This is a genomic window from Salinibacterium sp. PAMC 21357, assembly GCF_000247645.1.
Lineage (GTDB): Bacteria > Actinomycetota > Actinomycetes > Actinomycetales > Microbacteriaceae > Rhodoglobus.
Genome location: NZ_AHWA01000002.1, coordinates 631082 through 679708, shown reverse-complemented (window position 1 = coordinate 679708; position 48627 = coordinate 631082). Strand labels below are relative to the sequence as shown.

Here is a 48627-nt window from a genome sequence, read left to right as displayed (position 1 = left end):
CCTATCCCCTGTGTGCCTTGGCAGTCTCAGTCGATAACGGCAGCAGTGCCCAGTTCTGTGATCTCGTCTCGAGAGGCCCCGTGCTGGAGTCGCTCGACTGCTTCTTTCGGGCGGCGGCCGAAGACCTTATAGAGGTTCTTGGCGCTGACTGCTATTTCTTCGGTCACGTTCTCCTGAGTGCTCGGCACCATTTGGGCTTTGCTCTTCTCGGTTACGGTCCGGGTTGCAGGCACCTTGCTAGTCATGTGGCTCCCAATTGAGCCAGATGAGAAGGGGAAACATTGTCGGAATGGTTCCAGTGCGAAACAACCGTACGAGCGTCAACCCAACTAGCGGGATGGCGCGCGCGGCCTGAATTCGTAGCACCCGTTCACAGCGCCGAATATGGCGCACCGAGAACCGGGCCGTAAACAAACGTAACCTTTTTGCGGTATTTATGCAGGTTCACGTCGGCCAAATTGGGGACATAACCGGGAGTGTCGGTTGACCGATCCGCGGCACAGCAGGCATCGAGGAGGGTCACTTTTGTTGCCTAGTTGTTACATTAGGAGGTCTAGTTTTCGTCTAGGCAAGCGGGTTGACACAACCTAGCGGGGCGGGCGCACCATGCCCTCTTGCGCGACGCTGGCGATAAGTCGGCCGGCGCGATCGTAGATGCGCCCCAGCGAAAGACCACGCCCGCCAATCGCGTTTGGCGACTCCTGAACGTAGAGCAACCACTCGTCAACGCGAGCCTCACGGTGCCACCACATGGCGTGGTCAAGGCTGGCCACCTTGATGCCGGGAGTCGCCCAGGCCAGACCATGGCGTCGCATGATCGACTCAAGAATCGAATAATCACTGGCGTACGCAAGGGCTGCTCGATGCAAATTCATGTCATCAGGCATAGGACCAACAGATTTGAGCCACACAGCCTGATGGGCAACATGGCCGCCCTCAACCGAAATAAAAATCGGAGAAGGAACGTAGCGCATGTCAAAGGGGCGCTCGGATGCCCAATACCGGGCAACCGGATGATCGAGCTCCGCCAACGATTCTGCGGTAGTCGGCAGCGACTCGGGGTCAGGCAAATCGCTCGGCATCTCGATTTGGTGATCGAGCCCCTCATCCTCGTCTTGGAATGAGGCGATCGCCGAAAGGATCGGAACCCCATCCTGATAGGCCTGGGTGCGCCGGGTTGAAAAGGATCGGCCGTCGTGAATGCGATCCACCGAGAACGTTATGGGGAGGTTGATATCTCCGGGGCGCAAGAAATAGCCGTGCATTGAGTGCACGATTCGGTCTGCAGCGAGAGTGCGCTGAGCGGCAACGAGAGCCTGCGCAAGCACTTGCCCGCCGAACACTCGCCCCTGCGGCATCCATTGGCTTGGTCCAGTAAAAATGTCTTCATTTGTTCGTGCGCCGGTGTCGGTCAGATCGAGGGCAGTTAGAAGCCCAGACATAGGGTCGCTCATGCCTGTAGTTTAGAGGCCTATGACTGGATCGTTTACTTTGGTGGATTCCCTTGCCCTGGGTGATCTGCAGGTCTTCTTGGGCCGCGCTGCTCGCGTCGACGAGGGCTCGGTGCGCCTTATTGGTGGTGCTGGCGTCTTGGCCGTCTACGTATCTGTGCTGCACCCCGCTGGACTGCTCGACCAAAGCCCCACTGTCCTTGGGCTCCGCACCTTCGCGCTGGCATCGAAAGACGATTTTGATGCAGTAGTGCCGGTGCGTTCCCTCCTCGGTCGCATCGAGAGCGCCGTCGAAGCCTCGGCCGACACTTTTGGGGAACCCATCACAGTGAGCTTGCCGATGAGCGTCAGCACCGTCACGTGGGCGGCCATCACGCCCCCGCGCGGTGGCTGGGCGGCCATCGATTCAGTGTCGAGCGAGGTTCTCGAGCAAGCGGCGCGCGAAGGAATCGAAGAGGTCGCCAGCGCGATTCCCGACGGCGTCGGGGAAGCAATCGTGCATAAAGTGCGCACCGAAGTGTGGGGCCGACCGCTCGACGAACCTGATTACTTGCCCGCCGGTGCCGGTTTTGCCGCGGTCAGTCTTGGCTTTCTCGGCGATGACGAAGCGGCTTCGATTTTCGAATCCGGTGCGTGGACGCGGTTGACGACCAAGCGCGGGCACGTGCTCGTGAAGCGCCGCGCTTGGTCGGTGGCCCGCTAGTTAGAAGCTGTTGACCATGGCAGAGACAATGTTCACGATGAACGCAATTGTCACGATAATTCCCAACACTTGGGTTGCGATCCATACCCACAGCGGCGCGAGGCCTTGCCCCGTGCGGCTGCGCACGACAACGGAACGACCAATCACGTAAACGATGTTGCCGATCAAGATGAATGCCCAATGGAATGGCGAGTCGACACCGCGCGCACTGAGCGTTCGGCGATCAAAGATCGCCAACGGAATGCTGGCAAAGTACAGCAGCCAACCAGAAATCGTGACGACAGATAACCGGGATCGGAATACATCCCGAGTTCCGCCTCGAACGTGCCGTCAGTCGGCGCAGCCAACAGAGCATCCGTATTGATCAGAAATATGCTGAAGAGCGAGAGTAATGGCAAAAGGACGATCAACCAGATTTGCCACGTGTTTGTGTTCCCGGCGGCATTCTGCGCTGTAACAGGAGCTGCGTAGGAGTAGTTTGCGGCCGGCGCGTTGGCTGAATAAGGGGCGGCAGCGAACTGCGTTGACGATGGTGTGGCTATCGGCGGTATTGCTGGCGGCGATACGGCCAGCGGGGTTGCGGCTGGCGGGCTGGCGACCGGCGGGCTCGCAACGGGCGGCGTCGAGGTTGGGGCGGCAGCGCTCGGCAGCGGCGTCGCGTCGGCGGGAATCACGTTCGCGGCGGCCCACATTTTTCCGTTCCACCAGCGGGGCGCAGCGCCTCCCGCGGGGTCGGGATACCAGCCGGCAGGGGGAAGGGGAGTTGATGAGTCAGTCACCCTGCGAGTGTACTGGCCAAGTTAGAGGTGGTGATAATTATTCACTCGACGAATGCCCGGTCTCGCCGGATGCTAAACGCGCCACGACGCTTCGACCAGCGGCCCGGCCGCTAAAGAGACAGCCGCCCAAGAATGTTCCCTCGAGAGCGCGATAGCCATGCATACCGCCGCCGCCAAACCCGCTCGCCTCACCGGCCGCCCACAGCCCCGGGAGTGGTGCACCATCCGCGTTGAGGGCCCGCGCCTCTAGATCGGTCTGGATGCCGCCCAAACTTTTGCGGGTCAAGATATTCAGTCTGACCGCAATCAGTGGCCCGGCCTTCGGATCCAGAATGCGGTGAGGCTTGGCCACCCGGATGAGTTTGTCGCCTCGGTAGTTGCGCGCTTGACGAATTGCGTTGATCTGGGAGTCTTTCGAGAATGGGTTGGTGAGCTCGCGATCGCGGGCCTCAATCTCGAGTCGAACCTGCGCGCTGTCGATAGCGACATCTGGGGTGATGGCCTGCATGCCATGAAGCAATTCGTCGAGAGTTTCGGCGACAACAAAGTCGGCGCCGTGCTTCTTGAATGCTTCGACGGGGGCCGCAGCTCCCGTGCCGAGCCGCTGTTTGAGGAGTTCGCGCACGCTCTTGCCGGTCAGGTCGGGGTTCTGTTCGCTGCCCGAGAGCGCGAACTCTTTCTCGATGATCGCTTGAGTGAGCACGAACCACGAGTGTTCGTAGCCGGTGCTGAGAATGTGTTCGAGAGTGCCCAGAGTGTCAAAACCAGGAAATAGGGGCGTCGGCAATCGGTGACCTGTCGCATCGAGCCACACACTTGAGGGGCCAGGCAGAATGCGGATGCCGTGGCGGGGCCACACCGGATCCCAATTGTGAATTCCCTCAACGTAGTGCCACATGCGGTCGCCGTTAATCAGTCGAGCGCCGGCCTTGTGGCTGATGCCGAGCATCCGTCCATCGACGTGGGCGGGGACCCCGCTCAACAGTTTTTTGGGCGCAGGCCCGAGTCGCGCCGGCCATTGGGCGCGCACGAGTTCGTGATTGCCGCCGATGCCACCGCTCGTCACAATCGTGGCGGGAGCACGAAGCTCACAACTGCCAACCACGGTGCGGTTGCTTTCCGCGCCCCTGGCAGCATCATCCGCAGCCAAAATGGCACCGCGCACTCCGACGACTGCGCCGTTCTCAACGACCAGTTCATCGACGCGGTGGCGAAAGTGCAGCGTGGCTAAACCGTCAATAACGCCCTGGCGAACCGCATCGATAAACGGCTGAACGACGGCAGGACCGGTGCCCCACGTCACATGAAAGCGCGGCACCGAGTTGCCGTGTCCGAGCGCCGTGTAACCCCCACGCTCTGCCCAACCGACAACGGGAAAGAAGCCAACACCGCGTTCGAGCAGCCACGATCGTTTTTCGCCAGCAGCAAACTCGAGGTAGGCCTCGGCCCAAAGTCGGGGCCATTCATCTTCTTCGCGATCAAAACCAGCCGTGCCAAACCAGTCTTGACGTGCCAGCTCCAGAGAGTCTTTGATGCCCATGCGGCGCTGCTCGGGAGAGTCGATAAGAAAGAGTCCGCCAAAAGACCACCACGCTTGACCACCCAAGCTGGCCTCAGGCTCTTGCTCGACAACGGCGACCCTCTTGCCTGCAGCAATGAGCTCGGCGGCGGCAACAAGCCCAGAAAGGCCCGCTCCGACAACGATTGCATCGAGTTCGCGCGACTGCGCCATGTGTGGCTCCTTTGACACCGACTTGCTGACAGTATGCCGCGTCATCCGGCAATTTGATGGCAACTTTCGTGTGGCACCTTGTGCACGGTGCGGTGTGTAGGTACGGTCAAAATAACTCCGAGCGACGAGGCTTGGGTCAACTGGTGGTTTACCAACCACGGTTGTGAGGATCGCTCGAGCGCGGCTTACCTGCAGGCGCAACAGCAGATCGGAGGAACGATGAGTACTACCGTGCCCGCAAAAGCCCAAAAAACTGGGGAAAAGAAGCAGAACCCTGAGTTCGTTCAGCTTCTTGACCCGCAAGGAATTCGGCTGGCCGATGACCTTTACGATCCTTGGGTATCGGATGTGACTGGTGACCAGCTCGCGAGCCTCTATGAAGACCTCATCATTGTTCGCCGCATCGACACCGAAGCCACGGCCCTGCAACGTCAGGGCGAGCTCGGCCTCTGGCCGCCGCTGCTCGGCCAAGAAGCCGCTCAAGTCGGTTCTGCTCGCACCTTGCGGCCCGACGACTTCGTGTTCTCCAGCTATCGCGAGAACGCTGTCGCCTATTGCCGCGGCGTTAAGCTGCCCGATCTGGTTCGGGTCTGGCGCGGTACTGCCGCGTCGGGGTGGGATCCGTTCTCAGTCGGAATGGCAACGCCGGCAGTAATCATCGGCGCTCAAACTCTGCATGCCACCGGCTATGCGGTCGGTTGCAAGATGGATGGCGCTGACAGCGTTGCCGTGGCCTACTTTGGCGATGGCGCCACAAGCGAGGGCGACGTCAGCGAGGCAATGATCTTCGCCGCCTCGTTTAAAGCTCCCGTCATTTTCTTCTGCCAAAACAACCAGTGGGCAATTTCTGAGCCGGTGGGATTGCAAGCCCAGCGACCCATTGCCGATCGGGCGCCCGGTTTCGGGATCCCGAGCATCCGAGTTGATGGCAACGATGTTCTCGCCGTAATGGCGGCAACACGCAGCGCCCTTGATCGTGCCCGCAATGGCGGTGGCCCCACGTTCATCGAAGCGGTCACGTACCGTCGCGGACCGCACACCACCTCTGACGACCCCAGCCGCTATGTCGACCCTGTGGTCGCGAAAGAGTGGGAAGCGCGTGACCCGATCATGCGGGTTGAAGCCTTTTTGCGCAGTGAAGGGGTGCTGACTGACGAGCTGGCGGCATCCATCCAAGATCGGGCAGATCAGGTGGCGGCAGAGTTCCGTGCCGGATGCCTCGGGCTCAAGAACCCGGAACCGCTCAGCGTGTTCGACAACGTGTACGCCACGGAGCACACAGGAATTGCACGCCAGAAAAGCCAGTACAAGGCGTATCTAGAGGGGTTTGACAAATGACTGAGCTAACTCTCGCAAAAGCTCTCGGTTCTGGGCTGCGTCGAGCACTCACCGACGATGACAAGGTCGTTTTGCTCGGTGAAGATATCGGAAAGTTGGGTGGCGTTTTTCGGGTGACCGATGGACTCCAGCGCGACTTCGGGCCTGATCGAGTGATCGATACTCCGCTCGCTGAAGCGGGCATTATTGGCATGGCTGTTGGGCTTGCCTTCCGTGGTTATCGCCCGGTGTGCGAGATTCAATTCGACGGGTTTATTTATCCGGGCTTCGATCAGATTGTTGCCCAGGTGGCCAAGCTGCACTATCGCACGGCCGGAAATGTGCGGATGCCGCTGACGATTCGTGTTCCCTATGGCGGAGGTATTGGCGCGGTTGAGCACCACTCTGAATCGCCAGAGGCGTACTTTGCCCACACGGCCGGATTGCGCGTGGTGACGTGTTCTACTCCGCAGGATGCCCACAGCATGCTGCGGGAAGCAATTGCTTCGGATGACCCGGTGCTGTTCTTTGAACCTAAGCGACGTTATTGGACCAAGGGCGACGTTGACGAAGACGCTGTTGGTCTGCCCATGGGCAAGGCACGCGTTGTCGTTGAGGGAACGGATGTGACCCTCGTGACGTATGGCCCGCTTGTTGCTACCGCTCTGGATGCCGCAGTGGCGGCAGCTGATGACGGTATCTCTATTGAGGTGATTGATTTGCGTTCGCTCTCTCCGGTCGACTTCGACACTGTTGCGGCGAGTGTGCAGAAGACGGGGCGGCTCGTGATCACCCACGAAGCATCGGAATCGGGCGGGTTGGGTGCTGAGATTGCGGCAACGTTGACTGACCGCTGTTTCTACTATCTTGAGTCGGCTCCGGTGCGGATCACTGGTTTTGATGTGCCGTATCCGGCCGCAAGTTGGAGGATCATTTCTTGCCAGATCTTGACCGCATTCTTGATGGGGTTGATCGTGCGCTTGGTCGTGTGAATTCGCTCACCGGTTGGAGCGCGTGATGGTTGTCAAGGAGTTTGCTTTGCCCGATTTGGGGGAGGGCCTTACTGAGTCTGAGATCGTTGAGTGGCATGTTGCTGTTGGCGATACGGTCACGTTGAATCAGCCCATTGCTGAAGTGGAGACGGCGAAAGCGATTGTCTCGTTACCGTCACCGCTGGCGGGCAAGATTTCGGCGCTTCATGCTGAGCCTGGCGCGACCGTGATGGTAGGCAGCCGGATTGTGACGTTTGAGCTTGAGGGCGCTGCTGGCGAGAGCGGACGTGCTGGCGACAGCGGTGCTGCTGCGGGGAGTGAGCCCGAAAAAGCAGCTCCTGCTGCTCAGTCGGAGAGTTCAGAGGCCGGGAGTGTCTCTGCCGCTCCCGAACGCAACTCGGTGCTGGTGGGCTATGGTCCTGCGGTCGAGACAGGCAAACGGCCCACTCGTAAGCCGCGCACAGCGCAAGCGGCTGTGGCTGTGGCTGCGGAGACGCCGGATGCTGCTCCGGCTGAGGTCGCACCTGCTGCTGTAACGCCTACTTCGGTAACGCCTACTGAGGCTCGTACGAAGACCACTCCGCCGGTGCGCAAGCTTGCTCAGGATCTCGGGATAGACCTCACGCGGGTTCCGGGCACCGGGCCAGATGGCGTTATCACTCGTGACGATGTCACGAACGCCGCAAACGCTGGCACCAGCACGTCTGGTTCCGCACGGGCGGCAGCGGTCGCGTCGAACGATTCGAAGTCAGACCAAGGCGCAACGCCAAGCTCAGCGTCAAGCGGCGCGTCAGGCACGATGGCGGGTAGGCCACGCGAGCAGCGAACTCCTATCAAGTCGGTTCGCAAAGCTACTGCGGCGGCCATGGTGACGAGCGCCTTCACCGCACCGCACGTCACCGAGTTTCTGACGATTGATGTGACGCGCACGATCGAACTCGTGGCGCGCTTGAAGGCGGGAGGCAGTGCGGCTTCGGTGCTTGCGGTGATCGCAAAGGCGCTGTGCATCGGTGTCGGGCGCAATCCGTCGCTGAATTCACGTTGGGACGCTGAGGCGAACGAAATCGTCGAATTCGGCTACGTAAATCTGGGGATCGCGGTGGCAACACCGCGGGGTCTCATGGTTCCGAATCTGAAGGATGCGGATGCGATGACGCTCGCTGAGCTGACCGAGGCGATCGGCACGATGGCTCGCGACGCTCGCGCCAGCAAAGCCACTCCCGCTTCGCTGAGCGGCGGAACGATCTCCATCACCAATGTTGGTGTCTTCGGCATCGATGCTGGCACCCCCATCCTGAATCCCGGTGAAGCCGCGATTTTGGCCATGGGTGCTGTACGCAAGTTGCCATGGGAATACCAGGGTGAGGTCGCTCTTCGCGATGTCATGACGTTGAGTCTGTCGTTCGATCACCGGCTCGTCGATGGCGAGCAGGGTGCCCGGTTCCTCACCGATGTTGGGGCGATTCTGAGTGACCCCGGCACTGTCCTGAGCATGGTGTGACATTAGGGGTGGCCACAACAGGTAAGAATGGTCTTATGACCGAGAATCTCGACCCTGCTGCGGCCACCACTACTTCGCGTCGTTCGCGACGCTTACTGTGGGCAATTTTGCGCTCGCAGCGTTTGTGGTCGCGGCCGATCAGCTGAGCAAGTGGTGGGCCGAAACCAACCTTGGTGATGGAAAAAACATCCCCATCATCGGCGATCTTTTGTCGTTCCAGCTCGTTTACAACCCCGGTGCGGCCTTCTCCATCGGCGAAGAATTCACGTGGGTGCTCACCATTATTGCGGCGCTCGCCGTAGTGGCGATTACTTGGTACGCGTCACAGGTTGAGTCGCGGGCGTGGGGCGTCGCCCTGGGAATGCTGTTGGGTGGGGCGATAACTCACCTCGGAGATCGCCTCTTTCGCGATCCTGGATTTGCTCGCGGCCACGTCGTGGACTTCATTAACTACAACGGCTACTTCATCGGCAACATCGCTGACATTGCGTTGGTGGGCGGTGCCATTATGATCGTGGTCATCTCGCTCATGGGCATTGCCAGCAAACCTGAGCCTGTTGTTGTCAGTGCTGCGGATGCCTCGGATAGTGCGGATGCCTCGGATGCCGCGGCGAAGGATTCAGCAGCAGAATGACCGACCTCAGCCTGCGCATGCCCAACACGCGCCTGCGGGCCGTGCTCGACCTCGGCACGCGACGCGTTCCCGCGCTGCCGCTGCCGTCGGCCCTCACGCATCCGCAACTTTTCATCGACTGGGATGACGACGGCCAGTTGAGCGATCTGCACGCCGAGTACCCGAACGGCCAACTGCATCTCGAGCTGAACGATGCCGAGGTCAACCATCACTTTCACAACCCGGCGGGTGAACATCGCGGCTCAAGCCCGTGGTCGGGTGACGACACCAGCATGCTCCTGCAGTGGGCGATTACGTTGGCCCACGATTTTCGAGCGCTCATGCCTAAAGTGCTTGACGATATTTCTCAGGCTGCGGCGTGGCACGACGCCGGCTTTGACTTGTACATTTGCGAGGTTGAAGAGCCTGTGCAGCTGGAGCTCTTAGAAGTCGAGGTCGAGGGAGAGCTGTTGACATTGCCGTGGCTTGGTGCCGGCAGTGTGACGCACGACCACATCGACGGCGAGAATCATCCGATCGCCCTCGCGTGGGGCGCTGGCGAGTCCGAGCCGGATCAGCCGATCGCTGAAGCCTGGACAGATCCCGCGACAGGATTGCCCCGCTCGAAAGCGTTGCCCGGAATCGACTGGAACATGATCGGCCTCCCCGCAGACGAAGTATTGCCGTGGCTTGAGGGAATCTACCTCAACCACCATGTGATTCCGGATGCCGAGGGCACCCTTCTGAGCGCAGTTCTCCAGCGTCTCGGTGGCCTCGACCCGTCCTAACTTTCGCCACACACCACGAAGGGCCTGCGACTAATCAGTCGCAGGCCCTTTGTGGTGGGGGAGGTGTGCAGGGTGAGGCTTACTCCTCGGTATCGCTTTCGCTGGTGGCGTCGCTGCTCTCGTCAGCGGCGGCACCGCGGTGGCCCATCTGGCCGCGGTCTCCGCGGTCGGCACGATCCCCGCGGTTGCTGTTGCCGGCGTCGGGGTTAGCTTCACGCTCGGCCTCGTGCTCGGCGCGAAGTTCGGTGAGGGCAGCGGTGAGAGTGTCTTCGTCCACGTTGAGTTCAGCAGCAAACGAGGTTACGAAGGCTGTTTGGTGAGCATCCTTCGCCGCGGTTCGTTCCTCCTCGGTCGCGTCGGAACCAAGGCGTTCGGGGCGCTCGGAACTGTCGCGCAACGCGGTGAGCGCTGCAGAGACATCGGCTTCGGTCAGGTCGAGCTTGGTGGCGAGGCCCGCTGCGTCGAGTCCACGACCGTGTCCGCGGCCAGCGCGCTCACCATCTGCGGTGCTGTCCGCGGTGGTGTCGGTGGTGCTGGCCGAGGCCACCGCGGTGGAAATAGCGGTGCTGGCGGTGTCGATGGAGGCAGCTTGGGCGGGCAAAGCAATGCCCAGTCCGACGCACGAGGCCAGCACTACGCCGGCTGCTCCGGTGATCAGTTTCTTGTTCATTGTTAATCCTTTTCGTCCTGTCCGGAATCTCCGGTGTACGAAATCAACAGTGCGACTGGTGGCTATCAAACCCCTATGGCGACGCCGCGAGGGCGGTGGGCAAATGCTGGGGTCTCGCCTGACGAAGAGCAGCTAGGCGTCGAGGGCGGCCAACGCCATCCGCTCGAGTACGGCACGCGTCGCGCCGGCGCGCCCGCTGTGGGGAGTGGAGTTGATGAGCCCGAACGTGGCGTGAGCGCGCGTGCGCAGCTCGGTGGTTGCGGCATCCGGATGCAGGCGGGCCAGCGTGGCCACCCACTGCTCGACGTAGCTGCGCTGCAGGGCGCGCACCTCGTGGCGGTCGTCGTCGGTGAGGCTGTCGAGGTCGCGATCTTGCACACGGATGACGTTGGCATTGCGGAGCGCGAATTCAACATGAAACTGAACAAGGTTTTCGAGCGCGGCGCGTGCCGTGGGGGCGTGCTCGATCACGGTCTGGGCTCCGGCGCACAGGCTGGAGCTGGCATCCACGAGTATTGCGGCGAGCACGTCTTGTTTGCCGTCGAAGTGGCGGTAGACGGCGGGGCCGCTCACGCCGGCAGCGGCACCGAGTTCTTCGAGCGAGACACGAGTGAAGCCGCGCTCGGCGAAGAGGCTGGCGGCGGCGTCGAGCAGCGCCTCGCGGCGGTCGGCCTTCGCTTGGCTTCGCGGAGTTGGCGTCTCGTTCATGTTCTGAGTCTAGACAGTTCGGTTAATGCTCGCTAACCTAAATTGAGTTAGTAGTGACTAACCCAGTGGCCACAAGCTACGCAGAACGAAGGTGTTCGATGGAGAAGATTTCCTCGGCCGCTCAACCGTCCCACCCGACGTTTGCGGCTAACGAAGAGTCAATGCGCGGCCTTGTCGAGCAATTGCGCGAACGACTCGCGACGACGGCTCTCGGTGGCTCAGAGAAATCTCGCGAACGCCACGTCTCCCGCGGCAAGCTGCTTCCTCGCGACCGCGTCGATGAACTGCTCGACGAGGGCAGCCCCTTCATCGAGATCGCCCCACTCGCCGCGAATGGAATCTACGACGACCAAGCTCCCGGAGCTGGCGTGATTGCCGGTATCGGCCTCATCCACTCTCGCCCCGTGCTCGTGATCTCGAACGACGCGACGGTTAAGGGCGGCACCTACTTTCCGCTCACGGTCAAGAAGCATTTGCGGGCGCAAGAGATTGCGTTCGAGAACAAGCTGCCGTGCGTTTACCTCGTGGACTCGGGCGGTGCGTTCTTGCCGATGCAAGACGAGGTCTTTCCCGACCGCGACCACTTCGGGCGCATCTTCTACAACCAAGCTCGGCTCTCGGCGGCCGGCATCCCGCAGATCGCTTCGGTCATGGGCTCCTGCACCGCGGGGGGAGCGTACGTGCCCGCGATGAGCGACGAAACGATCATCGTTCGCAATCAGGGCACGATCTTTCTGGGCGGCCCGCCGCTCGTGAAGGCCGCGATCGGCGAGATCGTCACGGCCGAAGAGCTCGGCGGGGGAGACGTGCACGCCCGCACTTCGGGCGTTACCGATCACCTCGCCGACGACGATCGCCATGCGCTTGAAATTGTGCGGGACATCATCAAGACGATCCCCAAGCCTGCCGCTCCCGCGTGGGATGTTGTCGCCTCGCGGCCTCCCGCCGTGAACCCCGACGAGCTCTACGGGGTTGTGCCGACCGACGTGCAGAGCCCGTACGAAGTGCGCGAAGTTATCGCGCGGCTCGTCGACGGCAGCGAGTTCCACGAGTTCAAGAAGGAATACGGCACGACGCTCATCACCGGGTTCGCGACGCTGCACGGGCATCCGGTCGGCATCGTCGCCAATGCCGGGGTGCTGTTCAGCGAGTCGGCGCTCAAGGGCGCTCACTTCATCGAACTGTGCGATCAGCGCGGCGTCCCGCTGCTGTTCCTACAGAACATTTCGGGCTTCATGGTCGGCAAGGAATATGAGGCCGGCGGCATCGCCAAGAATGGCGCCAAGATGGTGACTGCGGTGGCCACGACGCGCGTTCCCAAGTTCACGGTCGTGATCGGCGGCTCGTTCGGTGCCGGCAACTACTCGATGTGCGGCCGCTCGTATTCGCCGCGCTTCTTGTGGATGTGGCCCAACGCCCGCATCTCGGTCATGGGCGGCCCCCAGGCTGCTGCCGTGCTCTCCACGGTGCGCCGCGATCAGCTTGGTGAAGACGCCTTCACCGACGACGACAAGGTCGAGTTCGAGAAGCCCATCCGCGAGCAGTACGAACGCCAGGGCAGCCCCTACTATTCGACAGCTCGCCTCTGGGATGACGGAATCATTGACCCCAAGGACACGAGAGACGTGCTCGGCATGGCCCTCGATATCGCCGCGGCCACCCCGCTGCCCGACCCGGGCTTCGGCCTCTTCCGGATGTGATGGCGATGTTCTCTGCTGTTTTGGTCGCCAATCGTGGCGAAATTTCCTGTCGCATCACGCGCACCCTGCACTCCATGGGCATCCGCTCGATTGCGGTGTACACCGAGCACGATCGTGACGCAAAGCACGTTCGAGTCGCGGATGCCGCGGTGCTGATCGATAGCTACCTCTCGGTCGAATCGATCGTCGCTGCCGCGCATGCCGTTTCGGGCATGAGCGCCGACGCGATTCACCCCGGCTATGGCTTCCTCTCCGAAAACGCGTCCCTCGCCGAGGCCTGTGCCGCCGCTGGAATCACGTTCATCGGCCCCGGTGTCGAGGCGCTCGAGATCATGGGCGACAAGATTGCGTCGAAGAAGCACGTCACGGAGCGTGGCGTTGCCGTTATCCCCGGCATCGCTGAGCCCGGCATGACGAACGACGATCTCGTGGCTGCTGCTGCCGAGGTCGGGTTCCCGTTGCTGATCAAGCCGTCAGCGGGCGGCGGTGGCAAGGGCATGACGATCGTGCGCGAGCGCGATGCTGTTGCCGGTGCGCTTGACTCCGCTCGCCGCGTGGCCAGTGCTGCGTTCGGCGACGACACTCTCTTTCTCGAACGCCTCGTAGAGAAGCCCCGCCACATCGAGGTGCAGGTGCTGGCTGACAGCCACGGCGCCACGATTCACTTGGGCGAGCGCGAGTGTTCGCTGCAGCGCCGCCACCAGAAGATCATCGAAGAAGCCCCTTCACCGTTGCTCGATGAGGCCACGCGTCAGCGCATCGGTGAAGCAGCCTGCGAGGTCGCGCGCAGCGTGAACTACGTGGGCGCGGGAACCGTCGAGTTCCTCGTCTCCGACAATGCCCCCGACGAGTTCTTCTTTATGGAGATGAACACTCGACTGCAAGTGGAGCATCCCGTCACTGAAATGGTCACCGGGATTGACCTCGTGGAGTGGCAAGTGCGCATCGCCGCCGGCGAGAAGCTCACGGTGGAGACGCCAGTGCTTACCGGCCACTCGGTTGAGGCGCGCATCTACTCCGAAGATCCCGCCAACGACTTCCTACCCTCGGCCGGTCAGATCGTCGCGCTTCACGAAGCGAACGATGTGCGCGTCGACAGCTCCCTAGTCGAGGGCGGCACAGTCTCCGCCAACTACGACCCCATGCTCGCGAAGGTCATTTCGCACGCGGCAACGCGCGACGAAGCTCTCACGAAACTCGACCGTGCCCTCGCCGACACCGTCATCCTCGGCGTCACGACGAACATCGAATTCCTCCGCGCTCTGCTCAACCGCGACGACGTGCGCGCGGGCGACCTCGACACGGGCCTCATCGAGCGGGCGCTGGCCGAGATCGAGTTCGCCGCCCCGACTCCGGCGGTGCTCGCAGCGGCGGCTCTGAGCATCCACTCCGAGCGTTGGATGCCGGGCTCACCCTGGCAACGCCCCTCCGGTTGGCGCGTGGGAAACCATCGCCCGGCCCGCTACCGTCTCGCGAGTGCGGGGCAGGTGCACGAGGTTCTGGTTGCCGGCCCGCCCGACGCAGCGGAAGTGACGATCGACGGCACGACCACCCCGGCTCGCCTGACGACCACCGGTATCGAGTGGGGCACGCAGAGCATCCGCCTCACGATCGAAATAGTTGACGCCACGGTGTGGATTGGGCAGGAGGGCACTTCCTGGGCTCTCACTGCGCAGTCCCGCGCCGAGTCACTGGCAGCGCACCGCGCCACTCTCGCAAGAGTCGCCGGCGTCATCGATCCCGAACTGCGTTCGCCCATGCCCGGCACCGTTGTCGCTGTCGCCGTCGCGCACGGTGACACCGTGACGGCCGGTCAGACGGTGCTCACGATTGAAGCCATGAAGATGGAACACCCCGTTGTCGCAACCCTCGATGGGGTTGTCGACATCAGTTTGAAGCCTGGCGATCTGGTCACCCGCGATCAGATCGTTGCCCGAATCGAATCGCCACAAGCGAGCACTGAAGGAGAAACCTCATGAGTCACGACGCTACCCGCGGCGAAATCACCCACCTCGGCCTCACCGATGAGCAGCTGAAGTTGAGCGCTGACGTGCGCGATTTCGCTGACAAGGTTGTTGCTCCGGCAGCGTATGAGTACGACACGAAGCGGGAACTGCCCTACGGCATCATCGCTCAGATGGGGGAGATGGGGCTGTTCGGTCTGCCGTTCCCCAAGGAGTTCGGCGGGCAGGGCAAGGACTATGTGTCGCTGTGCATCGCGATTGAGCAGCTTGCTCGGGTCGACCAGTCGATCGCGGTCACGCTCGAGGCCGGCATCGGTCTTGGCGCCATGCCGATCTTCAAGCACGGCAGCGAAGAGCAGAAGCAGCAGTGGGTTCCGATGCTCGCGCGCGGTGAAGCTCTCGCTGGTTTCGGTCTGACTGAAGCGGATGCTGGCTCCGACGCTGCGGGAACCAAGACCACTGCTGAGCTCGTCGATGGCGAATGGGTCATCAATGGAACGAAGCAGTTCATCACTAACTCGGGTAGCGAGATCACGAAGGTCGTGACGGTCACGGCGGTCACGGGTCGTCGCGAGAACGGCCGGCCTGAGCTGAGCGCCATCCTCGTTCCGAACGGCACGCCGGGGTTCACGGTGCACCCGCCCTACGACAAGGTCGGCTGGCACACGTCTGACACGCATCCGCTCTCGTTCGACAACGTGCGCGTTCCCGAAGCGAACCTGATGGGGGAGCGCGGCCGTGGTTTCGCGAACTTCATTGAGGCTCTGGATGAGGGTCGCGTCGCGTTCTCGGCACTCTGCACGGGTGCCGCTCAAGGTTGCCTGGAGGAGTCGATCCGCTACGCCAACGAGCGTCACGTCTTCGGCCGTTCGATCGGTTCGAACCAGCACATTGCGTTCAAGATTGCGCGGATGCAGGCCCGAGTTCACTCGGCACGCTTGGCAACCTACGACGCAGCCCGCAAACTGGTGGCCGGAGTTCCTTTCAAGATGGAGGCGAGCTTGGCGAAAATGATCAGCAGCGAGGCGGCCATGGATAACGCTCGGGATGCCACCCAAATCTTTGGGGGCTATGGCTTCATGAACGAGAACCCTGTCGCTCGCCACTACCGCGACTCGAAGGTGCTGGAGCTCGGTGAGGGCACCACTGAGGTGCAGATGATGGTCATTGCTCGTGAGCTGGGGTTTGCGACCCTATGACCGGCAAACGTATTCAGCAGCGCGGCCTCTGGTTCGACGAGTTCGAGCAGGGCGCGGTCTATCTGCACGCGCCCGGCCGCACTGTCACCGAGGCCGACAACGTTCTCTTCACGACGATGACGATGAACACCCAGTCGTTGCATTTGGATGCCGCGTGGTCAGAGCAGCAGCCTTTCGGGCAGCGTTTGGTGAACTCGATGTTCACGCTCTCGACAATGGTGGGGGCATCCGTGGCTCAACTGACGCAGGGCACGATTGTGGCGAACTTGGGCTTCACAGAGGTCAACTTTCCGCATCCGCTCTATCACGGCGACACGATGTATTCCGAGTCTGAGGTGCTGGAGAAGCGGCTCTCGAAGTCGCGCCCCGGCCAGGGAATCATTTCGTTGCGGCACACGGCCAAGAATCAGGACGGTGTTGTGGTGGCTGTCGCAACCCGTTCGGTGATGGTCTGGACTGAGGAGGGCGCACCGTGAGCTTCACATTAGGGCCGTCGATTCTGTTTGTTCCGGGCGATCGCCCCGACCGTTATACCAAGGCGCTTGAACGCGCGGATGCCATCATCATCGACCTTGAGGATGCCGTTGCCAGTGTCGACAAGGCTGCGGCCCGCGCTGCTCTGATCGCGAACCCGATGGATCCGGCCCGTACGATCGTGCGACTGAATCCGGCGGGCACCGAGGATCACGACAGTGACCTGGAGGCGTTGGAGCAGACGGAGTACCGCACGGTGATGCTCTCGAAGTCGGAGTCGGTTGCTGACTTCGATGCGCTCACTGATCTCGACGTGATCGCCCTGTGCGAGACGGCGCGGGGTGTGCTGGCAGCCACAAGTTTGGCGGCGCTGGACTGCGTGGTTGCCCTCATGTGGGGTGCCGAAGATTTGGTGGCGTCGCTCGGCGGCTCCTCCTCGCGCGAAGATTCCGGCCCCTACCGTGGTGTCGCGCTGCATGCGCGCTCGTCGGTGTTGCTCGCGGCCGGAGCCTACTCAAAGGCCGTGATCGACGCAGTGCATCTCGACATTGCCGACACCGATGGTCTGGCTGCTGAGGCTCGGGATGCCGCAGCACTCGGGTTCACGGCAACTGCCTGCATTCATCCCTCTCAAGTGGCCATCGTGCGCGAAAGCTATGCGCCCACGGTCGAGCAAATCGGCTCAGCCCGAGCACTTCTCGCCGCCGCGGAATCGCAGCCCGGCGTCTTCAGCTTCGAGGGCCGTATGGTCGACGGGCCCATCCTGCGGCATGCGGAGTGCGTGGTAGCGCGGGCGGGGTTGCGCGAGGGTTAGGCGCACCAGATTGCTCCAGGATCTGACTGCTATCGGCTCACTAACACTCACGCAAGGTCCGCTCATGCTCAGTTTCGAGCGGCCCGAGCAGAAATAGGAAGTGTTTGGCTTGTGCAGTGGAAATTTACTCGTTCGTGGTGATTGTGAAGTCCGCGCATAAATGTCGCTTGATTCGGAGAAGGTCCCTTGCTACTAGCAAGTAGGTTACGTGCGCGTCCTTGCCGAACGACTGATCGCTTATCTTCGGCGATCGGAACTCTTCGACTTTAAGCCGAGTTCTTTCGCAGAGAAGCTGCACTCGCCGCGATTTTCGGCCAGTATTCAACTGCACAACCATTTCAAATTGGAGTTTTCCTTGCGCACAGATTTGACGCCGATCGACCTCACTAGCCTCGTTTCGTCGATAGCCTCCGGAGTTTTAGCAATCGTTGCTCTGGCGCTATCTATCGTTTTCTTTATTCTCGCAAAGAGGGACGCTGACCGGTCGTCGGAAAACGCTTCGCAGATTGCTGGCAGCGTTGACCGCCTTGAAAAACTCTTCGACACACTATATTCAGACACTTTTTCGATGATGCGCGATACATACACCGACATGCGAAAGCATGTTTGGAGGGCAGCGCCAGCTAAGAACGACGACGACGCGGAGGAAACGGCGTCGAACGGCGACGCGGGTGCGGGGCTGATGTTGGAGAAAATCGCGGAAGTTTCCGCACAAGTAGGTGTTACCGGCGAGAAGCTCGAAGAGTTTCAGGCGCGACTTCAGCCAGTGCTCGCGGGGGCGCTTGCTGCTGAGGAAGAAAAACGCGAAGCTAAAAAGCCGTCTACGCGTGACCGAATTATTCGGACCGTCCGCATGAGACAGAATTCAAGTAAGCCCGCGACCTTGGCCAGATTGTCAGAAATGATTGGCGTCGATGAAGGAGACTTAGTAACTGAGATCTTCGAACTTGGGCGAATAGGACACTTGGACTGGAATGGCGCCCCGTCCACACTTAGCCAGGATGCAGCACTTCACTATGTGCCGCTCGCGGCTCGCTCCGCAGTTCGATTGCGAATTGCGAGGGCCGAGGCTGAGGCGGAAGCTGAGGCGGAAGCTGACAATAATGGCTAGGGGCCACCGGACTCGCGCGAGAAGGTCGCTTTTCGAATGACCTGAGCCCGATCGCCCTGTGCGAGACGGCGCGGGGTGTGCTGGGGGCCACGAGTTTGGCGGCGCTGGATTGCGTGGTTGCCCTTATGTGGGGTGCCGAAGATTTGGTGGCGTCGCTCGGCGGCTCCTCGTCGCGCGAAGATTCCGGCCCCTACCGTGGTGTCGCGCTGCATGTGCGCTCGTCGGTGCTGCTCGCGGCCGGTGCCTACTCAAAGGCTGTGATTGATGCGGTGCATCTCGACATCGCATACCTCGAGGGTCTCGGTGCTGAAGCTCGGGATGTCGCAGCACTCGGGTTCACGGCCACGGCCTGCATCCATCCCTCTCAGGTCGCTATCGTGCGCGAAAGTTATGCGCCCGCGGTCGAGCAGATCGCCTCAGCACGAGCACTTCTCGCCGCCGCGGAATCGCAGCCCGGAGTCTTCAGCTTCGAGGGGCGCATGGTCGACGGGCCCATCCTGCGGCACGGGGAGTGCGTGCTGGCGCGAGCGTTAAAAGGTCGGCACCGAAAAGCGGTCGGAGCGAATCGACGGCCGGGTGCAGCTTGAATGCGCTGCATTTCTTCATCGTGAATAGTACGTTCAGGCGTAACTCAGAGAAGGGCTATTCAAAAGTAGAGGGGTGCGGAGTAACAATTTGCGAGTTGGAAGCTCTCTACGACTGGCCGCCTAGCAAAGGGGTTGCGGCTTTCTATCGCAACCTAAAGCACACGTCAACTGGCCAGGTAAGGAATACCTTCGCGTTCAAGTATCCGTATCAGCTGCTCATATCGCTGGCCTTCTGGCCAGAACATGAGCAGCCGCTGAGCCCGACTGGCACCAACGTAAAGCACTCGTCGCTGCTCTGAATTCACGTCGTCTTCCCAATCATCGAGCACATGTGAGTTGTTACCGCGAGATTTCGACGCGAGCGCGATCAGAACGGCGTCGAATTCTCCGCCCTTGACTTGATGGATGTTCGACGAGCGCCATCCCAGTGAAGTGTCGGCGAAGAGGCCGTCTACTTGGTCTTTCCAGCGGTCCCACAGATCAGGCTTCGGCTTGGGAAAAACTCGTTTCAAACTCGCTTTCGGTGTGAGGCCGAATGTCGCAAACCCGTCAGTAATGGTGGCCGACAAAGACTGTGCGTAGTCGTCGGGGCTGCGCCATTGCTCGCTTGCCGCCACAAGCCGTTTCGATAGCAGTCGTAGCGCGGCAGGTTCGATTCCGAGCTCCGTTAGCGCGTCTTCCATGGTTGATGTAGGCGGCATGGGTGGATGCTCGATCGCGGACACAAACACTCGATTGAGAGTGTTTAGGGCGGATAGGCGGTGCGAGGCGATTCCACTGCCGCGCAGTTCAAGTATGGCGTCCAATACTCGCCGCGCTGAGGAATTTCCGGTGAGCGCTGGTTGGTGGTGAAGTAGATTTCGGGCATCGGCGGTCGCGTGGGCGAGTACTCGTGAGTCCTGCGGGCTAATGCTGTGGCTCCGAAGGACAGCGTTTGCCATGCCCATGACTTTGTCGCGTTTGGCATTGAAAACGTAAACGTGCGGCGAACCGGTCGGGGCCATTTGAGACGCGACGACAGGGCCTAGCGAGATGCTCCTTAAACTCGTTACGACGTCGCAAACTGCCTTGCTAGAGCGGTGACACTCATTGAGTGAGGCTATTGCGGCATCTGGCAACGTAGATCGGAATTTCTGGTAGAGGTCGTCGACTCTCGCTCGGCGGAACTGGTAAATCGCCTGATCTGGGTCAGCGACAGCCACGATGGTCAGCCCGTGATTTTGCAGGAGTTCCAGAAGCTGGATATCACTTTCATTGCAGTCCTGAAATTCGTCGACGATGAGTTCGAAGAAGCGGCGACGCAGGTTCTTCAGGATTCGAGCTCCTTCAGTTCCGTTCAGCGTTTCGAGCGCGTAGGTGCGCGCAACATCGGCGCTCATTATGCCTGCAGCGGCCAAAGACTGAGTTCGAGCAGCGGCATCATTTGCAAGTTTGTTCTTTGTGAAGGCGGGAAGCTTGTTCCAGATAATGCTCTCGACCCGTGTCAAACGGGTCCCAACAATCTGGAACCGCCCAGCTGGTGTCGGCTCAAATGCGGCTAAGGGGATGCCTGCCCCGCCTGCTGGCGGTCGCAAACGCGAAAAGTGATCGGGCAGATCGTTCCATGATGCGACATAACGAGGTTGTTTGCCCTCCGCCCGCACGAACGAGGGTGTGGTGACGAATCGGTGGAAGAAAGCATCGAAGGTGCCGACGAAATTTGGAGGTTGGAGGAGTTGGGGCTGGCTTCCGCAGCGTTTACGTACTTCATCAATAGCGCTATTGGTAAATGAGACCAGCGAAACGAACTGACCGGGCTGGGAGGCGCCATTACGGTATCGCTCGACCACTGCCCTAGTCTTCCCGGATCCGGGGCCTGCTTCAACCAGCCGTATCGCAGGATTTAGCGTAGCCAGCTGCTGTTTGCTGAGATACTCGTCGGTCACTTCTCAGCCACGAATCGTATTGCCTCCGCAATGTAAGCGGGGACCGTCAGCGTCGTGGTTCCCTGTTTGCTGGCCAATAGCGCGCCCTCCGCGACAACCTGCGCGAAATCGCCTTTGCCGATATCGAGGGAAAGATTGCCCTCAGCCTTACCGCTCGTTTTGATCGCGTTCCCAAAGAGATCCGCACGCTCCCCAGCGGGCAAACCTTCCGCCGCCGCTGACACAGCGTCCCAGTGCGCTGCGGACAACTTGTGAAGCCTTAGAAACGCTGTACGCAGAATAGTTTCGTTGCCCTTCTGCGCGAAGAGGTCGGCTTCCAGCGTTCTTATTCCAACGAATACTTCCAGCTGTTGGTGATCGACCGCATCGGGGAAGGTTTTCCGGTAGACGGCACGTCGTTTGTGTCCAGCTTCGCCATCTGCATCGGTGATGACGGCAAGACGGTCCAACCGATGTGTGTCTCCGCAGAGAAGAAGCTTCAGATATGGGAGGAAGTCGACTCCGTCGATGGCGACAATCGACGCCGATTTGAACTGTCGTAAGGACGTGCGGTTTCGTTCGTTGAGTCGCTCCCGTGTATCTTGCTCTTCCGGCGTCTCTATAGCTGCTGGAGGTATTTGTGCGTACATGATGTCTGCAAAGGTAGGCATGAGCACACTTTCGGCGATGCCTTCGACCAGAACGACGTGGCGTGAAAACAGCAGTGCAGCGCGCGTGCTGTGGAGGTACCGGTCTATCTTGCGGACCTCAGACGCGTCAAGACCAAGACGGCTAATCGATGTCACCCGGGTCGTCCACAAGTCGGCTGCTCTCGAAGATGACTCGACAAGACGCGCAATCAGCTCGGCCCCTTCACCAGGCGTCTCACGATCACCTTCTGTTGCAGAAGAAACCTGCTCCTGCTCTTGTTCCCCCTTCTCTTTCAACAGTTGCGTAGGCGAAGCTGTTGCCTCGAGGGGGTGGCGTGTCACGATGCCGACGTTGTTGACGCTGACAGCACTGGCCAAGACAGGAGAGTGCGTCGTGACGATAACTTGGATTTTTCCTGCCGGCCGCAGGTCCGCTTGGGTTTCACCGCTTTCACGGGCACGATTCATGAGGTAATCCAGTAGGACCGTCTGCAGTTGCGGATGCAGATGTGCCTCCGGCTCTTCCACCAACAGCAACGTCAGATCGTACTCCGAAGCTCGTGAGAGCTGGAGAACGATCATAGATATGTACAGCAAGTTCGCGTAGCCTAAACCGACTTGCCCCACTTCGCCTAGCTGAAGGCCATCCTCGGCCAGTTGAATCCGTAGCAGCCGGGACAAACGACGTAATTCTTGCTCTCTGGACGCTATCCCTACAGTGTGAGCGCGGGCTGGCGGAGTCGCATCACGCATTTGGGCTTGAATACTTCCCGACGCCTTTTTCGGCAGTGGGTGACCCGCGATAGTCGACAGTGCGTCGTTCGCAAAGTTTACAAAATCTTCCTCGCTCGCCTGATCGTTGTCGAGAAGCACCTTAAGGACCTCGAAGAGCTGCGCCCCGTCACCAGCGTCGAGATCTTTGACCGCATCCCGTAGAGGCGGTAGGTAGACGTGAGCTATGCGTCGCCGAGCAGAAGGCTCCGGATCGTCAACGCAGGCATCCCCGATGGAAGTCGACTGAACATTTCGTCGCGGGACGGCTTCCCCCGTTGCCCAAGCTGTCCCGAAAACGAGATTGTCTTCACCGTCTACTAGATGTGCCAAATAAACCGCCTGCTCCGTCTCTGAGAGGCCGGTGAAAACTAACTTTGCCGATACTGCTTCGCCTTCGGGGGCAGTTCGATGAACGTCACGTTCTCGGTCGAACCACAGACTGGACCGCCCAGATGCGGGATATGTTGCCAAGCGAATTCCGTCGACTAAAGCACTCTTGCCTGCTGCGTTTTCCCCAACCAAGACTGTCAAGTGGGGATCGAGGTGCAAGGACGTTCCCGCACAGGCTCTGTAATTGGATAGGTCGAGTTGCGACAGCCACATAGTTCTCCCTATTGCCCTTAGTGCCTCCCCAGTTAAGCCGAGACGATCTCAATGTTGGCACGGCTTGTGTTTCGTTGGCGGTTTAGACACACACGGCGGATCTTGATTTCCTCTGAGGTCGCAGGCTTTTGGCTGCCCTATATCGCTTCCCAACCGCCTCGATTCCCATTGGGTTCAAGTCAGATTTAGTGCGAACTGTCGCGCTTGGCTGAACCGGCGAGTCTCAGTAGGGCACGCCATGCCGTTAAGAGACCGAGGACACAATCAGTGTTCCCCTGAACATTTAATGCAATCAAAACGGCGATCCAGTGCGAAGGGCGGTGTCAGCTTCCGCGCACCGCGACTCTCGCTCCCAATGAGCTGAAATATTTCGTGGATGTCGACGCGCAATGAGGCGAGAGCACTGGTTGACTGTGCTTATGACGATTTCCGAGAATCCTGTGTGGTCTGATAGCCCACGGTCCAAAGCTGACATCGGTGGACGCGCCGCGTTCGCGGCCGCAGTCGCCGCTCGCATTAACGCCGCCCCGATGGGGAGCAGCTCCACGGTTTATGGATTGGTCGGGCCTTGGGGCAGCGGGAAGACGACGTTGCTGCGGGACATCGAGGATCGAGTGACAGGGGAGACTGTGTGGTTTAGCCCCTGGTCGGCCGCCGACGTAGCTGCGATTACCAGTGAATTTGTTGCGGCTCTTTCTGAAGCATTCCCTCAGGCGAAGGACCTCAAATCGAGGCTTCTCGGGTATTCACGATTTGGTGTACCAGCGCTGAAAGCGATTCCCTTCGCCGGTGAAGCGGTATCTGGTGTTGCGGCCAAGGCGTTCGAAGAGTTAACGCCACCCTCGGCCTGGCACACAGAATTCCAACATATCTCCGAACAGATCCAGCATCTGGGCAAGCAGGTGCTCGTCATCGTGGATGATGTCGATCGTCTTGATGCGAATGATCTTCGGGCGCTCTTAAGAGTTATTCGGCTACTTGGCCGCTTCAACAACGTTCATTACCTCATCGCCTATGACCAAATGACGATCGACCAACTTCTGACGTCAAGCGGAATGGTCGGACGAAGTTCCGATTTCATGGAGAAAATTGTCCAATATCCATTCGAAATCCCACCAACTCCGGCAGCCGAGAGAAGAAGGTGGGCTCGCGCGTCCGTAACCGTTGCAGTGCCCGAGCACGCACAGTTGTCTGATGATTTTAGGGCTCCTACAGAAAGTCTCATCGGGATTCTCGCGGCAGGAATTGAGACGCCCCGGTCGGCCGAACGTCTTCGCGAGCAACTCGCTATCTTCGCGGGTCTTGCTTCCCAAGCCGAACTCGACGGGTTAGATTTCGTCGCAATCTCATGGCTTCGCATTGCGCACCATAACGTATGGGAACACGTTCGCTCGCACAGAGAAGTATTTTGTGGCTGGCGCAACACCTCAGAGGACGCGACACGTTCGGAGCAGCAGGTTGCGATAAGTGAATTAGTTTCTGCGAGCAGCGCCAAAGCCGTTTGGGACGCCGTGCTTTTCCTCTTCGACAGCTCGAACGAACTGCTCGCGCCCGTTGGGCGAAAGCGGGGGATACGTTCACCCCGATACTTCGATCGATATTTCTTACTTGGCCTCGCTGAGGACGATGTTAGCGACGCTCAGACGGATGCCGCTGTTGAGCAAATTATCGCGGGCACGAGCACGAGCGCTGAGATTGAGATCTTTGGGGGTATTATTCTGGGCGACGACGCCGAACGGGCAGCTCTTGCCCTGCGTGTCGGGCGCGACTCCCGTCGCGATGACACTCCGAGCATCGCCATGGTCGACTTTTTGTCTGCGCAGCGGCAGGATTTGGACCGCACCAACCGCCTTCATGACTTTCGACAAGCCGGCCTCGAAAGGTGGCTTGCAAGAGAAGTTGCCCTTGCGCTGGCTTCTGGGGACTTGGACGTGGAACATGCTGTCGCGCAGTTCGGGTACGAACTCTTGATTGCCAGCGCCCATGGGATAAGAGGTGTCAGCCGTGGGAGCGAAAATCTTATCAAGGCGGCCTTTTCCGGCGTAGCCCGAGAGTGGACCGAGACCGCGGGGAAGCAGACACTTGACGAAGTTCTGGCGCGACCAGAAATGTACTCTATGCTCAGCTTCTGCGCATGGTTAGGCAGTGATATAGGTCGTGGAGTGCTTGAACGCTCGATCAGCGGCGCCGAGGATCTCGTTCGTGTGGCTGAAAAATTCGTGACTTATTCAGAGACACTCGGATACCGAACCGAGTACGACGTTAGATTTAGAGAGGCTGCGTTTCGATTCGCAGTTGGAGACGAGCTTTCTGCGGAACGCCTCGCGGAGCTTCCTGACCTCGACGACAGCTTGGACTATGAGATAACCGATCGACTGACCCGCGATCTGGAGATCGCTGAACTTCGCGACTATGTGGTCCGTCAACTTCGTGGACTGGCTCTCTCGGACAAGGTCACTTAACTCGGTCAAGAAGACCCACGGACTGGGTTGAAAGATGATCGGCATATTCCGCCCGCAGCCCTGTGCGGGTTCTTAGCAACTTATCCCTGTTTAGTACTAGGGGTGCCAAGCATCGAGCAATGCGATCTCCTCGCGTCTAGACATTAAGGCGAATGAAGTCGGCTGAAATTGCGTCTCCGACGGAAGGTTTCCTAAGACCGGCTCGGCGGGCCGAACGCGACGCTTTTACGTCGGCGAACAATTGTCGGTTCTGTGCGCCGTTCAGCCATCTGAACTATGCTCGCGCAGGTGGCAAAGAAGTTTGCGGTTTACGCGCGCGCTATCGTCCCCTCGTGCTAAGGAAAACTGCTATCTCCAGCCGCCGCTTTTCTTCCTCTCCTGCTGGCTGATTGCTGCGACGCATCGCCTACACAAATGTCGGCAGGGCCCCTGGCGCGCGCCAATGCTGGTTCGAAGTCAATTACGTCATGCCCTGGCTTCGCGAGTTCGGTCGCTAACAGGGGCGAGAGCGATTCCTAGGTCGGTGAACTTTCGGGTTCGATTTTCGATACTTTCCCTGAGGATGTCGATGCAGCCGCGCTGTCTGCCGACGATATCGCGCGCGAGCGGATGCTGAAATATATCGATGAACTGCCCTACGACTACTCGCTCACGTCGAGAACAGGGCCTGCGAGGCTTGCGAATTTACGACACGAGGTTGCACGCGCCTGTCACGCAGCGGATGCACCGATCTCGTCTCTAAGCGTCGGAAGCTAGACCCCGGACGAAGGCCCTATGGTGAGATCGATGCCTTCTCGTTCTCATCGACGGAGGCGCTCAAGGTCCGCCAACGCATTTGCGCAGCGGTAGTTACTTGCCTGCAACGTACTCTATGGCCTCGTCGGCATACCGGAGCAATGCTTCTAGCCGAATGACGATTTCCAGGCCGTTCCCAAGCCGTTGCGAAGGTTCAGCACACGGTCGACTAGCGGGTCAGTCCTGATGGCTAAATCCTGGCATAGGGATCGCTGCTGCCTCCCGCTTGAGGTGTTACTACACGCTTTCCTCCGGTGCGGTTCAACCTGATCAACTCTGGCTCTGACGATGGCGTTGCGTCTCGGGTGGGGCCATCAATCCGGCACCGCGAAGATGCCTACTCCTCAAATGCACTAACCGAGGTGTGCGCGGCGCGGTCGAAGTGCGCCCAGATTTCGGCGTCGCCGACCGGCGAGAGTTCGAGGGCGTTAATATATGCCGCAACCAGCGGTAACGGGCGTTCGGGTTCAGCTGGAAGAGCACGTGGCGCACGCGCAGGTGGGGGTGTCCGTGCTCCTGGCTGTACGTGTTCGGACCGCCCTAATACAGTTCCAGGAAACCGGGAGACGTTGGGTCGCTCCCTCAAGGCCGGGCTGTTCCGGATACATCGGCAGCAGCACCTCATCGTTGGCGATCCCGACGTAGAGCTCACGAACGAGCTTCTCGAAGGTGCTGAGGGCTACAGACCGCGCAGCTTCTCTCGCAGCTGGTCAACAGTGGGTGCGCCGGCAAAGCCATCCGGGGTGACATAGCGGCGGCAGGCAAGCCCGAACGGGGCATCCGCCTGGGCAAAGGGATCCACACCATCGAAGAGGATGCTCGGTGACCCGCGGAACCCCACGCGCTCAGCTTCTTCGACCGTGTCGACCAGGTGTCGCGACACCGTGATCTCCGGGAACTCTTGTACGAGTTCGGTGATGTGCTGATCGGCAACCTTCCAGTTGGGGCAGCTCTCGAAGTATTGCAGCGTGATCTCCATACCCTCACGGTAACCCCTGACGTGCGCGGGAAGCCGAAACGTTGACCAATGCCGCGACCGAGCGCAGAAGCCACAAACGTGACGACGAACATCCAATATCACCTTTAGGGCGGCTAAAGTAGATTTAGCGCACCAGTCACCTACGTTAGGAGCAGTTCTCATGGCCTTCTTCGTTGACCTGCTCTGGAACCCTCAGGATGCCGCACACCTCAGTCGCAAAGACCGAGCGCCCGGTCGCTACCGTGCCTACGTGCCCGATGAACTGGGGGAGCAGCTTCCTCAGCTCGGCCAAGAAGCCCAGCAAGCGGCAGAAGATGCGCTCGCGGTTCTCTCCCGCGCCGACGAGAGAATCGGCGCACGCGGTGGGTACCTCAACCACCTGCTGATCCGCTCCGAAAGCATCTCCTCATCCTGGATCGAAGGCAACCGGGTCACCCCCAAGAAACTTGCGATCGCAGAATTACTCCAACACGGAACCCGCGTTGCCTTGGATGTTGTGGCCAACGTCCGCGCCACGGAGGAAGCAATCGCCTCTCTCGCCGACCGAGAACGCCCCGTCACGACGGCTGACCTTGAACAGCTGCAGCACGTGATTGAACCCGGGTTAGACGAGGGTTTGCGCACCGAGCAGAACTGGGTGGGCGGAGCCGGCTGGAGCCCGCTCCGCGCCGACTTTGTACCCCCGCCAGAATCTGAAGTGCGACGGCTCGTCGACGATCTCAGCCGTTTCGTGACCGCAACCCACGGGAACCCTGTCGTGCGCGCAGCGATCGCCCATGCGCAATTCGAAACCATTCACTCCTTTATCGACGGCAACGGCCGAACCGGGCGTGCCCTCATCCACACCGTTCTTCGCCGCACGGATGCTCTCAGAAACACCCTCATCCCCATCAGCACTGTCTTCGCCGGCGACGTCAATGACTACGTAGCAGGGCTCACCGCGTACCGAAAAGACCCACCCCGACTGGATGACTGGATCATCGCATTCGCGAACGCCGCCGAGCTTGCCGCAGCAAATGCAGTGCGACTCTCTGACGACATCGCTGCGCTCGATGATGAAATCCGAGACGCGTTGGTTCGGTACCGGCAAGCCGAAGGTGTCTCGCCGGCAACGCCTCGCCGCGATGCCGTCATCCTGCGCATTCTCGACGCGTTAGCCACCGAACCAGTGCTCACGATCGAAACGGTCGCAGCGCGGCACCGCGTTTCTCCCGCCGCGGCGCACCGAGCACTCGTGCAACTCGCGGAAGCTGGCATCCTGGGCCGCAACAAGGACCACAAAGGCAAGCTGATTTGCTGGACCGCCGACCGACACCTAGCGCTCGTCGCGCTCACCGAACGCAGCAACCGAGTCGGCGGCGGAGACACCGAACACCAACGCCCGCGCCGCGGCCCGGACGCGCCAGACCCGACACAGACTGGGTTGCTGCGAGCGAACCCGAAGGATCACGCGACTCCAGAGTTACGTCGTTCGTTGATCAGAACTCGCAGATCTCGGTGAGCTCATCCGACAGCAGGACCGTGTGGAGGAGATCGCGCAGATCGTCGGCGTCAACCGAGATGTCGTGGCTGCTCTACCGCGATTGACCGTCTAAACGGTTCATCCCTGCTACTCGTCCGTAGTAGTTTCGAAGACCTGATAGGTGACGCGCTGTTCATCTTCGTCGGCATACGCGCTAACAGTGATCTGGTAGGCGTCGTTGGAGAACATGCCCATGATCAGGTAGGAGTCACTCCACAGGCTCTCCTCGAACCCCGCGTCAACAATCGTCTTCCGCGCCGCGTTGACAGACGATCTTGCGTCATCGACGATGAAAGTCACCGTCCATGTTTGTTGGCCATCGATCGTGAGGCCAACAGCCGCTTCAATGTTTCCGTCGACGATCGGCACCTCGTCCGGAAAGTCCTCGGGCATCGTTCCGTCGGCATCGATGTCTATATCGCTCCCCGTGGCTCCTTCAATAAGCTTTTCTGCACCCTCTTCAGCGATGCCACTGCCGATCTTGTCAGTTAGCTGGTCAATGGGGTTGGCAAAGCACCCGCTGAGCGACAGAGTTGTCGCCAGAGCTACCGCCACGATTGTGGACTTGGTTAAGGTGGTGTGTGTTGTCATAGCTGCCGGCGGGCCGGACCCTCTTTTCTCATTGATGATCGCTGATCCTGTAGCGCGGCGCCGCCTTCAATTTCCGAACCAACGGCAGCGCCAGTAGCTTCCAGCACACCATCTAGCGCTCACAACTCGCTCACACAGGGCTGATCCAGTGTTGAAGGCTGCAGGTGGTCGCTCACAGGCAAACGGACGAAGGCACAAGACTGTTGCGCATCCGCTGAGGGCGACGCCTGAACTGAACACGAGCGCTAAGGACTAGGCGCGAGTGAATGTTGTCCGTTCTTCATCGTTGCCTTTCTAGAGACTGATTTGGTGCTCACTGCGTGCGCAGGGTGTAGTGAATGCTGGTGTCGGCATCGGTCGTGCGCTCGGGGCCGACAGCGACAACGAGGGAGTATCCAGGCTTCTGGGCCCTGCTGATGGTGTTGGAGCCTTCCACCGATCTATCGATAAGTTCCCAATCTGAGTCCTCGAACTGATCTCTGACGACCATATTGACGATGGTCAGTGCGTGACCGGTGACGTACTCACCCACGAAAAACTGATCGGTTCCCGTGACGGCGGCCACCTCGAGCGCACACGGATAGAAAGGAACATCGAGAGTGGAAAGGTTCTGGGGGATCGGCGCCTCATCGGTGAACTCGGTGTCACCGCAGGCCACGGTGCCGCCGAGGTCTTGCGACTTCAGCGCGGGGTCAGCCAGAACCTCAGCATCATCGCTCGAAGCGTCAGGACTCACCGACGTGGCCGAATCTGACGGGGTTGACGCATCAGACGACGCACCGTCGCCCGATGCACATGCCGCGCTGCTGAGTATGACTACGGTCCCGAGGACGAGGCCCCGCCACAAGGCTCCAGCTGAAGATCGATGCATGATGCCCTTCACTATTAGTCCGCGAACAAATGCTGATCCTCAAGGCAACCCGATGCCACTCACATTCCGCTCACACTTTATTGCCGCTGGGCAGCGCAGACCGGCGTGAGCCGAATGTGGGCGTCGGCTGGTGGAATATCAGATGATGTCGCTCATCAGCGGACAGCGCTTCACAGAATCCCACTGCAGCAGCATCTTAAAGAACGCGGCCATCGTGTCTCAATGAAGAGCAAGGGTGCACCGCACCGGACGATCAACGTCGCAGGATCAAGCTACCCACGAGACCAGAGCAGGCTTTTCGGTGAGCAACTGCGCGACGGCGGAACGCTGATGTTTCAATCGGTCTGGCAGATCCTCAGTGCCGGAACTCGCGATCAAGGACACCCAAGTATCCGCCGCGGTTGCTACGAGCCCCAGTTCATGTGCCTCGCGAGCAATCTTGTTGAGTTCGGTCGCGTCCCCAGCGACAGTTGCTTCACCGTGACGCAAGAGCAGGGTGAGTAGACCGCCGCCAGCTATAGCATGTGCCTCGCCTAGAACCACCACAGCGTCGTCCATTTTGCAGCCTATGCGGATCGCGCAATGCGCAAGCATCCCAGCAAAGTAGGTGTGCTGTGCCCAGAGCAACCACTGCGCCGTCTCCACCAGAGTGTGTGCCGCCTCTTCGCGATGCCCTTGGGCCCAGGCGATTCGCGCCTCAGCCCAAGCGCGGAGCATTACGACTTTGGGGTCGCTGGACGCCGCCGTGGGAATGCGATCGAACATGACTCGCGACTCCGCGCCAGGGTGCCCTGCGGCCAGAGCGCTTGCCGCAGTGAGTGCTTGTGCAGCGGGGAGGAGACCGGTCGTATCACGCCATTCGAGGTGCCCGACGGCAGACAAAGCAAGTGCGTGCGCCTGCGACGCATCCCCGGAAAGCAACTCGCTGAAACCGAGCGCATACTCCCACTGCCCCAGCGACTCAAGGGCACGGGTGCTAGCCTCAACGATCTTCTGCCGAAGTCGATGCTGAGCCGCAACAACGTCACCCGAGTTGGACAAAGCCATAATCTCGGTAAGGGCGATGAGGGCAGCGCCACCGGGAACCAAATCGATGGTTTCTTCGGGAATCTGGTGAAGGTGCGCGAGTGCCCGATGAGTTTCATCAAGCGGGCCTGTGATCACTCCTGAAACGCCGACGATCATCAGCCCCGAAGCATCCGCAACATCGGAGGTTATCGAGGGAGGCGGCATAACCTTGCCGCCCATCCCTGCCACCGCAGACCAGCGCATCCGGCCGCGGTGAAGTTGAGCTAATTCGCCCGGCGCTTCGACCACGCTGAGCGCTCGTTCGACAATTTCTAGTGCGCTCCTTGGGTTCTGAAGCCGAAGACCGCTGTGCTGCGCATGAGCCAACGCGACGGCCGTGATTTCAGCCTCGGAAGCAGCGTAACGGTGTGCGTTGCCAAAATGAGCGTCAGCAGCATCCAACATTCTTAGTGCCGAAACCGCGAGTCCGGCGAGCCTGTACGCGTGAACATTCTTGGGATCCTGTGTGATCACGGCTTCGAGAGCTCGGAGGGCGAGACGTTCATCGAACGCTCCAAGGGCCATTTCGGCAAGCGCCATCGTCGCAGGGATATCTACAGGGTCGCCAAGATCGAGCGCCAGAATATGAGCACGGAGTTGCGCCCGTGGCATGTCTGAGGCTAAATCGCTCTTCAGAACTTGCACAACTTCGCGGGTGAGGTCCTTCCACAAAGCTTTCGAGAATCGGGCGCGAAGAACCTCAGACTCCAGTGGATTCGTGAGGCGCCACCGCCCGCCATCGGACAACACCAGCACATCTGCGCGCGCCAGAATACGTCGCTGCGCAGCCCCCAGAGCCTCACCGGGATATTCGCCGGCGATAGCCACTAGCGCCGCGGCTTCCACACTCGCATCCTCGAGCCCGTCGAACCGCGCGCCAACCAGTTGCGCTAGCCGAGGCGACGGGACGGGATTTCCCCGCAGTTCCCAGCAGTGTTCGGTCTGCACTAATAGCCCGTCCGTCAGCGAACCGGCGATGATCTCGCGCACATGAAAAGGGTTACCCGCGGCAGCGTCGAGGATGCTCAACCGCGAGTCAGGCGTCAGAGGTCCTCCGGTGATACCGACGGCCAGCTCGTAGGCCTCCACGTCGCTCAGCTTCTGGACTGAGACCTCAGTGAGTTCGCCGCTGTCGTACAGAGTTCGTATCTCGGCCGGAGCATCGGTCAGGCTCCGCGTGACCAAGATCGTCGGGACACGAGAGGTGCTGATGAGCTGAGTAACGACGAAGAGGGACGACTCATCTAACAGATTCACATTGTCGACGAGCAGAACCGTAGTTGATCGGTGACGAGTGAAAGAATCGATCAAGGCGGCAGGCGTTCTCCATCCCTCTGAGAAGGAACCCGCAGTACCGGCAAAAACTCCGAGCGGTATCGAACGGCTGAGCGTGCTTGCGGACAAAAATGGTGCCAGACAGTGCTGAGCCTCGAACCGTGCCCGAACTGCCCGGAGCAGATGGGTCTTCCCGATTCCTGCAGGTCCGGTGACAATCAATGCTCGGTGCTGCTTCACTAAAGTCGCGAGCGTATCCGTGTCATTCGAGCTCAAAGTCACGCCTATGGAGGGAGGTCGCCCAAGTTCCCTGTTGATGGGTGAGAAGACCGGCGTTGCTACCGGGAGGCGTAAGAGCGATTCTGACGGCTGTTCTTGCAGAATGCGCACATGCAGCTGCCCAAGTTCGCCACTAGGCTCCACACCGAGCCGATCGGTGGACATCGCGCGGGCGCGCGCAAACACGTCGAGAGCCTCTTGCGCGCGACCACGTCGATACAGCGCAGTCATCAACTGACCCCAGTGCCGCTCAAGCAGGGGACTCTCCTCGACCAGCGCGGCAAGTTCAGGAATAGCAGTGGACTCGCGGCCAAGTGAAAGATCGATATCGATGCGATCTGCCAGCGCCGAAGCCCGCAATTTCTCAAGTCGTGCTGATTCTGCCTGAAGCGCCAAGGATTCTGGTAAATCAGCGAAAGCGGCCCCGCGCCATAGCTCGAGCGCCTCGTGAAAACGTTCAGATGCCTGGACGAGACCACCGTCGGCGAGAAGCCAGCCGCCTTCTTCCGTCAGATTCTCGAAACGCATTGTGTCAGTGTGAAAACCTGTCGGGGCAAGACTGTAACCCCCGTTAACGAACCCAATATCGAGCGAAGGAAGAGCTGACCTCAACCGAGACACGCGCGCTTGTAACGCATGAGCAGGATCACGAGGAGCAGTCTCATCCCACAAATCACCGCACAATCGGGATGGAGAAAGAGGGCGGCCTCGAGCAACGACCAGCTGAGCGAGAAGTGCTTGCTGCTTGGCTCCACCGAGACGGTAACTGTGCCCATCCCGATGAACTTCTACCGGCCCGAGAACGAGGATATCCAGCATCAGCACACCCCCCAACCGTCGCGCGTGAGATCAGGCTAGCAAAGTTCAACTGCCCTTAGGCGGAAAGGCGGCCACGACCTCGATTGGCCCACTCCTTAGCAGCGGCTATTCCTCAAACGTGTTGACCATGGCGTGCGCGGCACGGTCGAGGTATGCCCAGATTTCGGCGTCGTAGAGCGGCGGCAATTCGAGAGTGTCGAGAGCGTTGCGCATGTGGTGCAACCAGCGGTCACGGGCATCCGGGTTCACATTGAAGGGCATGTGGCGCTGGCGTAGGCGGGGTGTCCGCGTTCCTGGCTGTACGTGTTCGGGCCGCCCCAATACTGTTCCAGAAAACCTGTCAGCCGCTGGATAGCACCCTCAAGGTCGGGCTGCTCCGGGTACATCGGCAGCAGCACCTCGTCGGTGGCCACGCCCACGTAGAACTCGCGCACGAGCTTCTCGAACGTGGTGCGACCGCCGATGAGTTCTCACATCGAGTCGGCCGGAGCATCCGGAGTCACTGCCGGCTTCGCAATGATGCGAATCTTGGGGCGCTTCGCGGGCTCAGCTGCATTGTGTGGGTTGGGGTGGTCCGAGCCGACAGCGATACCGTGAATAGAAGGGACCGCGTGCCGGCCGCGGGCGCTGCGTGCGCTATATGTTGGGTCTAGACGCAATTCTCCGGAATAATTCGGCAGCACCGCTCGCACTCCCGTCGCAGAGTCGTGCGTGACGCTCAGCGTTCCTCTTGGTAATTAGGTCACTTTCTCGAACGTTATGTAGACAGGCTCGGGTGTCTCTTTGTTCATTAGATAATCGTGCTCGACCCGGGCGCTGCTGAGACCACACGCAATGGGTTTTGTGTATCCATACTTGGCTTGTGTTCCGGACCCGGTCAGGACATAGCCGGGCGGCGGGACGATCGTGACTCTGGCCCACCCTCGGAAGTTTGCTGGCCCGGCCGTGCAAGGACTGGCGGCATTCTGCTTAACTTTTGGGCCGACTCCGACTTTGGGATCGCTTGGCCAAACGAACAATGGGCTAACTCGCTCGAGCTCAGTGCGAAGCGTGATCGAAGACATCGCCATCGGGCAAGTGACCTCGGCTGTGACGTTTATCGTTCCTTTGACGTGATGGGAGCCATGCGGATTATCAACTCGCAGTTCGCACTTGAGGGCGGGTGCGGCGTTTGCGGGGGTGGCCACTACTCCACTAACCGTCAGCACGAGAGCGACCAAGAGTGCTGCCGATAGCTGTGCTCTCCAACTGTTCAATCGTTTTCCTTTCTCAAGAAATGCTCAATAACTGAAAGAAGTAAAACTCAAGAGCGCTATGCTGTCAAGCATGAAAGCAGAGCCCACCGTGCATAGCGAAGCATTCGAAGAACTCGAACGTCCGGCCTATCGCGTCAACTATTGGGAACGCCCCGGCTCTTCCGCGTCAGGGTGGAATCTAGACGCATGGATAGTTTTCGACGCAGCAGACGTCGACGAAGCATCCCAATGGGTAAAGGATCACGCCAACGGGCGCCGATACGAACTATTTGTCGAAACGGTAGGGGAGGTCTACTCGGGCTTCGAAGAACCTCGGGCAGCGAACCTTGTTCGGCTGGCCGGGAGCAATCCCAACGATCCCCGAAACGAAGACGCCTAACTACTCATCGAACGTGTTGACCATGGCGTGCGCGGCACGGTCGAGGTACGCCCACATTTCGGCGTCGTAGAGCGGCGGCAACTCGAGAGTGTCGAGAGCGTTGCGCATGTGATGTAGCCAGCGGTCGCGGGCATCCGGGTTCACCTTGAAGGGCATGTGGCGCTGGCGCAGGCGGGGGTGTCCGCGTTCCTGGCTGTACGTGTTCGGGCCGCCCCAATACTGTTCCAAGAAACCGGTCAGGCGCTGGATGGCGCCCTCAAGGTCGGGCTGCTCCGGGTACATCGGCAGCAGCACCTCATCCGTCGCCACGCCCACGTAGAACTCGCGCACGAGCTTCTCGAACGTGGTGCGACCGCCGATGAGTTCCCACATCGAGTCGGCCGGAGCATCCGGAGTCACTGCCGGCTTCGCAATGATGCGAATCTTGGGGCGCTTCGCGGGCTCAGTCGCATTCGCACCCTCGGCCTCGTTCTCGGACCCGGCACTGGCACCAGCCGCGCGCTCATCGCCAGCCACATTCTCGGATTCGGTCATTTCTTCGGCTTCTCCTCGGGAAAACTCAGGGGCACCGGACGGGTGCGGGGTGGTCGTGCACCGCGCACACTTGCGGCACCCTCAAAGCCACTCAACACGATCGACTTCAATGCGGGAAGTTTGACACCCGCCTCATCCAAATCCTTCTTCAAACGAGCCCGCAGCTCGCGAGCAACATCATCCTTCGTCGCGGATGCCGTCTTCACCACCAGACGAACAACCACCGCCTCCGACGAAATAGATTCGATCCCCCAAATCTCGGGCTGCTCCAAGATGCGAGTTGTCCATTTGGGAGTCTTATAGAGGTCAACCGCGGTCTTCAGAATGCGCTCCTGCACGGCATCCACATCGGAGTCATACGGCACAGCCAGATCGATGATCACACGCGCCCAACCCTGCGACATATTGCCCACCCGGGTAATTTCACCGTTGCGCACAAACCACAGGGTTCCGTTCACATCGCGAACCTGAGTGGTGCGGATGTCGACGGACTCGACAACACCAACAGCGGGCCCGAGGTCAACGATGTCGCCCACGCCCAACTGATCCTCGGCCACCATAAAGAGACCATTCAGCACGTCCTTGACCACGTTCTGGGCGCCGAAACCGAGACCGGCACCGGTCGCGGCGGTGATGAGGGCGAAGGCGCCCGTCGCGTTCGGCGCAAAGAGATCGAAGAGCAACAGAAGCACAACAATCACGATGGCAACCGTGATGAGGCTAGAGAGAACTCCGCCGAGGGTCCGGGTGCGCTGAACAACACGCACCGCTGCCAGGGGAGAAGTCAGAAGAACTTGAGTGTCGTGGATGTTCTCTTTGTGCTTCACGCCGTTCACCACGCGGTCAACGACGCGCTTGATAACGAACAGCAGAATGAAGCGAAGAACCCACGCGCCAGCGATGATGACGACGCCTTTGAGCAGCGTCGAGCCCTCGTAGAACGCGAGCACAGCGGCCCACAAACCGCCTATCGTGAAATCTTCCATGCTGGGAGCCTAGCGAGCGACTGCTGAATAGTCGCCGCTAGGCTCCCGCACGACCACCCGAAGGTAGCTGAAGAGGGTTAGGAGTTGTCGCGAGCCTGAACGATCAGCGCACGCTCAACACCCGCAAGGTTCTCCACGATGATGCGGCGCAGGGCCGGCACATCGGGGTTCGCCTCAAGCCAGGCGTTCGTGGCAACCACGAGTCCCTGGTTTGCCAACGGTGCGGGGTAGAGGCCACGCAGAACCGTCTCCGCGATCGAGTAGCTACGGTTCGTCCACACATCGTTGATCGCCTCGAAGTACGGAGCCACAAAGGCTTCCAGCACAGCGGGGTCGTTCACGTGGGTGTAGCCCATCGTCACGTTACGCACGATCGCGTTCGGCGCCTTGTCACTCTTCACGAGCGAATCAAACGCAGCCTGCTTGCCAGCTTCAGTCGGAATCGTTGCGCGAACCCGAGCCGCAGCCTGCTGGCCGTTCGCCGTCTTGTCCTTAGCGAGAGCCTCATCCACGTCAGCATCACCGGCAGCGCCGTTGAGCACGAGGCCCTCCAGAAGCTCCCAGCTCAGGTCAGTGTCAATCTCGAGTCCCTCGAGCGTGGTCGAACCGCTGAGCAGAGCACGCAGCACCGTGACGTGCTGTTCGGTGGAAGCCACATTCGCGAAGTACTTCACGAACTGGAACTGAGCATCCGATCCAGCCTCAGCACTCTGAGCGAGACCCCAGAGGGTGTCGCCGATCTTCTCGATCGTGGCGGCGCGACGCTCCGGAGCAACGTACTGCTTAGCCACCAAAACCAGCTGCGCAAGCGTGGTGCGGATGGTGGTCGACTCGGTCTCCGACGCAATGTTGCCGAGAACCAGGGCAACATAATCGCTGGCCGGAGTCTCAGCATCGCGAGCAGCATCCCAGGCGGCACCCCACACGATGGCGCGAGCCAGCGGGTCGGTGATGTCAGAGAGGTGCTTCATCGCAACAGCCAGCGACGAGTCATCGAGACGAATCTTCGCGTACGCGAGGTCGTCATCGTTGATCAGGATGAGATCGGGGCGCGTCGTGCCCACGAGCTCGGGAACCTCCGTGCGCTCGCCCTCAACATCGATCTCGATGCGGTGGTGACGAACAAGCTTGCCGTCTTGCAGTGAGTAGTAACCGATTGCGAGACGGTGCGGGCGAATCGTGGGGTAATCGTCGGCTGCGGTCTGAACGATCGCGAAGCTTTCGACGGTTCCGTCTTCGGCAGTCACGACATCCGGACGCAGCGTGTTCACGCCAGCGGTCTCAAGCCAGAGCTTGCTCCACTCCATGAGCTCGCGGCCACTGGTCTTCTCCAGCTCGACCAGCAGGTCGTTGAGCTCGGTGTTGCCGTAGGCGTGCTTCTTGAAGTACGCGGCGACGCCAGCCATGAACGCTTCGAGACCGACCCAGGCAACGAGCTGCTTGAGAATCGAGCCGCCCTTGGCGTAGGTGATGCCGTCGAAGTTGACGAGAACATCATCGAGGTCGTTGATCGAGGCGTAGACGGGGTGGGTAGAGGGAAGCTGGTCCTGCTTGTAGGCCCAGCTCTTCTCCATAGCCGCGAACGTGGTCCATGCTTCGGTCCACTCGGTAGCTTCAGCAGTAGCGATAGTCGATGCCCACTCGGCGAACGACTCGTTGAGCCACAGGTCGTTCCACCACTTCATAGTGACGAGGTCGCCGAACCACATGTGAGCGAGCTCGTGCAAGATCGTGACAACGCGACGTTCCTTGATGGCGTCGGTCACCTTCGAACGGAACACGTAGGTCTCGGTGAACGTGACAGCGCCCGCGTTCTCCATCGCACCCGCGTTGAACTCGGGTACGAACATCTGGTCGTACTTCTCGAAGGGGTACGGGTACTGAAAGTGCTTCTCGAAGTACTCGAAGCCCTGCTTGGTCTTCTCGAAAATGTAGTCAGCATCGAGGTATTCGCTCAGCGACGCACGCGTAAAGATGCCGAGTGGGATGACGCGGCCGTCGCTCGAGGTGAGCTCGTCGCGAACCTCGGCATACGGGCCCGCCACGATCGCGGTGATGTAGCTCGACATGATCTGAGTGGGCGGGAACTCCCACGTGGCATTCTCGCCATCCACTACCGGAGTGGGCGTGGGGGAGTTGCTGATCAGGGCCCAGCGTGCCGGTGCCGTCACCGTGAACTGGAACGTCGACTTGAGGTCAGGCTGCTCGAACACTGCGAACACGCGACGCGAGTCCGGCACCTCGAACTGCGAGTAGAGGTACACCTCGTCGTCAACGGGGTCGACGAAGCGGTGCAGGCCCTCACCGGTGTTGGTGTATTCGGCATCCGCTACAACCTCAAGAACGTTGTTCTCGGCGAGGTTGTCGAGCTGGATGCGCACACCATCGTTCACGGCAGCAACATCAAGAGCGGTGCCATTGAGTGTGACCGAATCAACCGTGCGGGTGATCGAATCAATGAAAGTGGATGCGCCAGCAGTGGCAGTAAAGCGAACAGTCGTGCTGCTCTTAAACGTCTCAGGACCCGTCGTGAGGTCGAGCGCAATCTCATAGCTGTCAACGTTGACAATCGCTTTACGTTCTTGCGCTTCAACTCGGGTGAGGTTCTCTCCGGGCACGTACAACTCCTTCGTTTTGGGGCGGTTTGTGACCGCACCTATCTACCTTATGTCGCGGCCCCTCAAAGTAAGCACTACCGCATGCTCGCGACCCTAGACTGGAGGAATGCGCATCCATATCGCCACCGATCACGCCGGCCTCGAGTTCAGCTCTACCCTGCAGGAGCACCTCACCGCGGCGGGCCACCAGGTCATCGACCACGGCCCCGTCGCCTACGACGCTCTCGACGATTACCCCGGGTTCTGCATCGCCGCAGCGCGCGCGGTGGCAGCCGATCAGACTGCTGGTATCGAATCACTCGGTGTCGTCTTCGGTGGTTCCGGCAACGGTGAGCAAATGGCCGCCAACAAGGTGACGGGCATCCGCGCCGCTCTCGTCTGGAACGACTCGACCGCAGCACTTGCTCGCCAGCACAACGACGCCAACGTCATCTCTATTGGTGCCCGCCAGCACACCGTCGACGAAGCCACGCGCTTTATCGACCTCTTTATCGCGGAGCCCTTCTCGGGCGACGAGCGTCACTCTCGCCGCATCGCCCAGCTTGCCGAATACGAAACCACCGGCGCCATCGCAGCGCACCCCTTCGCCCTCTAATGCCTGAGGGGCATTCCGTACATCGCATTGCGCGCCAGTTCGCGCTGCACTTCGTCGGCAAAACCGTCGCAGTGTCGTCTCCGCAAGGCCGCTTCGCCGCGGGAGCCGAACGCATCGATGGACTGCGGATGCTCAGCGCCAAAGCCGTCGGCAAGCAGATGTTCATCGAATTCGAGCACGACCGCTGGTTGCGCGTGCACCTCGGGCTTTACGGAGCCTGGGATTTCGCGGGCAACTTCACCGCCGACGCCACGACGGCATCCGCCGCCGGTCGCATGGGGCAGACCAATCAGCACGGGACGTTTGTTGATGGTGCGGCTGCTGATAGTGCCGTTGTTGATGGCGCGGCCGCCGCTGGTGCGGCTGGCGGCAGTGTGGACGCTGCTGACGCCGCCGAGCTGAGCAGCGCCGCCGCCGGCGCGGGTAACTCGGTCGTCGGCGAGCACGAAGATTCGCTTGCGAGCATCGGCGCCCCGCGACGCACCCGCTTGCGGATGTCCGAACAAGAGAAGGCATCGGACGACGCGTCAGACTTTCCGCCCGAGCCCATCGGTGCCGTGCGAGTGCGCCTCCTCACGGCAGACACCTGCGCCGACCTGCGGGGGCCCACGGCGTGCCAAGTGCTGAATCCCGATGAGGTGCAGGTCGCGCTCAACAAGCTCGGCCCCGACCCTCTCGTCGATGACAACGGCGAGGCCGAAGAACGATTCGTCGCTACTGTGCACAAAAAGCAGACCGCTATCGGCCTACTGCTGATGGATCAGTCCGTTGTCAGCGGCATCGGCAACGTCTACCGGGCTGAGATTTTGTTCCGCGCCCGCCTCGACCCGCACACACCGGGCAAACTCATCCCCGAAGAGTTGCTGCGCGAACTCTGGCGCGACTGGGCGCACCTGCTCGAAATTGGCGTGCGCACCGGCCAGATGATGACAATGGAAGGTCTCACCGACGAGGACTACACCGCCGCGCTCGCCAATCGCGCTGACCGCCACTGGGTGTACCACCGCGAGGGTCTGCCATGCCGTATCTGCGGTACCAACATCGCGATGGAACTCGCCTCGGCCCGCAAGCTGTACTGGTGCCCGAGCTGCCAAGCACCGCTCGGAGCCTGAGATGCGCCACACCCCGACCTACGTGATCACTGACCCCGCCGAAGTGCGCCGTCTCATCGGCGAGCACCCGTGGGCCACGATCGTCTCACCGACCTCGACCGGCATGGTCGCCTCGCACTATCCGGTCATGCTCGAAAACCGTGACGACCAGATCAGTCTCGTCACGCATTTTGGGCGCCCGGATGACCAACTCCACGAACTGGGTCAGCACGAGGTTCTCGTCATCATCCAAGGACCACACGGCTACATCTCATCGAGTTGGTACCCCGAGGGCGACAACATTCCCACCTGGAACCACGCCACCGCGCACCTCTACGGCACCCCAGAAATCTTGAGCGACGAAGAGAATTTTCGCGTGCTCAGTGAACTTGTTGATCACTTCGAACATCACGTTGAGCATCCGGTATCGCTCAGTGAAGACGAGGCCGGCGCTCGCCGCGCCGCCAAAGGAACTGTCGGGCTCCGCATCGTTGTCGACCGCTTCGATGCCCGTCTGAAAATGAGTCAAAACAAGAAACCTGCCGTACGCGAGCAGATTGTGCACGAACTCAGTGCGAATGGCACGTACAGTAGCCCAGAACTGGCCGCAGAAATGACAAGGGCACGACCGAGTGAAACTGACTAACGCCCGCATCGTCGGCGACGATGCATCCGTTCTGGTCGACGTAACCCTCGCTGAGGGGCGCATCGTCGCCATCGAACCGCACGCCGCTTCGGCTGCTGTTGCCGAGACCGCTCGCAACAAGTCCACACGCGCCGACACCGCAAGCAACGAGACCGTCGGCGACGACACTCCCAGCCCCGAGGTCGTCGACCTCGATGGCCGCTGGATCATGCCCGGCCTCTGGGATCAGCACGTGCACTCCAGCATGTGGGCCCAACAGGCACAACGACTCGACCTGAGCCACACCACGTCAGCGACCGAAGTTGCGGTGACTCTCGCCACCTCCGTGCTTCCTCAATCCGACGGCATCATTGTCGGTCAAGGATTTCGAGATGCCCTGTGGCCAGACCAGCCGACGCGGGCCCTGCTCGATTCGGCAGTCTCAGAAATCGCCGTCGTGCTCGTCAGTGGCGACTTGCACTCCTGCTGGCTCAATAGCCTGGCCCTCGAACGTTTCGGCTTCTACGACCACCCGACCGGCTTTTTGCGCGAAGAAGAAGCCTTCGCTGTCGGAAGTGCGCTCAGCCGTGTTGACCCCGAAATTCTCGATGGCTGGATTCACGACAGCGCCCAAGAGGCAGCCTCGCGCGGCATCGTCGGCATCGTCGATCTCGAAATGACGTGGGAATTCGAAAACTGGCACCGGCGCATGCTCGAAGGTTTCGACCTGTTTCGGGTTCGTGTCGGCGTCTACCCCCGATTCTTAGAGCGGGCGATCTCCGAGGGCCTGGAAACGGGCCAGTACTTGGCGCCGCTGCTCGAAGTTGGGCCGTTCAAAGTCATCACTGATGGCTCGCTCAACACCCGAACCGCCTATTGCATGGAGTCGTACCCCGGCGATGGCGAGAACCGGGGAATGCTGAACATTCCGCCAGACGAACTGATCGACTGGATTCGCACCGCGAGCGATGCCGGCCTTTCACCGGCCGTGCACGCCATTGGTGACGATGCCAATCGCCTCGCCCTCGACGCTTTTGAAGCTGTCGGATGCCGTGGCCGCATTGAGCACGCCCAGTTGCTTTCCCCAGAAGACATCCCGCGCTTCGCCGCTCTCGGAATTGCCGCAAGCGTGCAACCCGAGCACGCGATGGATGACCGTGACGTTGCCGACGCCTACTGGGCAGGGCGCACTCACCGCACCATCGCGCTGCGAGCGTTGCTCGATGCGGGCGCGGAACTGCTGATGGGCTCCGATGCTCCGGTCGCTCCGCTCGACCCGTGGGCAACCATTGCCTCGGCCGTAAGCCGCAGCCGCGATGGGCGCGAGCCGTGGCATCCAGAACAGTGCATCACCGTCGACGAAGCGTTGCGAGCATCCGCCCAATCAACGATCGCGGTTGGCGAAGTCGCCGACATTGTCGTGACACGAAAAAACCCGCTCGACTGCAGCGGTGAAGAACTGCGGGCGATGCGGGTTGATGCGACGATTCTTGATGGTCGCTTCACTCACAACGAGTTGTAAACACAACACATCGCAGGCAAAGCGACCACCAGAAAAGTTACCTGGTGGCGAGGTGGGCGAAGAGGAACCAGCGGTCCTTCTCAAGCCCACGGGCGATCTCAATCGCGACGTCTTCGCTGACCTTGTCGAGCTCACCGAGCTCATCGACTGCGGTGCGCACGGTAACGAGCGTGGCATCGATTGCGGCGATAACCTGAGCAATTACCTCGTCAGACTGCTGAAATCCAGCCGTCATGCTCGGGGTCGTTGCCTTAGCGCCAACAGTCTGGGTGCGGGCATCAATCGGGAGCCCGAGGGCGACAACACGCTCAGCGGCGGTGTCTGCCCATTCTCGGGCGTGGTCGACGATTACGTCGAGAAGTTCGTGTACTGCCTGGAAGTTGGCGCCACGAACGTGCCAGTGAGCCTGCTTGCCATCAATTGACAGGGCTGTGAGGTCGGTAACTACCGGACCCAAAAACTGGGCAACACCCGAGGTGACGTCAGGGTCGGCTGAGGTCTGCGGAACTGCTTTAATCTCGGTCATTTGTGCTCCTTCGTTGTTCTTCAGATACAACGTTACGACTCCGCAAAAATTTCACAAGCAAGCTGAGGCAACACTAACCAACCTCAACCCGTGCACCGGGGGCTAACCCCACTGACGTTCTGTGAGCATCCACGCTATTGCTCGTACCGCGCATTCGCGATCCTCAATAAGGCAAACATCTGCCGCGTGATGCGCGAGACTGAAGCGAGAGACCTATGACGACACAAACCGCAGTGAAACCCCGTAACCCGTACTGGCAGCTCTGGCGCAGTACGCCAAAAGAGGTCCTGTACCTCATCTTGGGGTTCCCGATCGCTATGACCGGCTTTGGTGTTGCCATTTCTCTCGTGGCTACGGGAATTGGAACGCTCGCCGTATTCCTCATCGGATTCTTCGTCATGATCTTGGCGCTGTATGTGGGCCGCGGCTTCGGGCTAGTGCACGTCAACCTGCTGGAGTGGACTGGTCGCAAGAAACTGGAGCGCCCCGACTGGCAAGACGATCGTGCCGCTAGCGGATTCGGTGGCTGGCTGAGAGCAACGCTCGGTAACGCGCACTACTGGCTCTATCTGCTGCACACCACGATTCTGGGATTCGTTCTCACGATCATCACGTGGGCGATCTCGTTCGCGTGGCTCACCGTCTCCCTCGTCGGAGTGATCGGATGGTTCGTTCCCGCTGAGTTCGTCGATACCGAGTCGGATTGGTTCCTCTCTGACTGGGTGTTTGGGTCAATGGGCGTGGATACTCAGGGGTGGAACCTGATCCTGGTCGACAACATAATCGCGTCTGCCGTCAGCCTCATCTTCATCGCGACCCTGCCCTTCGTTACTCGTGGTTTGGTCATGACCCAGTGGTGGCTTGCTCGTGGAACCCTCACGGCGTTCAAGTCGGATGGTCTTCGCCGTGAAGTGGAATCTCTCGAGGCGTCCCGCGGGGCAGCGCTTTCTGCAGAAGGCCACTCGCTTCGTCGCCTTGAGCGCGACATCCACGATGGTCCGCAGCAGCGCCTCGTACGACTACAAATGGATCTTGCGGCAGCCGAACGTCAACTCGATACCAGCCCGGAGCAGGCGCGCGTTCTCTTGAGCGAGGCGCAGGGCCAAGCATCCGAAGCTCTCGAAGAGTTGCGGGCGCTGTCACGCGGCTTTGCGCCGCCGCTGCTGCTCGATCGTGGGCTGGTCGCAGCACTCGAATCGGTCGCGAGCCGATCGACGGTGCCAACACTCGTGAACTCAGAGCTTGCCCCGCAGCTGATCCTTCCGGGCGAAGTCGAACGTGCGTCGTACTTTGTCGTGGCCGAACTGCTCACGAATGTGGCAAAGCACGCCAATGCAACGCGCGCCGACGTGCACCTCAGCATCGAATCATCGAAAGAGCGCGATTGGCTTCTCGTGCGGGTCACCGATGACGGCCGAGGTGGCGCGGCAGTGGTGACCGAACATGGCCTGGCGGGGATTGAGGAGCGTGTTCGCGGTGTCGGCGGCAGCCTCGATATCGAGAGCCCCGACGGCGGACCAACCGTGGTCACCGCTCGTCTACCTCTTCCTAAGCCGAGTGCAGAACGGCCGCCCGTTGCCCTCTAGTCTTGAGCGCATGAGCCCTTTACGTGTTGCCGTCGCCGACGATTCGGTCCTGCTCCGTGAAGGGCTCGTGCGGGTGCTCATCGAGGCAGGATTCGATGTTGTCGGTGCTTTCGGCGACGCGGATGAGCTGCTTGCGAACCTCGATGACTGTGCCCCAGATCTTGTGGTGCTCGACGTTCGGATGCCGCCCACTTTTCGTGATGAAGGCGTGCGAGCCGCAATTCAGTTGCGTCACCTCCGCCCGCAGATTGGCATCCTGTTGCTGTCGCAGTATGTCGAGGTTGTCTACGCGCAAGAGTTGTTGTCGTCGGGGCGTGGTGGTGTCGGCTATCTGTTGAAGGATCGCGTTGCGTCGCTCGATGAGCTGCGGGATGCCGTTGAACGCATTTCTGCCGGCAGCACGGTGCTCGACCCGGAGGTTGTGGCGCAACTGGTGGGTCGCCGTCAGGATCCGTTGATGACGTTGACTCCGCGCGAGCACGAGGTCATGACTCTTGTCGCTGAGGGGCGCACGAATGCGGCGATCGCGAAGCAGCTGGTGATCGGTGTCGGGGCGGTCGAGAAGAACGTCACATCGATCTTTCAGAAGCTGAATCTTGAGGATTCCGGCAGCGACCACCGTCGTGTGCTTGCCGTGCTCACCTGGCTGCAGCGCTAGCGCCACTCGATTCTTGCCTAACGCAGGGCGCTGAAGCGTGTGTTGAGTGTCTTGAGATCCCGGATGCGCCGCTCGAGCGTGATGCCGAGGAACAACACGATTGCTCCACCGATGACCGCCCACATCCACCAGACGGTCAGCTGGTAGAGGCTGACGAGCGCTGGTGCGAAAGTATGCACGGCGTGAATCAGCACGACGATTGTGGCGATGAGCAGTGGGGCTTTGAGCTTCTGCCACGCTCCCGCAACAATGATGAGCACGCAGACGATGCCGAGCGCGACGATGCGCCACTGAGTGTTGAGACTGCCAGTGTTGATAAAAGTGGCGACGAGACTCGGCACCAACACGACGAGCAGCCCGGGTGTTAGCCAGGTCAGACTCCGGGCTTCAGCGTTGTGGGCGAGACGCACACTGCCGTGAACGATGAGCGCGGTGCCGAATATTACGGTGATCCACTCGATGGGGTGCACGACGAAACCGATGAGTGCAAGGACTCCAACGATAATCGCGAGCCCGCTGCTGAGGTGGCTCAACCGCGGGGTGAAAGGGGTGTCTCTCTGCCAGTTGCCGGCGATGAGAAGCAGACCGCCAAGGGCGACAAGGGTGATGGCGCGGATGCTATCGAGCGGCACATCGCGCATGGTGGCAGCAACAAGAACCACAGTTTCTACGCTGTAGAGCAACACGATTGCGGCTCCGAGGAGAACTTCGTTCGTGATGGACCAACGTGCGTTGTCGGATTCGCTGGGGAACTCTGCGGCGGCGAGACCGAAGCTTGCGAGCACCAGTATGGCCACAGCGCCGAGCAACCACAGGTCTAGTTCGATCGTTGCACTGCGGTTCTCGAGAACTATCGTGACGCCGCGAGAGGCAATGGCGGTAACTACTCCCAGGGCGGATGCCACGATGGTGACTCCGCGGAAGCGGGTGAAGTGGCCCCGGAGCTCAGCGAACGACGCGATAAGTAGAAGTGCAGCGCTGAGTCCAGCGATCACGAGACTGCGCAGTTCTGTTCCGCTCGCTGAGTTGAGTGCGAGGGGAAGAATAGCAATCAGTAGCCCGACGAGAACGATCACGGGTGCAGATTTCATCCGGGGCTCGCGAGCTTCGGCTCGGGCGGTGAAGATGGCGATGGTGAGTATGGTGGCGGCGAGGGGCAGTACGTAGGCTTCGAGGGCGTCGACGTGGTTTTGGTCGAGGCGTAGCCAGAGTGCCCAGGTGGCGAAGGTGACGGCGGCCCAGATGATGTGGCGGCGTGGGGATTGTGATCCGAAGATGCCGTCGGCGGAGATGGATGCTAGCAGCAGGGTGATGGAGACCAGTAGTGCGATCAGCCAGTGGGTTTGGTGGGGTTGAAGGATGGCGCTTGTGGTGGTGATGGCGGCGACGGTGAGTGCGCTGAGTTCGGCGGTGCGGCGAATGAGTGGGTGTTGTTGGCGTACGCGCAGGGTCATGCTGAGGGTGGCAACCAGAATGGATGCCGTGGCCGGCGCAAGTTGAATCGCGATCTCGCCGAGACCAATCACTCGACTCGCACTATCTAAGGTCCACACTGTCGCTGGTGCGATGACGACCGCGGCCACGAGTTTTTCGAGTGCTGACCCTTTTTCGCGCGGAACGAGTCGCGTGCCGAGATTGAACATGGTGACGCTGAGCGCGGTGACAAAGATCGCACCGACGATCAGGCTGATCAGGCTGAGATTTAGCGCTAGGGGCGCAGTGGGCAATGGCGCACCGCCCGCTGTTGCGATCCATAGGGAGGCGCCCGAGAGTGCGGTGGTGAGGAATCCGATCCACCACAGCATCCGCCGTTCTCCGTCAGCGAGCTCGCGTGTGTGGGGCCACAGCGAGCGGGCAATGATGATGACCGAGATGATGGCTACGGTGATCCATGATTCGAGCGGGTTGGGATTCGCGGTGGTGAGGTTGAACTGCAGTTGTTCACCGATTCCGCCCGCTGCCACAATGAAAATGAGAGTGGCGATGCCCAACATGGTGGCCCGCACGGCTGGTGCGTTAACGAGGTAGCGGGCGACGAAGAGCACGACTCCTGTCGCGATGCTGGCAAGAAGCCACGTCTCGTGGCTTGACCGCCCGGAGGTGTAGGCGAGTGCGAGTGTTATTGCGCCGCCGGCGGCGATAATGAGGTGGCTTGCGCGTGATGCCTGATGGCGGCGACCGATCCCGATGATGGCGACAGCGGCTGCGGATAGTGCGAGCCAGGTGGCGACTGCTGCGAATAGTGTGCCGGCTAGCGGCGCGCTCAAGGCGAGCGCGGCTCCAGCCAGGGCGAGAACAAGGTGAGTGCGGGGACGAAGTTGGCCGGTGGCCCACCACCCGAGCGCCAAGATGACGGGGACGCAGAGAAGCGCAACTTGGGGCCACCCGTTGTCGACAGTATCGAAAGCGATGTTTCCGGGGGTCGTTCGGCGCAATGGCCACGCTGAGACGTACTCCAACGCCACGGTCAGGGAAGTCGCAAAGGGTGCAATCAGTGCGATTGCGGCAACAGCCCAGACACCAAGGGATGCCCAGAAGGTGGCGGTGCGCACGTCG

The 48627-nt window shown here is 60.4% G+C and carries 39 protein-coding genes and 5 pseudogenes (1 of these 44 running past the window's edge); 23 read left to right on the top strand and 21 right to left on the bottom strand.

The annotated features are described in order from the left end of the window. Positions 1-370 precede the first annotated feature (370 nt). Complete coding sequence (locus tag ON14_RS15780; protein WP_158000066.1) at positions 371-523, bottom strand: hypothetical protein; 153 nt, start codon at positions 521-523, stop codon at positions 371-373. A gap of 64 nt (positions 524-587) precedes the next feature. Continuing rightward, positions 588-1442 carry an acyl-CoA thioesterase domain-containing protein gene (locus ON14_RS03215; protein WP_010203115.1) on the bottom strand — a complete coding sequence of 285 codons (855 nt, stop codon included), beginning with the start codon at positions 1440-1442 and terminating at the stop codon, positions 588-590. A 31-nt stretch (positions 1443-1473) separates the two neighbouring features. On the opposite strand from ON14_RS03215, the gene ON14_RS03210 reads away from it, so the two are divergent. Beyond that, a complete protein-coding gene (locus ON14_RS03210) occupies positions 1474-2154 on the top strand; it encodes a hypothetical protein (RefSeq protein WP_010203114.1) in 681 nt (226 codons plus the stop codon). Here ON14_RS03210 and ON14_RS15775 read toward each other — a convergent pair whose 3' ends face one another. The 3 genes from ON14_RS15775 to ON14_RS03195 are packed head-to-tail and all read right to left on the bottom strand — an operon-like array spanning position 2155 to position 4665. Next, positions 2155-2322 (bottom strand): hypothetical protein, encoded by a 168-nt coding sequence (locus ON14_RS15775; protein WP_158000065.1) that lies wholly within the window; start codon positions 2320-2322, stop codon positions 2155-2157. Beyond that, entirely contained in the window at positions 2319-2933 is a 615-nt protein-coding gene (locus tag ON14_RS15630) for a DUF2510 domain-containing protein (RefSeq protein WP_141629914.1), read from the bottom strand. The genes ON14_RS15775 and ON14_RS15630 overlap by 4 nt, the downstream gene beginning before the upstream one ends. A gap of 37 nt (positions 2934-2970) precedes the next feature. Continuing rightward, positions 2971-4665: an FAD-binding dehydrogenase gene (locus ON14_RS03195; protein WP_010203110.1), complete on the bottom strand. Its 1695-nt coding sequence runs from the start codon at positions 4663-4665 to the stop codon at positions 2971-2973. A 219-nt stretch (positions 4666-4884) separates the two neighbouring features. Between ON14_RS03195 and pdhA the strand changes: the two genes are divergently transcribed. The 5 genes and pseudogenes from pdhA (at position 4885) to ON14_RS03170 (ending at position 9876) form a co-directional block, all read left to right on the top strand. Then, positions 4885-6003, top strand: a complete 1119-nt coding sequence (pdhA, locus tag ON14_RS03190; protein WP_010203109.1) for a pyruvate dehydrogenase (acetyl-transferring) E1 component subunit alpha — start codon at positions 4885-4887, stop codon at positions 6001-6003. Further along, a pseudogene (locus ON14_RS03185) lies at positions 6000-7000 on the top strand (alpha-ketoacid dehydrogenase subunit beta). The gene pdhA and the pseudogene ON14_RS03185 overlap by 4 nt, the downstream one beginning before the upstream one ends. Continuing rightward, positions 7000-8475: a dihydrolipoamide acetyltransferase family protein gene (locus ON14_RS03180; protein ID WP_010203106.1), complete on the top strand. Its 1476-nt coding sequence runs from the start codon at positions 7000-7002 to the stop codon at positions 8473-8475. The pseudogene ON14_RS03185 and the gene ON14_RS03180 overlap by 1 nt, the downstream one beginning before the upstream one ends. A 97-nt stretch (positions 8476-8572) precedes the next feature. Continuing rightward, positions 8573-9109, top strand: a complete 537-nt coding sequence (locus ON14_RS03175; protein WP_010203105.1) for a signal peptidase II — start codon at positions 8573-8575, stop codon at positions 9107-9109. After that, positions 9106-9876, top strand: a complete 771-nt coding sequence (locus tag ON14_RS03170) for a hypothetical protein (protein ID WP_010203103.1) — start codon at positions 9106-9108, stop codon at positions 9874-9876. Before ON14_RS03175 ends, ON14_RS03170 begins: the two co-directional genes overlap by 4 nt. Before the next feature lie 79 nt (positions 9877-9955). Here ON14_RS03170 and ON14_RS03165 read toward each other — a convergent pair whose 3' ends face one another. Together ON14_RS03165 and ON14_RS03160 are read right to left on the bottom strand one after the other, a co-directional pair. Then, entirely contained in the window at positions 9956-10546 is a 591-nt protein-coding gene (locus ON14_RS03165) for a hypothetical protein (RefSeq protein ID WP_010203102.1), read from the bottom strand. A 132-nt stretch (positions 10547-10678) separates the two neighbouring features. Further along, a complete protein-coding gene (locus tag ON14_RS03160; protein WP_010203101.1) occupies positions 10679-11254 on the bottom strand; it encodes a TetR/AcrR family transcriptional regulator in 576 nt (191 codons plus the stop codon). A 98-nt stretch (positions 11255-11352) separates the two neighbouring features. On the opposite strand from ON14_RS03160, the gene ON14_RS03155 reads away from it, so the two are divergent. The 7 genes and pseudogenes from ON14_RS03155 to ON14_RS03125 form a co-directional block, all read left to right on the top strand. Further along, positions 11353-12954: a carboxyl transferase domain-containing protein gene (locus tag ON14_RS03155; RefSeq protein ID WP_010203100.1), complete on the top strand. Its 1602-nt coding sequence runs from the start codon at positions 11353-11355 to the stop codon at positions 12952-12954. Positions 12955-12959: 5 nt separating this feature from the next. Next, positions 12960-14933: an acetyl/propionyl/methylcrotonyl-CoA carboxylase subunit alpha gene (locus ON14_RS03150; protein ID WP_141629912.1), complete on the top strand. Its 1974-nt coding sequence runs from the start codon at positions 12960-12962 to the stop codon at positions 14931-14933. Next, a complete protein-coding gene (locus ON14_RS03145; protein WP_010203098.1) occupies positions 14930-16117 on the top strand; it encodes an acyl-CoA dehydrogenase family protein in 1188 nt (395 codons plus the stop codon). The genes ON14_RS03150 and ON14_RS03145 overlap by 4 nt, the downstream gene beginning before the upstream one ends. Then, a complete protein-coding gene (locus ON14_RS03140) occupies positions 16114-16593 on the top strand; it encodes a MaoC family dehydratase (RefSeq protein ID WP_010203097.1) in 480 nt (159 codons plus the stop codon). The genes ON14_RS03145 and ON14_RS03140 overlap by 4 nt, the downstream gene beginning before the upstream one ends. Next, entirely contained in the window at positions 16590-17405 is an 816-nt protein-coding gene (locus ON14_RS03135) for an HpcH/HpaI aldolase/citrate lyase family protein (protein WP_010203096.1), read from the top strand. Before ON14_RS03140 ends, ON14_RS03135 begins: the two co-directional genes overlap by 4 nt. A gap of 208 nt (positions 17406-17613) precedes the next feature. Continuing rightward, positions 17614-18516, top strand: coding sequence for a hypothetical protein (locus tag ON14_RS15770; protein WP_010203095.1), 903 nt, complete (start codon positions 17614-17616; stop codon positions 18514-18516). Positions 18517-18554: 38 nt separating this feature from the next. Continuing rightward, positions 18555-19103, top strand: a pseudogene (locus ON14_RS03125) (HpcH/HpaI aldolase/citrate lyase family protein); the annotation flags it as partial. A gap of 164 nt (positions 19104-19267) precedes the next feature. Here the strand turns inward: ON14_RS03125 and ON14_RS03120 are convergent. Both ON14_RS03120 and ON14_RS16085 read right to left on the bottom strand, forming a co-directional pair. Continuing rightward, complete coding sequence (locus tag ON14_RS03120; protein ID WP_081503501.1) at positions 19268-21028, bottom strand: UvrD-helicase domain-containing protein; 1761 nt, start codon at positions 21026-21028, stop codon at positions 19268-19270. Further along, positions 21025-22275: pseudogene (locus tag ON14_RS16085) on the bottom strand (ATP-dependent nuclease); the annotation flags it as partial. The gene ON14_RS03120 and the pseudogene ON14_RS16085, both read right to left, overlap by 4 nt. A 141-nt stretch (positions 22276-22416) precedes the next feature. Here ON14_RS16085 and ON14_RS16080 point away from each other — a divergent pair. Next, positions 22417-22593: a hypothetical protein gene (locus ON14_RS16080; protein ID WP_237719659.1), complete on the top strand. Its 177-nt coding sequence runs from the start codon at positions 22417-22419 to the stop codon at positions 22591-22593. A gap of 252 nt (positions 22594-22845) precedes the next feature. Here ON14_RS16080 and ON14_RS16490 read toward each other — a convergent pair. Further along, a pseudogene (locus ON14_RS16490) lies at positions 22846-23034 on the bottom strand (AAA family ATPase); the annotation flags it as partial. A gap of 419 nt (positions 23035-23453) precedes the next feature. Here ON14_RS16490 and ON14_RS03110 point away from each other — a divergent pair. After that, a complete protein-coding gene (locus tag ON14_RS03110) occupies positions 23454-25496 on the top strand; it encodes a KAP family P-loop NTPase fold protein (RefSeq protein ID WP_010203087.1) in 2043 nt (680 codons plus the stop codon). Positions 25497-26561: 1065 nt separating this feature from the next. Here the strand turns inward: ON14_RS03110 and ON14_RS16370 are convergent. After that, a complete protein-coding gene (locus ON14_RS16370; RefSeq protein WP_337459747.1) occupies positions 26562-26783 on the bottom strand; it encodes a hypothetical protein in 222 nt (73 codons plus the stop codon). Positions 26784-26970: 187 nt separating this feature from the next. Next, positions 26971-27270: an alkylmercury lyase gene (locus tag ON14_RS03105; RefSeq protein ID WP_010203086.1), complete on the bottom strand. Its 300-nt coding sequence runs from the start codon at positions 27268-27270 to the stop codon at positions 26971-26973. Positions 27271-27430: 160 nt separating this feature from the next. Between ON14_RS03105 and ON14_RS03100 the strand changes: the two genes are divergently transcribed. Further along, a complete protein-coding gene (locus ON14_RS03100; RefSeq protein ID WP_010203085.1) occupies positions 27431-28771 on the top strand; it encodes a Fic family protein in 1341 nt (446 codons plus the stop codon). 108 nt (positions 28772-28879) lie between these two features. Here ON14_RS03100 and ON14_RS03095 read toward each other — a convergent pair whose 3' ends face one another. The 4 genes and pseudogenes from ON14_RS03095 to ON14_RS03080 form a co-directional block, all read right to left on the bottom strand. Next, a complete protein-coding gene (locus tag ON14_RS03095) occupies positions 28880-29383 on the bottom strand; it encodes a hypothetical protein (protein ID WP_010203084.1) in 504 nt (167 codons plus the stop codon). Positions 29384-29696: 313 nt separating this feature from the next. Beyond that, a complete protein-coding gene (locus ON14_RS03090) occupies positions 29697-30119 on the bottom strand; it encodes a hypothetical protein (protein WP_141629910.1) in 423 nt (140 codons plus the stop codon). Positions 30120-30521: 402 nt separating this feature from the next. Next, positions 30522-33404, bottom strand: a complete 2883-nt coding sequence (locus ON14_RS03085) for an AfsR/SARP family transcriptional regulator (RefSeq protein ID WP_010203082.1) — start codon at positions 33402-33404, stop codon at positions 30522-30524. A gap of 396 nt (positions 33405-33800) precedes the next feature. Then, positions 33801-34108 (bottom strand): annotated as a pseudogene (locus ON14_RS03080) (globin domain-containing protein). 913 nt (positions 34109-35021) lie between these two features. Here ON14_RS03080 and ON14_RS03070 point away from each other — a divergent pair. Next, entirely contained in the window at positions 35022-35330 is a 309-nt protein-coding gene (locus ON14_RS03070; protein ID WP_202800890.1) for a hypothetical protein, read from the top strand. Here ON14_RS03070 and ON14_RS03065 read toward each other — a convergent pair whose 3' ends face one another. The 3 genes from ON14_RS03065 to pepN all read right to left on the bottom strand — a co-directional run bounded on the left by ON14_RS03065 (position 35331) and on the right by pepN (position 39468). After that, positions 35331-35702, bottom strand: a complete 372-nt coding sequence (locus tag ON14_RS03065) for a globin (RefSeq protein WP_039741688.1) — start codon at positions 35700-35702, stop codon at positions 35331-35333. A gap of 158 nt (positions 35703-35860) precedes the next feature. Next, positions 35861-36850, bottom strand: coding sequence for a mechanosensitive ion channel family protein (locus ON14_RS03060; protein WP_010203075.1), 990 nt, complete (start codon positions 36848-36850; stop codon positions 35861-35863). Between the two features lie 77 nt (positions 36851-36927). After that, positions 36928-39468, bottom strand: a complete 2541-nt coding sequence (pepN, locus tag ON14_RS03055; protein WP_010203074.1) for an aminopeptidase N — start codon at positions 39466-39468, stop codon at positions 36928-36930. A 106-nt stretch (positions 39469-39574) separates the two neighbouring features. Between pepN and ON14_RS03050 the strand changes: the two genes are divergently transcribed. Genes ON14_RS03050 through ON14_RS03035 form a run of 4 tightly spaced genes read left to right on the top strand, consistent with a single transcriptional unit; the run spans position 39575 to position 43301 of the window. Next, complete coding sequence (locus ON14_RS03050) at positions 39575-40063, top strand: ribose-5-phosphate isomerase (protein WP_010203073.1); 489 nt, start codon at positions 39575-39577, stop codon at positions 40061-40063. Further along, positions 40063-41175: an Fpg/Nei family DNA glycosylase gene (locus ON14_RS03045; protein WP_010203071.1), complete on the top strand. Its 1113-nt coding sequence runs from the start codon at positions 40063-40065 to the stop codon at positions 41173-41175. Before ON14_RS03050 ends, ON14_RS03045 begins: the two co-directional genes overlap by 1 nt. Position 41176: 1 nt before the next feature. Beyond that, positions 41177-41800: an FMN-binding negative transcriptional regulator gene (locus tag ON14_RS03040; protein WP_010203070.1), complete on the top strand. Its 624-nt coding sequence runs from the start codon at positions 41177-41179 to the stop codon at positions 41798-41800. After that, the gene (locus ON14_RS03035) at positions 41787-43301 is read left to right on the top strand and encodes an amidohydrolase (protein ID WP_010203067.1); all 1515 of its coding nucleotides are present in this window, start codon (positions 41787-41789) and stop codon (positions 43299-43301) included. The genes ON14_RS03040 and ON14_RS03035 overlap by 14 nt, the downstream gene beginning before the upstream one ends. Positions 43302-43338: 37 nt before the next feature. On the opposite strand, the gene ON14_RS03030 is transcribed toward ON14_RS03035, so the two are convergent. Beyond that, positions 43339-43827: a Dps family protein gene (locus tag ON14_RS03030; RefSeq protein WP_010203065.1), complete on the bottom strand. Its 489-nt coding sequence runs from the start codon at positions 43825-43827 to the stop codon at positions 43339-43341. 215 nt (positions 43828-44042) lie between these two features. On the opposite strand from ON14_RS03030, the gene ON14_RS03025 reads away from it, so the two are divergent. Further along, positions 44043-45413 carry a sensor histidine kinase gene (locus ON14_RS03025; RefSeq protein WP_010203062.1) on the top strand — a complete coding sequence of 457 codons (1371 nt, stop codon included), beginning with the start codon at positions 44043-44045 and terminating at the stop codon, positions 45411-45413. A gap of 10 nt (positions 45414-45423) precedes the next feature. Next, on the top strand, positions 45424-46071 hold the full coding sequence (locus ON14_RS03020) for a response regulator transcription factor (protein WP_010203059.1): 648 nt from the start codon (positions 45424-45426) through the stop codon (positions 46069-46071). A 17-nt stretch (positions 46072-46088) separates the two neighbouring features. Here ON14_RS03020 and ON14_RS03015 read toward each other — a convergent pair whose 3' ends face one another. Further along, positions 46089-48627, bottom strand: the 3' portion of a protein-coding gene (locus ON14_RS03015) for an SCO7613 C-terminal domain-containing membrane protein (protein WP_010203056.1). It continues 1532 nt past the right edge of the window; only the last 2539 of its 4071 coding nucleotides appear in the window; the start codon falls outside the window, past its right edge; it ends in the stop codon at positions 46089-46091.

Coding starts and splice junctions, on each gene's coding strand:
- ON14_RS03150 (WP_141629912.1), top strand. CDS start 12,960: ATGTTCTCTGCTGTTTTGGTCGCCAATCGTGGCGAAATTTCCTGTCGC.
- ON14_RS03195 (WP_010203110.1), bottom strand. CDS start 4,665: ATGGCGCAGTCGCGCGAACTCGATGCAATCGTTGTCGGAGCGGGCCTT.
- ON14_RS03100 (WP_010203085.1), top strand. CDS start 27,431: ATGGCCTTCTTCGTTGACCTGCTCTGGAACCCTCAGGATGCCGCACAC.
- ON14_RS03060 (WP_010203075.1), bottom strand. CDS start 36,850: ATGGAAGATTTCACGATAGGCGGTTTGTGGGCCGCTGTGCTCGCGTTC.
- ON14_RS03140 (WP_010203097.1), top strand. CDS start 16,114: ATGACCGGCAAACGTATTCAGCAGCGCGGCCTCTGGTTCGACGAGTTC.
- ON14_RS03030 (WP_010203065.1), bottom strand. CDS start 43,827: ATGACCGAGATTAAAGCAGTTCCGCAGACCTCAGCCGACCCTGACGTC.
- ON14_RS03085 (WP_010203082.1), bottom strand. CDS start 33,404: ATGCGTTTCGAGAATCTGACGGAAGAAGGCGGCTGGCTTCTCGCCGAC.
- ON14_RS03050 (WP_010203073.1), top strand. CDS start 39,575: ATGCGCATCCATATCGCCACCGATCACGCCGGCCTCGAGTTCAGCTCT.
- ON14_RS03215 (WP_010203115.1), bottom strand. CDS start 1,442: ATGTCTGGGCTTCTAACTGCCCTCGATCTGACCGACACCGGCGCACGA.
- ON14_RS03040 (WP_010203070.1), top strand. CDS start 41,177: ATGCGCCACACCCCGACCTACGTGATCACTGACCCCGCCGAAGTGCGC.
- ON14_RS03020 (WP_010203059.1), top strand. CDS start 45,424: ATGAGCCCTTTACGTGTTGCCGTCGCCGACGATTCGGTCCTGCTCCGT.
- ON14_RS03165 (WP_010203102.1), bottom strand. CDS start 10,546: ATGAACAAGAAACTGATCACCGGAGCAGCCGGCGTAGTGCTGGCCTCG.
- ON14_RS03210 (WP_010203114.1), top strand. CDS start 1,474: ATGACTGGATCGTTTACTTTGGTGGATTCCCTTGCCCTGGGTGATCTG.
- ON14_RS03180 (WP_010203106.1), top strand. CDS start 7,000: ATGGTTGTCAAGGAGTTTGCTTTGCCCGATTTGGGGGAGGGCCTTACT.
- ON14_RS03045 (WP_010203071.1), top strand. CDS start 40,063: ATGCCTGAGGGGCATTCCGTACATCGCATTGCGCGCCAGTTCGCGCTG.
- ON14_RS03155 (WP_010203100.1), top strand. CDS start 11,353: ATGGAGAAGATTTCCTCGGCCGCTCAACCGTCCCACCCGACGTTTGCG.
- ON14_RS03065 (WP_039741688.1), bottom strand. CDS start 35,702: ATGTGGGAACTCATCGGCGGTCGCACCACGTTCGAGAAGCTCGTGCGC.
- ON14_RS03160 (WP_010203101.1), bottom strand. CDS start 11,254: ATGAACGAGACGCCAACTCCGCGAAGCCAAGCGAAGGCCGACCGCCGC.
- ON14_RS03145 (WP_010203098.1), top strand. CDS start 14,930: ATGAGTCACGACGCTACCCGCGGCGAAATCACCCACCTCGGCCTCACC.
- ON14_RS03095 (WP_010203084.1), bottom strand. CDS start 29,383: ATGACAACACACACCACCTTAACCAAGTCCACAATCGTGGCGGTAGCT.
- pdhA (WP_010203109.1), top strand. CDS start 4,885: ATGAGTACTACCGTGCCCGCAAAAGCCCAAAAAACTGGGGAAAAGAAG.
- ON14_RS03105 (WP_010203086.1), bottom strand. CDS start 27,270: ATGGAGATCACGCTGCAATACTTCGAGAGCTGCCCCAACTGGAAGGTT.
- ON14_RS03170 (WP_010203103.1), top strand. CDS start 9,106: ATGACCGACCTCAGCCTGCGCATGCCCAACACGCGCCTGCGGGCCGTG.
- ON14_RS03070 (WP_202800890.1), top strand. CDS start 35,022: ATGAAAGCAGAGCCCACCGTGCATAGCGAAGCATTCGAAGAACTCGAA.
- ON14_RS03110 (WP_010203087.1), top strand. CDS start 23,454: ATGACGATTTCCGAGAATCCTGTGTGGTCTGATAGCCCACGGTCCAAA.
- ON14_RS03025 (WP_010203062.1), top strand. CDS start 44,043: ATGACGACACAAACCGCAGTGAAACCCCGTAACCCGTACTGGCAGCTC.